Source organism: Mycobacterium helveticum (assembly GCF_007714205.1).
In the GTDB taxonomy this organism is placed as follows: domain Bacteria; phylum Actinomycetota; class Actinomycetes; order Mycobacteriales; family Mycobacteriaceae; genus Mycobacterium; species Mycobacterium helveticum.
In genome coordinates this window covers 1-51,513 of sequence record NZ_VMQU01000021.1, presented here as the reverse complement: position 1 = coordinate 51,513, position 51,513 = coordinate 1, and the positions used below count along the sequence as shown (strand labels likewise).

The 51,513-nt window shown below is 68.5% G+C and carries 49 protein-coding genes and 2 pseudogenes; 30 read left to right on the top strand and 21 right to left on the bottom strand.

Annotated elements, in window-relative coordinates; all coding sequences use genetic code 11:
* The 3 genes from ipdF to fadA6 form a co-directional block, all read left to right on the top strand.
* Positions 1 to 739, top strand: a 739-nt coding sequence (ipdF, locus tag FPZ47_RS07355) for a (5R,7aS)-5-hydroxy-7a-methyl-1-oxo-2,3,5,6,7,7a-hexahydro-1H-indene-carboxyl-CoA reductase (RefSeq protein ID WP_210419853.1), incomplete at its 5' end; no start/stop codon positions are given.
* A gap of 40 nt (positions 740 to 779) precedes the next feature.
* Complete coding sequence (kstR2, locus tag FPZ47_RS07350; RefSeq protein WP_144946566.1) at positions 780 to 1,373, top strand: TetR family transcriptional regulator KstR2; 594 nt, start codon at positions 780 to 782, stop codon at positions 1,371 to 1,373.
* A 3-nt stretch (positions 1,374 to 1,376) separates the two neighbouring features.
* On the top strand, positions 1,377 to 2,546 hold the full coding sequence (fadA6, locus tag FPZ47_RS07345; RefSeq protein ID WP_144946563.1) for a steroid 3-ketoacyl-CoA thiolase FadA6: 1,170 nt from the start codon (positions 1,377 to 1,379) through the stop codon (positions 2,544 to 2,546).
* Between the two features lie 82 nt (positions 2,547 to 2,628).
* Here the strand turns inward: fadA6 and FPZ47_RS07340 are convergent, their stop codons facing one another.
* The 4 genes and pseudogenes from FPZ47_RS07340 to FPZ47_RS07325 all read right to left on the bottom strand — a co-directional run bounded on the left by FPZ47_RS07340 (position 2,629) and on the right by FPZ47_RS07325 (position 6,676).
* On the bottom strand, positions 2,629 to 4,575 hold the full coding sequence (locus FPZ47_RS07340) for a fatty acid desaturase (protein ID WP_144946560.1): 1,947 nt from the start codon (positions 4,573 to 4,575) through the stop codon (positions 2,629 to 2,631).
* Positions 4,576 to 4,618: 43 nt separating this feature from the next.
* Positions 4,619 to 5,358, bottom strand: a pseudogene (locus FPZ47_RS07335) (hypothetical protein).
* Complete coding sequence (locus tag FPZ47_RS07330) at positions 5,355 to 6,002, bottom strand: SatD family protein (protein WP_144946557.1); 648 nt, start codon at positions 6,000 to 6,002, stop codon at positions 5,355 to 5,357. The pseudogene FPZ47_RS07335 and the gene FPZ47_RS07330 overlap by 4 nt, the downstream one beginning before the upstream one ends.
* A 50-nt stretch (positions 6,003 to 6,052) precedes the next feature.
* Entirely contained in the window at positions 6,053 to 6,676 is a 624-nt protein-coding gene (locus tag FPZ47_RS07325; RefSeq protein WP_144946554.1) for a TetR/AcrR family transcriptional regulator, read from the bottom strand.
* Positions 6,677 to 6,753: 77 nt separating this feature from the next.
* Between FPZ47_RS07325 and FPZ47_RS07320 the strand changes: the two are divergent.
* Both FPZ47_RS07320 and FPZ47_RS07315 read left to right on the top strand, forming a co-directional pair.
* A pseudogene (locus FPZ47_RS07320) lies at positions 6,754 to 7,154 on the top strand (DUF899 family protein).
* Positions 7,151 to 7,540 (top strand): VOC family protein, encoded by a 390-nt coding sequence (locus FPZ47_RS07315; protein WP_144946551.1) that lies wholly within the window; start codon positions 7,151 to 7,153, stop codon positions 7,538 to 7,540. The pseudogene FPZ47_RS07320 and the gene FPZ47_RS07315 overlap by 4 nt, the downstream one beginning before the upstream one ends.
* Before the next feature lie 15 nt (positions 7,541 to 7,555).
* Here FPZ47_RS07315 and ipdC read toward each other — a convergent pair whose 3' ends face one another.
* From ipdC to echA20, 4 genes are read right to left on the bottom strand one after another with little or no spacing between them, the layout of a single operon-like run.
* Positions 7,556 to 8,623: a (3aS,4S,5R,7aS)-5-hydroxy-7a-methyl-1-oxo-octahydro-1H-indene-4-carboxyl-CoA dehydrogenase gene (gene ipdC / locus FPZ47_RS07310; protein WP_144946548.1), complete on the bottom strand. Its 1,068-nt coding sequence runs from the start codon at positions 8,621 to 8,623 to the stop codon at positions 7,556 to 7,558.
* A complete protein-coding gene (gene ipdB, locus FPZ47_RS07305) occupies positions 8,620 to 9,366 on the bottom strand; it encodes a cholesterol ring-cleaving hydrolase subunit IpdB (RefSeq protein ID WP_144946545.1) in 747 nt (248 codons plus the stop codon). The genes ipdC and ipdB overlap by 4 nt, the downstream gene beginning before the upstream one ends.
* Complete coding sequence (gene ipdA / locus FPZ47_RS07300; protein WP_144946542.1) at positions 9,363 to 10,247, bottom strand: cholesterol ring-cleaving hydrolase subunit IpdA; 885 nt, start codon at positions 10,245 to 10,247, stop codon at positions 9,363 to 9,365. Before ipdA ends, ipdB begins: the two co-directional genes overlap by 4 nt.
* Positions 10,244 to 10,999, bottom strand: coding sequence for a (7aS)-7a-methyl-1,5-dioxo-2,3,5,6,7,7a-hexahydro-1H-indene-carboxyl-CoA hydrolase (gene echA20, locus FPZ47_RS07295; protein ID WP_144946539.1), 756 nt, complete (start codon positions 10,997 to 10,999; stop codon positions 10,244 to 10,246). Before echA20 ends, ipdA begins: the two co-directional genes overlap by 4 nt.
* Before the next feature lie 94 nt (positions 11,000 to 11,093).
* Here echA20 and FPZ47_RS07290 point away from each other — a divergent pair, with 94 nt between their 5' ends.
* The 3 genes from FPZ47_RS07290 to FPZ47_RS07280 all read left to right on the top strand — a co-directional run bounded on the left by FPZ47_RS07290 (position 11,094) and on the right by FPZ47_RS07280 (position 14,742).
* Complete coding sequence (locus FPZ47_RS07290) at positions 11,094 to 11,852, top strand: SDR family oxidoreductase (RefSeq protein WP_144946734.1); 759 nt, start codon at positions 11,094 to 11,096, stop codon at positions 11,850 to 11,852.
* Between the two features lie 14 nt (positions 11,853 to 11,866).
* Entirely contained in the window at positions 11,867 to 12,772 is a 906-nt protein-coding gene (locus FPZ47_RS07285) for an SDR family oxidoreductase (protein WP_144946536.1), read from the top strand.
* 221 nt (positions 12,773 to 12,993) lie between these two features.
* Positions 12,994 to 14,742: a PE family protein gene (locus tag FPZ47_RS07280; RefSeq protein WP_144946533.1), complete on the top strand. Its 1,749-nt coding sequence runs from the start codon at positions 12,994 to 12,996 to the stop codon at positions 14,740 to 14,742.
* 95 nt (positions 14,743 to 14,837) lie between these two features.
* Here FPZ47_RS07280 and FPZ47_RS07275 read toward each other — a convergent pair whose 3' ends face one another.
* Together FPZ47_RS07275 and FPZ47_RS07270 are read right to left on the bottom strand one after the other, a co-directional pair.
* Entirely contained in the window at positions 14,838 to 15,290 is a 453-nt protein-coding gene (locus tag FPZ47_RS07275; protein ID WP_144946530.1) for a nitroreductase family deazaflavin-dependent oxidoreductase, read from the bottom strand.
* Positions 15,291 to 15,327: 37 nt separating this feature from the next.
* Positions 15,328 to 16,491: a steroid 3-ketoacyl-CoA thiolase gene (locus FPZ47_RS07270; RefSeq protein WP_144946527.1), complete on the bottom strand. Its 1,164-nt coding sequence runs from the start codon at positions 16,489 to 16,491 to the stop codon at positions 15,328 to 15,330.
* Between the two features lie 169 nt (positions 16,492 to 16,660).
* Here FPZ47_RS07270 and FPZ47_RS07265 point away from each other — a divergent pair, with 169 nt between their 5' ends.
* The 6 genes from FPZ47_RS07265 to FPZ47_RS07240 are packed head-to-tail and all read left to right on the top strand — an operon-like array spanning position 16,661 to position 22,655.
* Positions 16,661 to 17,935 (top strand): cytochrome P450, encoded by a 1,275-nt coding sequence (locus FPZ47_RS07265; RefSeq protein WP_144946524.1) that lies wholly within the window; start codon positions 16,661 to 16,663, stop codon positions 17,933 to 17,935.
* Between the two features lie 17 nt (positions 17,936 to 17,952).
* Positions 17,953 to 18,984: an acyl-CoA dehydrogenase family protein gene (locus FPZ47_RS07260; protein ID WP_144946520.1), complete on the top strand. Its 1,032-nt coding sequence runs from the start codon at positions 17,953 to 17,955 to the stop codon at positions 18,982 to 18,984.
* The gene (gene fadE29 / locus FPZ47_RS07255) at positions 18,969 to 20,132 is read left to right on the top strand and encodes an acyl-CoA dehydrogenase FadE29 (protein ID WP_144946517.1); all 1,164 of its coding nucleotides are present in this window, start codon (positions 18,969 to 18,971) and stop codon (positions 20,130 to 20,132) included. The genes FPZ47_RS07260 and fadE29 overlap by 16 nt, the downstream gene beginning before the upstream one ends.
* Positions 20,129 to 21,088, top strand: a complete 960-nt coding sequence (locus FPZ47_RS07250; protein WP_144946514.1) for a bifunctional MaoC family dehydratase N-terminal/OB-fold nucleic acid binding domain-containing protein — start codon at positions 20,129 to 20,131, stop codon at positions 21,086 to 21,088. The genes fadE29 and FPZ47_RS07250 overlap by 4 nt, the downstream gene beginning before the upstream one ends.
* Entirely contained in the window at positions 21,085 to 21,486 is a 402-nt protein-coding gene (locus FPZ47_RS07245) for a MaoC family dehydratase (protein WP_144946511.1), read from the top strand. Before FPZ47_RS07250 ends, FPZ47_RS07245 begins: the two co-directional genes overlap by 4 nt.
* Positions 21,486 to 22,655 (top strand): lipid-transfer protein, encoded by a 1,170-nt coding sequence (locus FPZ47_RS07240; protein ID WP_144946508.1) that lies wholly within the window; start codon positions 21,486 to 21,488, stop codon positions 22,653 to 22,655. The genes FPZ47_RS07245 and FPZ47_RS07240 overlap by 1 nt, the downstream gene beginning before the upstream one ends.
* Before the next feature lie 97 nt (positions 22,656 to 22,752).
* Here the strand turns inward: FPZ47_RS07240 and FPZ47_RS07235 are convergent, their stop codons facing one another.
* Both FPZ47_RS07235 and kstD read right to left on the bottom strand, forming a co-directional pair.
* On the bottom strand, positions 22,753 to 23,613 hold the full coding sequence (locus FPZ47_RS07235) for a MaoC/PaaZ C-terminal domain-containing protein (protein WP_144946505.1): 861 nt from the start codon (positions 23,611 to 23,613) through the stop codon (positions 22,753 to 22,755).
* A 1-nt stretch (position 23,614) separates the two neighbouring features.
* Entirely contained in the window at positions 23,615 to 25,315 is a 1,701-nt protein-coding gene (kstD, locus tag FPZ47_RS07230) for a 3-oxosteroid 1-dehydrogenase (protein WP_144946502.1), read from the bottom strand.
* A gap of 72 nt (positions 25,316 to 25,387) precedes the next feature.
* Here kstD and FPZ47_RS07225 point away from each other — a divergent pair, with 72 nt between their 5' ends.
* The 8 genes from FPZ47_RS07225 (at position 25,388) to FPZ47_RS07190 (ending at position 33,259) form a co-directional block, all read left to right on the top strand.
* The gene (locus tag FPZ47_RS07225) at positions 25,388 to 26,173 is read left to right on the top strand and encodes a 2-keto-4-pentenoate hydratase (RefSeq protein WP_144946498.1); all 786 of its coding nucleotides are present in this window, start codon (positions 25,388 to 25,390) and stop codon (positions 26,171 to 26,173) included.
* A 57-nt stretch (positions 26,174 to 26,230) separates the two neighbouring features.
* Entirely contained in the window at positions 26,231 to 27,163 is a 933-nt protein-coding gene (locus FPZ47_RS07220) for an acetaldehyde dehydrogenase (acetylating) (RefSeq protein ID WP_144946494.1), read from the top strand.
* The gene (gene dmpG, locus FPZ47_RS07215) at positions 27,160 to 28,242 is read left to right on the top strand and encodes a 4-hydroxy-2-oxovalerate aldolase (protein WP_144946491.1); all 1,083 of its coding nucleotides are present in this window, start codon (positions 27,160 to 27,162) and stop codon (positions 28,240 to 28,242) included. The genes FPZ47_RS07220 and dmpG overlap by 4 nt, the downstream gene beginning before the upstream one ends.
* Positions 28,243 to 28,344: 102 nt before the next feature.
* Complete coding sequence (locus FPZ47_RS29305) at positions 28,345 to 29,595, top strand: PPE family protein (protein WP_246133220.1); 1,251 nt, start codon at positions 28,345 to 28,347, stop codon at positions 29,593 to 29,595.
* A gap of 188 nt (positions 29,596 to 29,783) precedes the next feature.
* On the top strand, positions 29,784 to 30,092 hold the full coding sequence (locus tag FPZ47_RS07205; protein WP_144946488.1) for a hypothetical protein: 309 nt from the start codon (positions 29,784 to 29,786) through the stop codon (positions 30,090 to 30,092).
* A gap of 88 nt (positions 30,093 to 30,180) precedes the next feature.
* Positions 30,181 to 31,320 carry a hypothetical protein gene (locus FPZ47_RS07200; protein ID WP_144946485.1) on the top strand — a complete coding sequence of 380 codons (1,140 nt, stop codon included), beginning with the start codon at positions 30,181 to 30,183 and terminating at the stop codon, positions 31,318 to 31,320.
* 2 nt (positions 31,321 to 31,322) lie between these two features.
* A complete protein-coding gene (locus tag FPZ47_RS07195) occupies positions 31,323 to 32,105 on the top strand; it encodes an SDR family oxidoreductase (RefSeq protein WP_144946731.1) in 783 nt (260 codons plus the stop codon).
* Positions 32,105 to 33,259 carry a sulfotransferase family protein gene (locus FPZ47_RS07190; RefSeq protein WP_144946482.1) on the top strand — a complete coding sequence of 385 codons (1,155 nt, stop codon included), beginning with the start codon at positions 32,105 to 32,107 and terminating at the stop codon, positions 33,257 to 33,259. Before FPZ47_RS07195 ends, FPZ47_RS07190 begins: the two co-directional genes overlap by 1 nt.
* A gap of 20 nt (positions 33,260 to 33,279) precedes the next feature.
* On the opposite strand, the gene FPZ47_RS07185 is transcribed toward FPZ47_RS07190, so the two are convergent.
* Both FPZ47_RS07185 and FPZ47_RS07180 read right to left on the bottom strand, forming a co-directional pair.
* A complete protein-coding gene (locus FPZ47_RS07185; protein ID WP_144946479.1) occupies positions 33,280 to 33,732 on the bottom strand; it encodes a hypothetical protein in 453 nt (150 codons plus the stop codon).
* Positions 33,733 to 33,739: 7 nt separating this feature from the next.
* The gene (locus FPZ47_RS07180; protein WP_144946476.1) at positions 33,740 to 34,915 is read right to left on the bottom strand and encodes a 3-ketosteroid-9-alpha-monooxygenase, oxygenase component; all 1,176 of its coding nucleotides are present in this window, start codon (positions 34,913 to 34,915) and stop codon (positions 33,740 to 33,742) included.
* A 145-nt stretch (positions 34,916 to 35,060) separates the two neighbouring features.
* On the opposite strand from FPZ47_RS07180, the gene FPZ47_RS07175 reads away from it, so the two are divergent.
* A complete protein-coding gene (locus tag FPZ47_RS07175) occupies positions 35,061 to 35,585 on the top strand; it encodes a gamma carbonic anhydrase family protein (RefSeq protein ID WP_144946473.1) in 525 nt (174 codons plus the stop codon).
* Here FPZ47_RS07175 and FPZ47_RS07170 read toward each other — a convergent pair.
* Genes FPZ47_RS07170 through FPZ47_RS07155 form a run of 4 tightly spaced genes read right to left on the bottom strand, consistent with a single transcriptional unit; the run spans position 35,582 to position 39,262 of the window.
* Positions 35,582 to 35,989, bottom strand: a complete 408-nt coding sequence (locus FPZ47_RS07170) for a nuclear transport factor 2 family protein (protein ID WP_144946470.1) — start codon at positions 35,987 to 35,989, stop codon at positions 35,582 to 35,584. The two genes, FPZ47_RS07175 and FPZ47_RS07170, sit on opposite strands and share 4 nt — an antisense overlap.
* On the bottom strand, positions 35,986 to 37,176 hold the full coding sequence (locus FPZ47_RS07165) for a thiolase domain-containing protein (RefSeq protein ID WP_144946467.1): 1,191 nt from the start codon (positions 37,174 to 37,176) through the stop codon (positions 35,986 to 35,988). The genes FPZ47_RS07170 and FPZ47_RS07165 overlap by 4 nt, the downstream gene beginning before the upstream one ends.
* Positions 37,176 to 38,240 carry a thiolase domain-containing protein gene (locus FPZ47_RS07160; RefSeq protein ID WP_144946464.1) on the bottom strand — a complete coding sequence of 355 codons (1,065 nt, stop codon included), beginning with the start codon at positions 38,238 to 38,240 and terminating at the stop codon, positions 37,176 to 37,178. The genes FPZ47_RS07165 and FPZ47_RS07160 overlap by 1 nt, the downstream gene beginning before the upstream one ends.
* Before the next feature lie 14 nt (positions 38,241 to 38,254).
* Positions 38,255 to 39,262, bottom strand: a complete 1,008-nt coding sequence (locus FPZ47_RS07155) for a Zn-ribbon domain-containing OB-fold protein (RefSeq protein ID WP_144946461.1) — start codon at positions 39,260 to 39,262, stop codon at positions 38,255 to 38,257.
* Positions 39,263 to 39,338: 76 nt separating this feature from the next.
* Here FPZ47_RS07155 and FPZ47_RS07150 point away from each other — a divergent pair, with 76 nt between their 5' ends.
* Genes FPZ47_RS07150 through FPZ47_RS07140 form a run of 3 tightly spaced genes read left to right on the top strand, consistent with a single transcriptional unit; the run spans position 39,339 to position 42,341 of the window.
* Positions 39,339 to 40,379 carry an LLM class F420-dependent oxidoreductase gene (locus FPZ47_RS07150; RefSeq protein WP_144946458.1) on the top strand — a complete coding sequence of 347 codons (1,041 nt, stop codon included), beginning with the start codon at positions 39,339 to 39,341 and terminating at the stop codon, positions 40,377 to 40,379.
* A 43-nt stretch (positions 40,380 to 40,422) separates the two neighbouring features.
* A complete protein-coding gene (locus FPZ47_RS07145; RefSeq protein ID WP_144946454.1) occupies positions 40,423 to 41,139 on the top strand; it encodes an acetoacetate decarboxylase family protein in 717 nt (238 codons plus the stop codon).
* Positions 41,136 to 42,341 (top strand): cytochrome P450, encoded by a 1,206-nt coding sequence (locus tag FPZ47_RS07140; RefSeq protein ID WP_144946451.1) that lies wholly within the window; start codon positions 41,136 to 41,138, stop codon positions 42,339 to 42,341. The genes FPZ47_RS07145 and FPZ47_RS07140 overlap by 4 nt, the downstream gene beginning before the upstream one ends.
* A 22-nt stretch (positions 42,342 to 42,363) precedes the next feature.
* On the opposite strand, the gene FPZ47_RS07135 is transcribed toward FPZ47_RS07140, so the two are convergent.
* Both FPZ47_RS07135 and FPZ47_RS07130 read right to left on the bottom strand, forming a co-directional pair.
* Positions 42,364 to 43,239 (bottom strand): hypothetical protein, encoded by an 876-nt coding sequence (locus FPZ47_RS07135; RefSeq protein WP_144946448.1) that lies wholly within the window; start codon positions 43,237 to 43,239, stop codon positions 42,364 to 42,366.
* A 108-nt stretch (positions 43,240 to 43,347) separates the two neighbouring features.
* A complete protein-coding gene (locus FPZ47_RS07130) occupies positions 43,348 to 44,148 on the bottom strand; it encodes a crotonase/enoyl-CoA hydratase family protein (RefSeq protein WP_144946445.1) in 801 nt (266 codons plus the stop codon).
* 53 nt (positions 44,149 to 44,201) lie between these two features.
* Between FPZ47_RS07130 and FPZ47_RS07125 the strand changes: the two genes are divergently transcribed.
* Genes FPZ47_RS07125 through FPZ47_RS07110 form a run of 4 tightly spaced genes read left to right on the top strand, consistent with a single transcriptional unit; the run spans position 44,202 to position 49,012 of the window.
* Entirely contained in the window at positions 44,202 to 45,860 is a 1,659-nt protein-coding gene (locus FPZ47_RS07125; RefSeq protein WP_144946442.1) for an acyl-CoA synthetase, read from the top strand.
* Positions 45,857 to 46,630 (top strand): fructosamine kinase family protein, encoded by a 774-nt coding sequence (locus FPZ47_RS07120; RefSeq protein ID WP_144946439.1) that lies wholly within the window; start codon positions 45,857 to 45,859, stop codon positions 46,628 to 46,630. The genes FPZ47_RS07125 and FPZ47_RS07120 overlap by 4 nt, the downstream gene beginning before the upstream one ends.
* Positions 46,631 to 46,640: 10 nt before the next feature.
* Positions 46,641 to 47,465, top strand: coding sequence for an amidohydrolase family protein (locus tag FPZ47_RS07115; protein ID WP_144946436.1), 825 nt, complete (start codon positions 46,641 to 46,643; stop codon positions 47,463 to 47,465).
* Positions 47,462 to 49,012, top strand: coding sequence for an acetolactate synthase large subunit (locus tag FPZ47_RS07110; protein WP_144946433.1), 1,551 nt, complete (start codon positions 47,462 to 47,464; stop codon positions 49,010 to 49,012). The genes FPZ47_RS07115 and FPZ47_RS07110 overlap by 4 nt, the downstream gene beginning before the upstream one ends.
* A 6-nt stretch (positions 49,013 to 49,018) precedes the next feature.
* Here FPZ47_RS07110 and FPZ47_RS30190 read toward each other — a convergent pair.
* Positions 49,019 to 51,513: PecA family PE domain-processing aspartic protease (locus FPZ47_RS30190; protein ID WP_168209381.1), on the bottom strand; the 2,495-nt coding region annotated here is incomplete at its 5' end.

Genomic DNA, 51,513 nt, shown 5'->3' with positions numbered 1-51,513 from the left:
CGGCATGGTGGTCAGCGCCCCCGCCGCCGCCGCCCCCGCCACGGGTTCGGCGACCGCGGGGCGGGCGTGGGCCGAGGGTCCCCCCGTGGTCAGCTCCGACCACAACGAACGCCGGCTGGGGGAGACCGCCGACGAACTGTCGGCGCTGGGGCTGGGCCGGGTCGAGAAGGTGCTGTGCGACGTGACGTCGACCGCGCAGGTCGACGCGCTGTTCGCCTCGGTGACCGCCCGGATGGGGCGCATGGACGTGCTGATCAACAACGCCGGGCTGGGTGGGCAGACCCCGGTCGTCGACATGACCGACGAGGAATGGGACCGCGTCCTGGACGTGACGTGCACGTCGGTGTTCCGTGCCACCCGCGCGGCGCTGCGGTACTTCCGCGAGGCCGGCCACGGTGGGGTGATCGTCAACAACGCCAGCGTCCTGGGCTGGCGGGCCCAGCATTCGCAGGCGCACTATGCGGCCGCCAAGGCGGGCGTGATGGCGTTGACCCGTTGCAGCGCAATCGAAGCCGTCGAGTACGGCGTGCGGATCAACGCGGTGTCGCCCAGCATCGCCCGGCACAAGTTCCTGGACAGGACCACCTCGGCCGACCTGCTCGACCGGCTGTCCGCCGGTGAGGCGTTCGGGCGCGCCGCCGAGCCGTGGGAGATCGCGGCCACGATCGCGTTCCTGGCCAGCGACTACTCGAGCTACCTCACCGGCGAGGTCATCTCGGTCTCCAGCCAGCATCCGTGAGGCGCTAGCCGAGCAAGCGCTTGGTTGATAGGCTGTCCCGGTGGACGGTCAGCCGAACAGCCGCCGCGGGGAGCTGCTCGAGCTCGCCGCGGCCATGTTCGCCGAGCGCGGGATGCGTGCGACCACCGTGCGCGACATCGCCGACGGTGCCGGCATCCTCTCCGGCAGCCTGTACCACCATTTCTCCTCCAAGGAAGAGATGGTCGACGAGTTGCTGCGCGGCTTCCTGGACTGGCTGTTTGCCCGCTACCGCGAGATCATGGACACCGAGGCCAATGCCCTGGCCCGCCTCAAGGGGTTGTTCCTGGCGTCGTTCGAGGCGATCGAGCACCGGCACTCGCAGGTCGTCATCTACCAGGACGAGGCCAAACGGCTGTCGTCGCAGCCACGGTTCTCCTACATCGAGGACATGAACCGCCGGCAGCGCAAGATGTGGGTCGAGGTGCTCAACCAGGGCATCGACGAGGGCTACTTCCAGCCCGACCTCGACGTGGACCTGGTCTACCGCTTCATCCGTGACACCACCTGGGTGGCGGTGCGCTGGTACCAACCCGGTGGACCGCTCACCGCGCAACAGGTGGGCCGGCAATACCTCGCCATCGTTCTGGGCGGAATCACGAAAGAAGGAGTCTGAAAGATGGCTGCGTTTTCCCAGGCCTATGTCATCGACGCCGTGCGTACCGCGGTCGGCAAGCGCAACGGATCACTGGCCGGGGTTCACCCCGTCGACCTGGGTGCCTACGCGTGGCGCGGTCTGCTCGACCGGGTCGACGTCGACCCTGCCGCCGTCGACGACGTGATCGCCGGGTGTGTCGACGCCATCGGCGGGCAGGCCGGCAACATCGCCCGGCTCTCGTGGTTGGCGGCCGGCTATCCCGAAGAGGTTCCCGGCGTCACGGTGGACCGGCAGTGCGGCTCCAGCCAGCAAGCGATTTCCTTTGGCGCGCAGGCCATCATGTCCGGCACGGCTGATGTCATCGTGGCCGGCGGCGTGCAGAACATGAGCCAGATCCCCATCTCGTCGGCGATGACCGTCGGGGAACAGTTCGGCTTCACCTCGCCGACCAACGAGTCCAAGCAGTGGCTGCACCGGTACGGCGACCAGGAGATCTCGCAGTTCCGCGGCTCGGAGATGATCGCCGAGAGGTGGAACCTGTCGCGCGAAGAGATGGAGCGCTACGCGCTGACCAGCCACGAGCGCGCGTTCGCGGCGATCCGCAGCGGGCACTTCGACAACGAGATCATGACCATTGAAACGGATTCCGGGCCGTTCCGGGTCGACGAGTGCCCGCGCGAGTCGTCGCTGGAGAAGATGGCCGGGTTGAAGACGCTGGTCGAGGGCGGCCGGCTGACGGCGGCGATGGCCAGCCAGATCTCCGACGGCGCCAGCGCGGTGCTGCTGGCGTCCGAGCGGGCGGTCAAGGACCACAAGCTGACGCCGCGGGCGCGCATCCACCACATCAGTGCGCGCGCCGCGGACCCGGTGTTCATGCTGACCGGACCCATCCCGGCGACCCGTCATGCGCTGGGCAAGACCGGCCTGTCCATCGGCGACATCGACACCGTCGAGATCAACGAGGCCTTCGCCCCGGTGGTCATGGCGTGGCTCAAGGAGATCAAGGCGGACCCGGAGAAGGTCAACCCCAACGGCGGCGCGATCGCCCTCGGTCACCCGCTGGGGGCCACCGGCGCCAAGCTGTTCACCACCATGCTGGGCGAGCTCGAGCGCATCGGCGGCCGCTACGGGCTGCAGACGATGTGCGAGGGCGGCGGCACGGCCAACGTCACGATCATCGAGCGGCTGTAGCTTTTTCCTCACGCCGCCGAACGTGAACTGGCTGCGAGTTTTTCGCGGTTTTCTCGCAGTGGTTGCACGTTCGGCGCGGGGCTCAGGCGTCGTAGTCGACGGCGACGAACGGCGTCGTCGGATGTGACTGGCAGGTCAGGATGTAGCCGGCGTCCAATTCGGCGCGCCCGAGGGCGAAGTTGTGGTCCATCTCGACCTCGCCCTCGACCAGCTTCGCGCGGCAGGTGCCACACGCGCCGCCCATGCAGGCATATGGCGCGTCGCTGCGAAGTTGCAGCGCGCCTTCCAGTATCGAGTCGCCGGGGGCCAGGTCGACCGTCGCCTGCGTACCGGACAGTGTGAAGGTGAGGGTCGCGGTCTCGTAGGCGCGCTCGGTCGCCGGAGAAGTGTCGTAGCCGAAGAACAGCTCGAGGTGGATGCGCTCCGCGTCGACGCAATGCTCGGTCAGAACCTCGTGTGCGGTGGTCGCGCAGACGAACCACTCGTCGATGCTGTCGGGCTGCAGGCTGCTCGTCAGCCACCGGTTGAGTTTGTCCCGGTCGATGCGGCCGCGCAGTTCCGGTGTGTGCAACGGATCGCCCGACAGCACGTGCAGGATCTCCAGGCGGTCGGCATAGCGGGACTCGAGCCGGTCCAAGCTCTCGGTTTCGATCTCGAGCGTCGTCGCCAGGATGGACAGCACCGGCGTGATCCCGCTGCCGGCCACCAGAGCGACGTAGTGTTTTCGGGCCAGCGGGTGCAGCGGGGTACCGAAGCGCCCGGTCGGCGTCATCAGCTCGAGCACGTCGCCAGCCTTGAGGTCATTGGCCACAAACGTCGAAAACTCGCCGCCGGGAAGGTGTTTGACGGCGATCCGCAGTTGGGCCCGGGTCGCCGGCGCGCAGATCGAGTAGTTGCGGCGAACGTTTTCGCCACCCGGGTCGGTGCGCACCGTGACGTGCTGGCCCGGTTCGAACCGGAAGGCGTCCCGCAGGCTTTCCGGTACGGCGAAGGTCACCAGGGTGCTGTCGGTGGTGAGGGGGTCCACCGACGCGACCGGGATGCGGTGCAACACCGCGTGCGGCGAACTCGACCTGGCCGGCATCCGCACCGGCAACAGCTTGGCGAGCCTGCCGTTGAGGGCCTTCCACTCCCGAAACTCATCGGGATTGTGTTGCTGGCCAAAGACTGTCGAGATGGCGGCGTTGCGCTCCAGGTAGGCTTCCTCGTTGCGCTTCCAGGTCCGCAGGTAGCGGTGGAACGGCACCGACGGGTGCAGGTGATGCACCAGGTGGTAGTTCTGCGACAGCAGCACCGGGGTGAACAGCCATTCCGCGCCGACCCGGTTGCGGGTTGCCCGGTAGCGATCGGTGCGCTGGGTGTCTGCCAGGCCGTGCTGGGGCAGCCAGTCGAACCACCACGCCAGCACGGTGACCCCGATGCGCTGCGGAACCAGAAAGACGACCGCGAGCGTCCAGAAGTTCCCGGTGATGACGGCGACCGTCAGACCGGCCAGGCTCAGGGCCAGCATCACCAGCGTCTCGGCGAGCTCGAACACTGGCCGGCTGCGGGCACGCGGGAGGTAGTACCTCAGGTAGAAATACTCGGCCAGCGACCAGCGCAACGGCAGCGACCAGGGCGAGCCGTGCGATGCGAACGTTTCGGGGTCCTCGTCGTCGTTGGCGTGGCGATGATGCTGGATGTGGATATAGCCGAATGTCGGGAAGGCGACGATCGGGACGACGAAAAGCCACGCCATCCGCCCGAACAACCCGTTGACCCATCGCGCGGAGCTGATCGAGTGGTGCGAGGTATCGTGCACGACGGTGAACATCACGAACGTCACCGCGGCGTTGACCGGATTCGTGAGCCAGGCCGAGGCCCAGCCGTTGACGTAGCCCACCGTGGCGAACACGAAGGCGGTCAAAGCGCCGAGGAAAACTGCGACGATCGGCAACGCCAACTTCGGCACCGATTCGCCCGGATCGGGCAGCGCATGACGCGCGACGGATTCGGGGGCGTCCTGGCCTACGTCGTCAATGGTCGACACAGCTGAAATAGCCTCACGGGCGGGCGTCCCGGGTACACCGCGTTCAGCGCGCGGCCAGGACCAGCCCGATGCTGCCCAGGGCCAGCAGCCAACTCGTGAAGCTGCCGACGAGGAAATACTCGGTCACCTCGTCGATGCCGACCGCGCCGTTGCGGTCCTTCTGGGCGCTCAGTTCGGGAAATCGGATGATTCCCTTGGCGGCGACGACGGCGCCGGCCGCGGCCACCTGTCCGCCGACGCCCAGGCTCAGGATCAGCAGGCGCTCCAGCGGGCCCAGCAGCCGGCCGCCCTTGAGGCGGTCGGACGGCTGTGGCTCGCCGGCCGGACGCACCGCCCCGACGGAGCCGAGCACCAGGCGCACCAGCTGATTCGCGGCGGCGAACTGCAGCACCACTACACCGACGATCATCAACAGCCGCGTGGGCGTGACGTGGGCGAGCGGCAGGTGCACCCAGGCCGACCACCGGGCGAAGACGCCGCCGACCGGCGAGGACCAACCGGACGCCACCGTCAGAAATGTCAGCGTCCCGGCGAAGACTGCCAGCGGGGCGGCCTGGCGCCTACCGCTGCGTTCACTGCGGATGCACAGCCACTCCCAGGCGGCTACGGTGCAGGCCGCCGGCACGAGCAACGCGACATCACCGCCGTGCCACAGCGCGCCCAACGCCGCGCACCCGACCACCAGGGCCGGTCCGATCGCCAGGGCGGCCACGCCGCACCTATCGTCCGCCGGCACAGGTCGGCGATGCCCACCGCGATCAGGAAGACGGCGACGGCGCTCACGGCAAGCTCCGAAGGTATTGCGATGCAACGACAATCAGATCCAGGCCGTCACGGCTCGCCCGCTGCGACACTGCCGAGGCGCTGATGCCCTCGGCGGCGGCGAGTTCCTTCTTGGTCTGGCCGGTCATCAAGCCCTTCACAATCCGCAGCGATCTTCCATCGAGCGATCCAAGCAGATGGTCCCGACAGATCAGGGCCGCGTTGACGGCCGCGACGTCTGCGCGGGTGTTCTTGTCCGCCCGGAAGGTGGTGCGCACCAGCGTGAAGCCGGGCTGCCGTTGCGTCCGTGCGGTCGCCTGGATGGCCTCGCGCGCGGCCCACCACGCCGGTCCGTCCTGGATGCCGGTCTCGGGGTCCAGGACGGTGACGAGGCCCCATCCGATGCCGAAGCGGACGTCGACCTCGGGGGCAAGGAGCAGTCGCAGCCGCAAGGCGGCGTCGATGGCGGTGCCCACCGAGGGGTAGCTGCCCTGGAACTCGTCGCCGACGCTGAAGGCGGGGGCGGCGATCGCGCCATCGGCGACCTCGCGCAGGGCGGTGCTCACGCGTCGATGCAGCGCGGACCGGTCCGCGGCGCGCCGGGATGCCACGACGTCACCGATCACGGCCGCCCTGGGTGACGATCCACGCTTCACTCCGGCCATATGAAGAATATAACTTAATTCAGGCCAGATACAGCTATTTGCTTAATCACCTAGCCGCCGTCACGAGTCGCGGACGCGGCCACGCCGGCGATGATGTCGTCGACCGTGCGTTCCGCCAGCGCCTCGACCCGGCGGCGACCGGCGTGACGCAGCGGTCCGCGCAGGGCAAGCTCGGCGAATCCGTGCACCGCTGACCAGCAGGGCCATTCGGCGCCTTCGCGTCGCTCGGGGGACAGCATTCCCGCCTCCGACATCGCATCGAGCGCATCGACCAACGCCACGTACGGTGGAGCCCCGGCGGTCTCGCCGGCCGGCGGGCCGGTTCCGAAAAACGCCACGGTGAACCACCCCGGCTCGTCGAGCGCAAATTCGATGTAGCCGAGCCCGACCGCGCGGAGCCGATCGTCCGCCCGCGGCCGGCGCGAGCCGCGCCGGCGTGCCGCGCGTTGCATCCGTTCCGCCATCCGGTGCTGGATCGCGAGCGCGACAGCGCCGAGCAGGGCTTCGCGATCGGCGAAGTGGCGATAGGCGGCGTTGGGGGAGACCCCGACCCGCCGGGTGGCTTCCCGAATGGTCAGCGCTTCGGGCCCACCGGTCCGGGTGAGGTACAGGCCGGCATCGATCAACGCGGCGCGCAGGTCTCCGTGGTGATAGCCGGTTTTCGCGGTGGACACGCTTGACCCTTCTCGGGGCGGAAGTGTACGGTGTCAACATTACCATGTTGACGCTGTGAACATTGGAGGTTTGCACCGTGAGCACCGCAGCATTGCCGCCGGTTGTGGACGAGCGAGTGTGGCAGCGCGAATTGGCCGCGTTGCGCGAGCGGGAGAAGGCGGTTACTCGTGAGCTCGATGCGATCGCCGCGCAGCGACGACGGCTACCGATGGTCGCGATGCCGGACTACCTTCTGAAAGGCGAGCACGGACCGGTGCGGCTGGCCGACGTGTTCGGCAGCAGGTCGCAGTTGATCGTGTACCGCTCAGCCACTCGTTCGCGTTGATCGATCTACTGCCGTACGGCCGCCAGGAAGAATGGCAGGACTCCCCGGACGGCTGGCCCCAGCGACCCACGTACAGCGGATGGGCCGGCTCGCAGGACATTGCGCGGGCATACGGTGCCAACGCTGACGCCCAACCGGAAGGAGCGAGATGACCACCATGACGACCGGCCTCACCACGATCAGCCTGGTGTGCGTACCGACACCCGAACAGGACAAAGCGGTCGAGTTCTACGAGTCGCTGGGGTTCGAGAAGCGAACCGATCAGCCATTCGGTGGCGGCTACCGGTGGATCGAGGTCTATCCCCCCGAGGGCACGACCGGCATCGCGCTGGCTCCGCCGCCGCCGGACGGAGGACCGGTGTTGCCGGCCAACACCGGTATCACGTTGTCCACCAGCGACATCGACGCCACCCACGCGGCGATGGCCGAACTCGGCGTCGACGTCGACGCCCAGGTGTCGCGCATGGGCGGGCCGGTCCCACCGATGTTCTGGTTCCGCGACCCGAGCGGGCACACGCTGCTGGTCGTCGAGTCCTGAATCACGGCTGAGCGGTCACTGCACGAAAGCGGCCGCCGACTGCAGGTGTGTGATCGCATCCCGGACGACGGACTCGATCAGCTCGGCACATGACGGCAGGTCCTCGAGGATCCCGGCCACCTGGCCGGAGGCCAGCACCCCGGCCTCGGTGTTGCCCTCGACCAGGCCGGCCTTCAGCAGCATCGGGGTGTTGGCCGCCATCACCACCTGCGACCAGCTCAACTCCTTGCCGTGGCGCATGGCCAGGCCGTCGGTGATCATCGATCGCCAGGTCATCCGCGACATCTGTTTGAACTTCGCGGCGTTGCGCACCGCGGCCACGAAACCCCTGACGGGTGAGCCGCTTTCCAGCTTCTCAACCAGGCCGGTGCGCAACACCCGATGCGGCATGCCGTCGACTCGGGTGGTCACCACGGTGCCGTCCAGCGCGGCCTCGAGGTAGCGGCGTTTGACGGCCTCGGGCACGGTCGAATCGGAGGTGAGCAGAAACCGGGTTCCCATCGCCACGCCGGCCGCGCCGTAGCTCAACGCCGCGGCCAGTCCGCGCCCGTCGAAGAAGCCGCCCGCCGCGATCACCGGAATCCCGCTGCCCTGCACGGCGTCCAGCACCGACGGTAACAGCAGCGTGGTGGCGACGGGTCCCGTGTGCCCCCCGCCTTCTCCTCCCTGCACGATCAACGCGTCGGCGCCCCACGCCGCGACCTTGCGCGCGTGTTTGGCCGCGCCGATCGACGGGATGACCACCGCCCCGGCCTCTTTGAGCCGGGCTATCAGCTCCTGCTTGGGCGCCAGCGCGAACGACGCCACCTTCACGCCCTCGCGGATCATCAGCTCGATGCGATCACCCGCATCGGCGGCATCCGCGCGGATGTTCACACCGAAGGGCTTGTCGGTGGCGGCCTTGACCTTGCCGATGGCCGTGGCCAACTCGTCGAGCGTCATGGTGGCCGAGGCCAGGATGCCCAGCCCGCCGGCGTTGGCCGTGGCCGACACCAGCCGGGCGCCGGCCACCCAGCCCATGCCGGTTTGGACCACTGGGTGCTCGACGCCGACCAGCTCGGTCAGCGGCGTGCGCAGTCTCATGACCGGATCTCTTTGTCGCGCAGCGATTGCGGGTCGATGACCTCGTGGATCAGGCGCAGCTCGTCGTCGGTCGGCAGCCGCGATTCGCCGGCCCCGTCGAGGTCGTGTACCTCGAACGAGGTGGCTTCCCGGACGTCGCCGGGGGTCACGCCCGGGTGCAGGGAGACGGCGCGCATGGTGTGGTCCGGTCCGCCGAAGTCGAACACGCCGAGGTTGGACACCACGCGGTAGGTGTTGGCGAAGCGAAACGCCGGGTTGGCCGGGTCGACCTTGTCCCAGCCGATGCCGCAGACGATGTCGACCGCGTCGCAGAACACCCGCTTCGAGTGGTTGCCGACCCAGTAGCTGGTCGCGTGGTTGACGGCGTTGCCGGGCGCACCGCGCACGCCGAACATCTGCCGCGTCGGATGCTGCAGCGGGCCGAACGCCGAAAGGTTCTGGTTGCCGAAGCGGTCCACCTGATTGGCGCCCATCACCACATGCCGGCGCCCCCAGGCCAGGGTCTCGAAAACCCGGCCGAACGGCATCCAGCCCTCGACGGGACCGGTCTTGCCGAGCGGCGGGGTGTCGGCGAGCAGCTGCGCCTCGCCGTCGGTCAGCAGGATGTCGGGGGAGAAGGTCAGCCGCGCCAGCCGTGCGCCCACCGAGGCCATGGTGGTCATCGGGCTGACCATGATCTCACCGGCGTCCCGGAACAACTCGGCGCAGGCGACCGCGCAGATCTCGGCTCTGGTGGGGCTCACTTGGCCGCCTCCTTCGCGAACTCGCGCACGGCTGCCTGGTAGTCGTCCTCGCTGCCCGACAGGTAGGTCCGGACGAAACTGTGCCAGCCCTCCTCCGTCGAGGCGGCCTCGGCGTAGTGCCGCTGGAATTTCTCGTCGCGGCCGTAAGCCGGTGCGGCCGTGGTGAAGTGGGCGCCCCCGGGCGCCTCGACGACGGCGTCGACCATCATCCGGTTCACCAGCAGCGCTTGCGGGGGGACGGATTCGACCAGGTCCTGGGTCGAGACGACGCGTTCCACCGACAGGTAGCGCCGGTCGGCGGCCATCAAGAAGAGGTCGTCGAAATAGGGGTCGATGCCGGTGTAGGCCGCATTGCCCCGGCTGTCACCGAGGTTGAGGTGCACGAACGCGGCGTCCAGTCGCAACGCCGGCATGGCGAGCAATGTCTCCTGGCCGCCGCCGGGCGCCGGATACGGGCTCGTCACGGTCTTCAGTTCGCCCTCCCAGAAGTCGGGCACCGAACTGCCCAGACCCGCCCGAATCGGCAGGAACGGCAACCGCTGTGCGGCCGCCTGCAACCCGCAGCGCAGCATGCCCTCGTCCATTTCCCGGGCCTCGATCGCCCCGCCGGTGCGTGCCTTGGCGAACCACGGGTCGTAGAACGGCGGCGAGTCCAGCGAGACGAAGCCGTAGTAGACGCGCTTCACTTTGCCGGCCGAGCACAGCAGTCCCAGGTCGGGTCCGCCGTAGGTGATGACGGTCAGGTCCTTGACGTCGGTGCGCAGCAGGGCCCGCACGAAGGCCATGGGCTTGCGTCGCGAGCCCCAGCCGCCGAGGCCGATCGTCATGCCGCTGCGCAGCCCGGCAACCGCCTCGTCCAGCGTTGTCCTCTTGTCGCTCATGACTTCTGCACAAACGCGTCGCGGTGCTCGTCGGCGACCCCGGCGAGGTTGAGCTCGAATGTAAAGCCCTGCTCCATGCGGTAGCTGGAGTTGACGCGCTGCACGTCGATGAGGTTGAGCGCCTCCTTGGCCGCGCGGATGACGCGGGTGTCCTTGGCGGCGATGTCGCGGGCCACCCGCAACGCGGCGTCGTCGAGTTCCTCGCGGGACACCACCTCGTGCACCGAGCCGAAGTGGTGCAGGGTTGCGGCGTCCACGGTGGCCGCGGTGAAGAACAGCCGCCGCATCATGTGCTGGGGCACCAGCCGCGACAGGTGCGTCGCCGCGCCCAGGGCGCCCCGTTCCACCTCGGGCAGCCCGAAGGTGGCGTCCTCGGAGGCCACGATCACGTCGGAGTTGCCGACCAGTCCGATCCCGCCGCCGACGCAGAATCCGTTCACCGCCGCGATCACCGGCACCGCGCATTCGTACACCGCGCGGAACGCGGCGAAACAGCCGCGGTTGGCGTCGATGAGTGCGGTGTATCCTTGCCCGGCAGCTTGAGTGCGCTGCATCTCCTTGATGTCCACGCCGGCGTTGAAGCCGCGGCCCTCCGCCCGCAGGATCACCACGTGGGTGTCGGGGCTGGCGCCGGCCGCCGTGATCGCGTCGGCGAGGTCGAACCAGCCGCGCGACGGGATGGCGTTGACGGGCGGGAAGTCGACGGTGACCGCGACGATCCCCGGTTCGGGGGTGGTGGAGGTGATTGGCATTGCGCTCCTGGGGGCGTGGCTACCTAAGCAAGCACTTGCTTGGTACGCTAGCACAGTGACCCGCGCCGAAGGAGGCCTCCCTTTCGGGGAGGCCATCAGTTTGGGATTGGCCGGGCGGGTCGTCCTCGTCACCGGCGGCGTCCGTGGGGTGGGCGCCGGCATCAGCGCCGTTTTCGCCCGGCAGGGCGCAACCGTCGTCACCTGTGCGCGCCGCGCCGTCGAGGGGTTGCCGTATGAGTTTCACTCCTGCGACGTGCGCGACGACGAGGCCGTCCGGGCATTGATCGACTCCATCGTCGATCGGCACGGCGGGCTCGATATCGTGGTGAACAACGCCGGGGGTTCGCCGTACGTGTTGACCGCCGATTCCAGCGCGAAGTTCAACCGCAAGATCATCGAGCTCAATCTTATTGGTGCGCTGTATGTTTCGCAGTACGCGAACGACAAGATGCAGGACCAGCGGTGCGGTGGGTCGATCGTCAACATCTGCAGCCTCAGTGGTCGACGGCCGTCGCCCGGGACCGCCGCCTACGGGGCGGCCAAGGCGGGCCTGGAAAGCCTCACTCAGACGCTGGCCGTGGAGTGGGGGCCGAAGGTCCGGGTGAATGCGTGCGTGGTCGGCATGGTGGAGACCGAACAGTCGGAGCTGTTCTATGGTGACGCCGAGTCGATCGCCGCGATTGCGAAGAACGTGCCACTGGGCCGGCTTGCCCAGCCCGAGGACATCGGTTGGGCCGCGGCGTTTTTGGCGTCGGATGCGGCGTCCTACATCAGCGGCGCCTCGGTGGAGGTGCACGGCGGCGGTGAACCGCCGCACTATCTGGCCACCACCAACGCGAGCGCGATCAAGTAGAGGAGACAAGGGATATGGGAGTGGTCGACGGGCGCGTCGTCATCGTCACCGGAGCCGGCGGCGGGATCGGACGCGCCCACGCGCTGGCCTTCGCGGCCGAGGGGGCCCGCGTGGTGGTCAACGACATCGGGGTGGGCCTGGACGGTTCGCCGGCGGGCGGCGGCAGCGCCGCGCAGGGCGTCGTCGACGAGATCACCGCGGCCGGCGGGGAAGCCGTCGCCAACGGGTCCGACATCGCCGACTGGAACCAGGCCGCCGGCCTCGTGCGGGCCGCCGTCGAGACCTTCGGCGGGCTCGACGTCGTGGTCAACAACGCCGGCATCGTGCGCGACCGGATGATGGCCAACACCAGCGAAGAGGAGTTCGACGCGGTCGTCGCGGTGCACCTCAAGGGGCACTTCGCCATGATGCGGCACGCCGCGTCGTACTGGCGCGGGTTGTCCAAGGAAGGTAAGACGGTCGACGCGCGGATCGTCAACACCAGTTCGGGCGCCGGCCTGCAGGGCAGCGTCGGGCAGGGCAACTACAGCGCCGCCAAGGCCGGCATCGCCGCGATGACGCTCGTCGGCGCCGCCGAGATGGGGCGCTACGGTGTCACCGTCAACGCCATCGCGCCGTCGGCCCGGACCCGCATGACCGAGACGGTCTTCGCCGAGATGATGGCGACGCAGGACCAGGATTTCGACGCGATGGCGCCGGAAAACGTGTCGCCGCTGGTCGTCTGGCTGGGCAGCGCCGAGTCGCGCGACGTCACCGGCAAGGTCTTCGAGGTCGAGGGCGGCAAGATCCGGATTGCCGAGGGGTGGGCACACGGGCCACAGATCGACAAGGGCGCAAAGTGGGAGCCCGCCGAGCTGGGGCCCGTCGTCAGCGACCTGCTGGCCAAGGCGCGCCCGCCGGTCCCGGTCTACGGGGCCTAGGAGCGCCTACCGTCGAATGTGCGCTCAGGGGCGCGTTTTTGGCCGACTTTTCGCCCTGGCTACACGCTCGGCACGCAACGTGTGACATGCCAGGGGCCTGATCGCCGCAGATTTCCCGCGAATTTCGCGGCCTCCCGCACTGAAACGCGATACGTTCTCTTCCGGGCCGCTGCGGCCGGTCGGGCGCGAGCAGGACAGCCATGAAACACGGGAGGTTTCAGATGTCGTATGTCATCGCGGGGCCGGAGTTGTTGGATTCGGCGGCAGCGGATCTGGGCAGTATCGCCGGAGCGCTCAACGAAGCGCACGCGTCGGCGGCGGCACAGACCACGGGGATCGTGGTCGCGGCCGAGGATGAGGTGTCGGCGGCGGTCGCGGCGGTGTTCTCCGGTCACGGCCAGGCCTTCCAGGCGTTGACGGCCCGGGCGGCGGCATTTCACCAGCAGTTTGTGCAGGCGTTGACCGCGGGCGCGGGGTCCTACGCCGGCGCCGAGGCCGTCAACGCTTCCACTGTGGCGACCACGTTGGCGACGGCCAACCCCACCACGGGCATCGCGTTGATCATGGGCGGCAGCGGGGAGCCGATACCTTCCCAGAGCTTCCTCACGGCCAATTTCAACCTCTTCATCAAGCCGCTGTTCCCCAATGTCACGCCCCAGGCCCTGTTCACGCCCGAAGGCAATTACGGGCTCTACACCGGCGTCAAGAGTTTGCCGCTGAACACGTCGGAGCTGCAAGGCGTCTCGATTCTCAACAGCGCGATCCTGCAGCAATTCCACCTGAATCCGAATGACCTCATCGTCGTCAAGGGCGAGTCTCAGAGTTCGACGATATCGTCCATGGTGATGCCCCTGCTGGCGTCCGAGCACATACCGAGTTCGGCTGTCTCCTTCGTGCTGACCGGGGATCCCAATGCCCCCAACGGCGGCCTCTTCGAGCGGATGGCCGGCCTGAGCATCCCGTCCCTCGGCATCACGTTCAACGGCGCCACCCCCTCCAACCTGTACCAGACGACCATCTACACCCAGGAATACGACGGCTTCGCCGACGTCCCGCAGTACCCGATGAATTTCCTGTCGGATCTCAATTCCCTTGCCGGGATTTATTACGTGCATCCCACCTACTCGGCGCTGACAACCCAGCAGGTCTCCTCGGGTTTCCTTTTGCCGGGGTCCGAAGCCCTCGGCACCCCCAACAGCATGACCAACTACTTCATGATTCCCACTCAGAATCTGCCGTTGCTGGACCCGCTGCGCGCGATCCCGGTCGTCGGCAACCCCTTGGCCGACCTGGTCCAACCGGACCTGAAAGTTCTGGTCAACCTCGGCTACGGCGACCCCAATTACGGCTGGTCGCAGGGGCCGGCCAACGTGCCCACGCAGTTCGGCCTGTTCCCCCCGCTGCACGACGTGGCGAAGGTGCCCGGCCTGCTGGTCGCGGGAACCCAGCAGGGGATCACCGACTTCGCCCATGACGTCTCCGCCGAATTCTCCTCGGCCGGGCCGCTCCTGCCGTCGCTCTCCTCGCCCGGGTCACTCATGCCGTCGCTCAGTTCGCTCGCCGCCCCCTCGTCGGGGCCGTCGCTCATCCCCACCGCGATGCCCAGCCCGGTCAGCCTGCTTTCCGCGCTCTCACCCGTCAGCGTCGCCGGGGACATCTCCAACGCGGTCAACGCGCTCTCGGCGGCGGCCTCGGACTCCTACGCGATCTTGCTGCCCACGGCCGATGTCGCCAATGCGCTGCTGACCAGCCTGCCCGCCTACAACCTGACCCTCTTCGCGGCCGGGCTGCAGGCGGGCAATCTCGTCGAGGCCATCGGCCTACCCATCGCAGTCGACACCTACCTGATCCCGTTGGCCGGCGCGTTCGAAGCGTTCGCCGTCGTCGGTCAGGCCTCGTCGGTCGTCAGCGACCTGGGAGCCATCTTCACCGGCGCCGTCCCGGTCGACCTGCCCGTGATCATCCCGTGATCGTCTCGTAGCGGCGACGTTGCGCCGAACGTGCACTCAGCGCGAGATTTTGGCGAATTTTTCGCGCTGATTACACGCTCGGCGCGGCCGCGGCGTCAGGGTTCGCAGACGACGACGGGAATCACCCGCTCGGTCCACGACTGGTAGTCGTCGAACGACGGATACATCGCGACCAGTTCGGGCCAGTAGTGCTCGCGCTCTTCGGGCGTGGCGTCGCGCGCCCGTAACTGCAACACTTCGTCTTCGATCTGCACGGACACTTTCGGGTCCGCCTTGAGGTTGAGGTACCACATCGGGTGCTTATCGCGGCCGCCTTGGGATGCGACCAGGATGACGCGATCCCCGTCGCGCAGGTAGAGCAGCGGGCTGACCCGCGGCTGTCCGGTCTTGCGTCCCGTAGTGGTCAGTAGCGCGACGGCACTCTTCTGGAACACGCCGCCGAGCTTCCCGTTGGTGCGCCGGTAGATCCACGCGTTGCCGCGGGACATCCACTTGATGACGAAAGCGACCCATGGCGAATTCAGATGGCGCGGTGGTGGTTTCGGCATGTCGGTGATCCTGGGATCCCAGCGGATCCGCTACCGGCTAGATGCGCTCGATGATGGTGCCGGTGGACAGCGCACCGCCCGCGCACATGGTGATCAGCGCGGTGCTCTGGCCCGAGCGCTCCAGTTCGTGCAGTGCGGTGGTGATCAGCCGGCTTCCCGTGCAGCCGACCGGGTGGCCCAGCGCGATCGCGCCGCCGTTGACGTTGACCCGGGCCATGTCGGGCTCGTGCACCCGCGCCCACGACAGCACCACCGACGCGAACGCCTCGTTGATCTCGACGATGTCGATGTCACCCATCTTCATCCCGGCCTTCTCCAGCACCTTCGCCGTCGCCTGCACCGGGCCGTCCAGGTGGTAGTAGGTCTCCGCGCCGACCAGCGCCTGGCTGACGATCCGGGCCCGGGGGCGCAGGCCGAGCGCCTTGGCCTTGTCCTCGTCCATCCAGAGCACCGCCGCCGCGCCGTCGGAGATCTGCGACGACGTTCCCGCCGTGTGAATCCCGTCCTCCAACACCGGTTTCAGCGCGCCCAGCCCCGACAGCGTCGTGTCGCGCAGGCCCTGGTCACGGCTGATGGTCGTCCGCTCGGACGTCGGCTGCTTGTTCTCGTCGAGCACCGGCGCCACGATCGGGGTGATCTCGCGGTCGAAGCGGCCCTCCGCCCAGGCCTGCTTCGCCTTGGCCTGGGATTCGAAACCGAACTGGTCGATGTCCTCGCGGGTGATGCCGCGCCGCTTGGCGATTCGTTCGGCCGCGGTGAACTGGTCGGGCAGGTCGATGTCCCACGACTCGGGCCGCAGGATGGCGCGGTCGGGTCCGGCGTTGGCGCCCAGTCCGACCCGGCTCATCGCCTCGATCCCGCAGGCGATGCCGATGTCGATGGCGCCGACCGCGATCAGCCCGGCGATCAGGTGGTTGGCCTGCTGGCTGCTGCCGCACTGGCAGTCCACGGTCGCGGCGCCGACATGCTCCGGCAGCCCGGCGGCCAGCCAGCTGACCCGGGTGATGTTGTTCGACTGCTCGCCGAACTGCGTCACGCAGCCGCCGATGGCCTGTTCGACGTCGCCGGCGTCGATGCCGGCCTTCTCCACCACTGCCTTCTGCACCGCGCCCAGCAGCTCGGTGGCGTGCAGTCCTGACAGCCATCCGGCGCGTTTCCCGATGGGGCTGCGGGTGGCTTCGACAATTACCGGGTTACCCATGCGGTCAGGCTAGAACACGTTTCATTACTATGACAAGCGAGGATGCGGCCGCGCCTTTTTTCTGCGGTGGAGGCGTGTTTTACTGGCAACAGAGTTCCACTAGTAGAGCTAGTGCCCTGGATCGCCAGTCTCAGGAACAGCAGATGCGCGAGCAGTGAGGAGAAACAGCGTGCCCAGCCCCAACCTTCCGCCCGGATTCGACTTTCTCGATCCGGACAGAAATCTCAAAGGTCTGCCGGTCGCGGAGCTGGCCGAGCTGCGCAAATCCCAGCCGATCTACTGGCTGGACGTTCCGGGCGGCACCGGGGGTTTCGGCGACAAGGGGTACTGGGTGATCACCAAGCACCGCGACGTCAAGGAGATCTCGCTGCGCAGCGACATCTTCTCCAGCCAGCAGGACTGCGCCATCCCGGTCTGGCCGCAGGAGATGACGCGCGAGCAGATCGACCTGCAGCGACTCGTCATGCTCAACATGGATGCTCCGCACCACACCCGGTTGCGCAAGATCATCTCCCGTGGCTTCACCCCGCGCGCCATCGGACGGCTCCGCGACGAGTTGGACAGCCGCGCACAGAACATCGCCAAGACGGCCGCGGCGGCGGGCTCGGGAGACTTCGTCGAGCAGGTTTCGTGCGAGCTGCCGCTGCAGGCGATCGCCGGTTTGCTGGGCGTCCCGCAGGAGGACCGCGACAAGATCTTCCGCTGGTCCAACGAGATGACCGGCAACCAGGATCCCGAGTTCGCCCACGTCGACCCGGCGACGTCGTCGGCCGAGATCATCGCGTACGCCATGAAGATGGCCGAGGAGCGCGGTAAGAACCCCGGCGACGACATCGTCACCAAGCTGATCCAGGCGGACATCGAGGGTGAGAAGCTCTCCGACGACGAGTTCGGCTTCTTCGTGATGATGCTCGCGGTCGCCGGCAACGAGACCACGCGGAACTCCATCACGCACGGCATGATCGCGTTCTCGCAGAACCCGGAGCAGTGGGAGCTGTTCAAGAGGGAACGGCCCGAGACCGCACCCGACGAGATCGTCCGCTGGGCGACCCCGGTCACCGCGTTCCAGCGCACCGCCCTGGCGGACTACGAGCTCTCCGGCGTGCAGATCAGGCAGGGCCAGCGGGTGGTGATGTTCTACCGTTCGGCCAACTTCGACGACGACGTTTTCCAGGATCCTTTCAGCTTCAACATCCTTCGGAACCCCAACCCGCACGTCGGCTTCGGTGGCACCGGCGCGCACTACTGCGTCGGCGCCAACCTGGCCAAGATGACGATCAGCCTGATCTTCAACGCGGTCGCCGACCACATGCCGGACCTGAAGCCGATTTCGGAGCCCGAGCGGCTGCGGTCCGGCTGGCTCAACGGCATCAAGCACTGGCAGGTCGACTACACCGGCAATCCCCCGCAAGCGGGCGGTACCCCCAGCCCGGTGGCGCACTGAGGGATGTAGAGCTGACAATGGACTTCAATCTCACCGCGACCCAGCAGGCGGTCGCCGACGTGGTCACCTCCGCGCTGGGCCGGGACCTTTCGTGGACGGCGCTCGTCGACGGGGGGGTGACGGCGCTGCCGGTGCCCGAACGCCTCGGGGGCGACGGCGTGGGTCTGCCCGAGGTCGCGACGGTGCTGACCGAAGTGGGCCGCCACGGCGCCATCACGCCGGCGCCGGCCACACTGGGTCTCGGCGTAGTGCCGCTACTCGACCTCGCCTCCGAAGAGCAGCAGGACCGGTTTCTTTCCGGTGTCGCCGAGGGCGGCGTGCTGACCGCGGCGCTCAACGAGCCCGGCGCCGCGCTGCCCGACCGGCCCGGCGTCAGCCTGGCCAACGGACGGCTTTCGGGCACCAAAGTCGGTGTGGCGTATGCCGAACAGGCCGATTGGATGATCGTGACGGCGGACGCCGGGGTCGCGGTCGTTTCGCCGAAGGCCGACGGTGTCCGGTTGGTGCGCACCCCGACGTCGACCGGTTCGGACGAGTACACGGTCACGTTCGCCGACGTCGTGGTCGAGGACTCCGGCGTGCTGGCGAACGCGAACGCGCAGCGGGTCAACCAGCTTGCGCTGGCGATGTTCGGCGCCTACGCCGACGGGTTGGTGGCCGGGGCGCTGCGCCTCACCGCGGACTACGTGGCCAACCGCAAGCAGTTCGGCAAACCGCTGTCCACCTTCCAGACCGTGGCGGCGCAGCTCTCCGAGGTCTACATCGCTTCGCGCACCATCGATTTGGTGGCGAAGTCGGTCGTGTGGCGGCTGTCGGAGGGGGCGGGAACCGCCCCTCAATTAGCGGCAGACCTCGACGTCCTGGGCTACTGGATCGCGTCGCAGGCGCCGCCGATGATGCAGACCTGCCACCACCTGCACGGCGGCATGGGCATGGACATCACCTATCCGATGCACCGGTACTACTCCACGATCAAGGATCTGACCCGCCTGCTGGGCGGGCCATCTCATCGCCTCGAACTGGTGGGAGCGCAATGTTCATCGATCTGACCCCGGAGCAGCGCCAGCTGCAAGCCGAACTGCGGCAGTACTTCTCGAACCTCATCTCGTCCGACGAGATGAAGGCGATGGAGCAGGACCGGCACAACGAGGCTTACCGTGCGGTGATCCGCCGGATGGGCCGGGACGGCAAGCTCGGGGTCGGGTGGCCGAAGGAGTACGGCGGCCTGGGCTTCGGCCCGATCGAACAGTCGATCTTCGTCAACGAGGCGCACCGCGCCGACGTGCCGTTGCCCGCGGTGACGTTGCAGACGGTCGGCCCTACGCTGCAACAGTTCGGCAGCGAGCTGCAGAAGAAGAAGTTCCTCCCGCCGATCCTGGCCGGTGAGCTGCACTTCGCGATCGGCTACAGCGAACCCGAGGCGGGGACCGACCTGGCATCGCTGCGGACCGCCGCCGTACGCCACGGCGACGAATACATCGTCAACGGCCAGAAGATGTGGACCACCGGTGGGCATGACGCGGACTACATCTGGCTGGCCTGCCGCACGGATCCGGAAGCGGTCAAACACAAGGGCATCTCGATCCTGATCGTCGACACGAAGGATCCCGGTTTTTCGTGGACCCCGGTCATCCTGTCCGACGGCGCCCACCACACCAACGCCACGTACTACAACGACGTGCGGGTGCCCGCCGACATGCTGGTCGGCGAGGAGAACGGCGGATGGCAGCTGATCACCACCCAGCTCAACAACGAGCGGGTGATGCTGGGCCCGGCGGGACGCACCGCCGGCATCTACGATCGGGTGCACGCGTGGGCGTCCAAGCCCGGCAGTGACGGGGTCACGCCGATCGACCACGCCGACGTCAAACGCGCGCTCGGGGAGATTTATTCGATATGGCGGGTCAACGAACTGCTCAACTGGCAGGTGGCGGCCGCGGGCGAGGACATCAACGTCGCCGATGCCGCGTCGACGAAAGTCTTCGGCACCGAACGTATTCAGTACGTCGGCCGGCTCGCCGAGGAGATCGTCGGTAAATACGGCAACCCCGCCGATCCGGACACCGCCGAACTGCTCGGCTGGCTCGACTCCCAGACCAAGCGCAATCTGGTGATCACCTTCGGTGGAGGAGTGAACGAAGTCATGCGTGAGATGATCGCGGCCGCCGGCCTCAAGGTGCCCAGGGTGCCCAGATGACCGACATCGCAGAAGCCGTCGCCGAGATCAAGGCGGCCGGCGCCCCCAAGCCGCGCGTCGGGCGCGACCCGGTGAACCGGCCGATGATCAACAACTGGGTGGAGGCGATCGGCGACCGCAACCCCATCTACGTCGACGAGGCCGCGGCCCGGGCGGCCGGCCACCCGGGAATCGTCGCGCCGCCGGCCATGATTCAGGTGTGGACGATGTTCGGGCTGGCGGGTGAGCGCCCCAAGGACGACCCGCTGGGGCCCATCATGCAACTCTTCGACGACGCCGGGTACATCGGCGTTGTCGCCACGAACTGCGAGCAGACCTATCACCGTTACCTGCGGCCGGGCGAGCAGGTCGCCATCACCTCCGAGATGGGTGACGTGGTCGGGCCGAAGCAGACCGCGCTGGGCGAGGGGTTCTTCGTCAACCAGCACATCATCTGGCGGGTGGGCGACGAGGATGTCGCCGAGATGAACTGGCGCATCCTCAAATTCAGGCCCCGCGATGCCGCGCCCGGGACTTCGGTCCCCGAAGGCCTGGATCCCGAGGCCATGATGCGTCCCGCGGCGTCGCGCGACACCGCCTTCTTCTGGGAGGGCGTCAAGGCGCACGAGCTGCGGATCCAGCGGCGGCCCGACGGGAGCCTGCAGCACCCGCCGGTGCCGGCGGTGTGGCAGGACAAGTCCGAGCCCATCGACTACGCGGTGGCCGGCGGTCGCGGCACGGTGTTCAGCTTCGTCGTGCACCACGCGCCGAAGGTGCCGGGTCGCACGTTGCCGTTCGTCATCGCGCTCGTCGAACTCGAGGAGGGCGTGCGGATGCTGGGTGAGCTGCGTGGGGTGGACCCCGCGCAGGTGAAGATCGGAATGCCGGTGCGCACAACCTATATCGACTTTCCGGCGGGTGACAGCGGCCCGGAGTGGACCCTGTACGCGTGGGAGCCCGCGGGAGCCGGAGCATGAGCGCACCTGCCATCGACGTGGGCGCGACGCTGCCCGAGCTCAAGCTCTACGGCGACCCCACGTTCATCATCTCGACGGCCCTGGCCACCAGGGATTTTCAGGACGTCCATCACGACCGCGACAAGGCGCAGGCCAAGGGGTCGAAGGACATCTTCGTCAACATCCTCACCGACACCGGCCTGGTGCAGCGCTACGTCACGGACTGGGCCGGTCCGTCGGCGCTGATCAAGTCGATCGGTCTGCGGCTCGGGGTGCCGTGGTATGCCTACGACACGGTGACGTTCTCCGGTGAGGTCACCGCCGTGGAGGACGGGCTGATCACCGTCAAGGTGTTCGGCCGCAACAGCCTTGGCGATCACGTCATCGCCACCGTGACATTGACGATGGGGGACTCCTGATGTTGTCGGGCAAGGCGGCCATCGTCGGCATCGGTGCGACCGACTTTTCGAAGGACTCCGGCCGCAGCGAGCTGAGGCTGGCGGCCGAGGCCGTTCTCGACGCGCTGGACGACGCCGGTCTGCGCCCGGCGGATGTCGACGGCCTGACCACCTTCACGATGGACACCAACAATGAGACCGCGGTAGCGCGGGCGACCGGGATCGGCGACCTGAAGTTCTTCTCGCAGATCGGTTACGGTGGCGGTGCCGCGTGCGCGACCGTCCAGCAGGCGGCGATCGCCGTCGCCACCGGGGTCGCCGACGTCGTGGTGGCCTACCGGGCCTTCAACGAGCGCTCCGGCATGCGGTTCGGTCAGGTGCAGACCCGGCTGGCCGGTGATGCCCGCGCACAGGCCGACTCGACCGCGGCGGACAACTCCTTCTCGTATCCGCACGGGCTTTCCACGCCGGCCGCGCAGGTCGCCATGATCGCCCGGCGCTACATGCACTCCTCGGGTGCCACCAGCCGCGACTTCGGTGCGATCTCGGTGGCCGACCGCAAGCACGCCGCCAAGAACCCGAAGGCGTACTTTTACGAGAAGCCGATAACCATTGAGGACCATCAGAATTCGCGGTGGATCGCCGAGCCGTTGCGCTTGCTGGACTGCTGCCAGGAAACCGATGGTGCGGTGGCGATCGTGGTGACGTCGGCGGAACGCGCGCGTGACCTCAAGCAGCGGCCGGCGGTGATCGAGGCGGCGTCGCAGGGGTCGAGCCCCGACCAGTACACGATGGTCAGCTACTACCGGCCCGAACTCGGTCTGCCCGAGATGGGCGTGGTGGGCCGGCAGTTGTGGCAGCAGTCCGGGCTCGGGCCGTCCGACATCCAGACCGCCGTCATCTACGACCACTTCACGCCCTTCACCCTGATCCAGTTGGAGGAGTTGGGTTTCTGCGGCAAGGGCGAAGCCAAGGACTTCATCGCCGACGGCGCCATCGAGGTGGGCGGCCGGCTGCCCATCAACACGCACGGGGGCCAGCTCGGTGAGGCCTACATCCACGGCATGAACGGCATCGCCGAGGGGGTGCGGCAACTGCGCGGGACGTCGGTCAACCCGGTGCCCGACGTCGAGCACGTGCTCGTCACCGCGGGCACGGGCGTGCCCACGTCGGGTTTGATCTTGGGATAGCCTGCCGGGTCCGTCCCCGACCGTGACGGTGCAGTCACGCTCGGCCCCGAATGCGCCTGCAGCGTCACGCTCGGCAAAAAGGGAGGAGGTAGGGCGGCTACGCGGGGACCAGTTCGACGCCGGACAGCACCACGGCGTTGTCGCGCGCCGGCGCGACAACGCCGGCCAGGACACGACCGTTTTCCTTCCAGATGGCGACATTGAGCGTCTCGCCGGGAAAGGCCACACCGGCGAACCGCGCGCCGTAGGCGGCGACCGCCCCGGCGTCACCGTCGAACAGGGCGTCGGCGATCGTCTTGCAGGTCATGCCGTACGTGCACAAGCCGTGCAGGATGGGGCGCGGAAACCCGGCCGCCGCAGCGAATGCCGGATCGGAGTGCAGCGGGTTGCGGTCGCCGCAGAGCCGGTACAGCAGCGCCTGCTGCGGCAGGATCGGCATCGCGACCTCGAGATCGGGTGCCCGGTCGGGCGCCCCGTCCGCGCCCGACGGTCCGCGCGAACCGCCGAATCCGCCCTCGCCGCGGGCGAAGATGGACCGCTTCTGCGTCCACAACAGCGTGCCGTCCGGCGCGCTGACCGTCGTTTCGCTCCAGATCACCGCGGCCTTGCCCTTGTCCCAGATGTCCGTGAACCGGGTGACGGCCCGCGCCGAGCCCGACGGCGGAAGCGGAGCGGGCACCTCTACCCGCTCGCTGGCGTGCAGCACCTTGCTCAACTCGATGTCGATGCCGGGAAACCGCACGGTCGGCGGGGCGGTCATGTGGAAGGTGGCGGCGACGTTGCCGAACGTCGGCAGCACCTGCGGCGTGTCGTCCACCAGGTAACGCAGCTCGCGGGGGTCCATCGGATCCTTGCCGGCGCCCAGCCCGAGGTGATAGAGCTGCACATCGCTACTGGTCCAGGAGAATTCGACAGGGTCCAGCTCGGCGGCCAGCGCGACGTCCACGTCGATGGGCATGTCAGGCTTCCTCCTGCGCGAGGTGTAGAGCGGCCAGGTATCCGAAGGTCATGGCCGGACCGATGGTGCCGCCCGGGCCGGGATAGGTGTGCCCCATCACCGGGGCGCTGACATTGCCTGCGGCATAAAGCCCCTCGATGACGCTGCCGTCGTCGCGCAGCGCACGGCCGTGGATGTCGGTGCGGATGCCGCCCTTGGTGCCCAGGTCGCCGGGAACCATCTTGGCGGCGTAGAACGGCGCGTGGCTGATCTCGCCGAGATTGGGGTTGGGCTTGTTGGTCGGGTCACCGTAGTAGCGGTCGTAGGCGCTCTCCCCACGGTGGAAGTCGGCGTCCACACCCGAGCGCGCGAAGCCGTTGAAGCGTTCCACGGTGGAGCGGAACGCGGCCGCCGGCAGGCCGGCCTTCTCGGCCAGCTCCTCGAGAGTGTCGGCCGCGACGATCACCCCGGACTCCAGCCACTTGCGCGGAATGCGTTGTCCGGGCTGCAGTCCCGCGAAGATATAGCGGTCGCGGTACTGCTGGTCGAACACCAGCCACGCGGGAATGTTCTCCCCTGGCCCGGGCCCCTGCCCGAACTCCCCGCCGTACATGTGATGGCAGGCCTCGACGTAGGGCATCGATTCGTTCATGAACCGCTTGCCCGACATGTTGACGATGATCGACCCCGGCGAGTTGCGCTCCGAGAGTGCGAACCACGGTGCGCCCACCAGCGGCACCGTCGGGCCCCACCACGCGTCCTCCATCAAATCCAATGCCGCGCCCAGCTTTTCGCCGGCCAGAATGCCGTCGCCGGTGTTGGCCTTGGCGCCGACGGTCCACTCGGTGGTGATGGGCGCCCGCTGGTATTTCACCCGCATCTGTTCGTTGTGCTCGAAGCCGCCGCAGGCCAGGATCACCCCGCGCCGGGCCCGGATCAGCCGGGGTTCGGTCGACTCGGGTGCGTCGGCGTCGCGGACGTAGATTCCGCGCACCACCCCGTCTTCGACGCAGAGGTCGGTGAGCGCGGTGTTCAACTCGACCGGCACGCCGGCCTGCCGAAGCCCGATCCGCAGGGGGCCGATCAGCGCCCGCCCCATGCCGACGAGGTTCTTCCCGGTCGCCTTGGCCCACAGCGTGCGCGCGCCTACCTTCAGGCTGCGCAGCACACCGCGCGGGTGCCGCTTCAGCTGGTTCAGCCGCACGTAGTCCTGCTGCATCACCACGACGTTGAGCGGCACCTTGCCGTAAGCCGGCTCCAGCCCGGCCATGTCGGTGCCGAGCTTGCGGGCGTCGAACGGCTTGGGTTCGATCGATCGGCCGCCCGCGCGTCCGCCCGGCGCCTCGGGGTAGTAGTCGGAGTATCCCGGCACCCAGCACATCTTCAGCGGCGTGTGCTGCAGCACGAACGAGAGCATCTCGGGCCCGCGGTCGAGGTAGGCGTCGATACGCTCGGGCTCGACCCCCCCGCTGGTTGATTTGTCGCCGACGATCCCGTGCAGATAGGTGCGGGCCGCCTCCGGGGTGTCGCGCACGCCGTAGCGTTGCAGGACCTCGTTGTTGGGAATCCACACACCCCCACCCGAGCGTGCGGTGGAGCCGCCGAAATGAGAGGCCTTTTCGACGACTATTGTCGAGAGGCCCCGGTGCGCGGCGGTGAGGGCAGCTACCATTCCGGCTCCGCCGCTGCCGACCACGACGACGTCGAACTCCTGCGCTGTCATGTAGAACACGTTATAGAATTGCCCGGGCCGGGCGCTACCGGCCCGGTCAAACGGACGAGGGGAATTCGGTAAGTGCTCAGTGCTGCGACGCGCGACGAGTTGGCCGCGAGGTTGTGGCGTGCCGAGTTGGGCCGTGAGCCGATCGCTCCGTTGACGGGGGTCCATCCCGAGATGGATGTGGTCGACGCCTACGAGATTCAGTTGATCAATATCCGGCAGCGCGTGGGCGCGGGGGCCCGGGTCCTGGGCCACAAGGTGGGGCTGTCGTCGCCGGCGATGCAGCAGATGATGGGCGTCGACGAGCCGGACTACGGGCATCTGCTCGACGAGATGCAGGTCTTCGAGGAGACCCCGGTCAAGGCCGGGAACTACCTGTACCCACGGGTCGAGGTCGAGGTGGGTTTCATCTTGGCGGCCGACCTGCCGGGGGCCGGCTGCACCGAGGACGACGTGCTGGCCGCCACCGAGGCCCTGGTTCCGTCGATCGAGCTGATCGACACCCGGATCACGGACTGGAAGATCGCCCTGTGTGACACCATCGCCGACAACGCCTCCTCGGCGGGGTTCGTCCTGGGTGCGGGGCGGGTGGCCCCGGGCGAACTCGACGTCACGGCGATCGAGGCGGTGCTGACCCGCAACGGCGAGGTGGTCGCCGAGGGCCGCAGCGACGCGGTACTGGGAAATCCGGTCACCGCGGTGGCATGGCTGGCCCGCAAGGTGGAAAGCTTTGGGGTACGGCTGCGCAAAGGTGACGTCGTGTTGCCCGGGTCGTGCACGCGAGCGATCGACGCACGCGCCGGCGACGAGTTCGTCGCCGACTTCACCGGCCTGGGTTCTGTTCGACTCGCGTTCGAATAGCCGAATAGCCGAATAGCCGAATAACAGAAGCAGTACGAAGCAGTAATAAGGAGCAACATGCCGTCTAAGGCGAGTGTGGCCATCGTCGGGTCGGGGAACATCAGCACCGATCTGCTCTACAAGCTGCTGCGGTCGGACTGGCTGGAACCGCGCTGGATGGTGGGCATCGACCCGGCAAGCGAGGGTCTGGCCCGGGCCCGCAAGCTGGGGTTGGAGACCACGCACGAGGGGGTGGACTGGCTGCTGGCGCAGTCGGAGAAACCCGACCTGGTGTTCGAGGCGACCAGCGCCTACGTGCACCGCGCGGCGGCACCCAAGTATGCGGCGGCCGGAATCCGGGCCATCGACCTGACCCCGGCCGCGGTGGGCCCGGCCGTGATCCCGCCGGCGAACCTGCGCCAGCATCTGGGCGCGCCGAACGTCAACATGATCACCTGCGGGGGGCAGGCGACGATCCCGATCGTGTACGCGGTGTCACGCGCGGTCGCCGAGCAGGGCGGGGTGCCCTATGCCGAGATCGTGGCGTCGGTGGCGTCGGTGTCGGCGGGGCCGGGCACCCGGGCCAACATCGACGAGTTCACCAAGACCACCAGCAGGGGCGTGGAGACCATCGGCGGCGCCAAGCGGGGCAAGGCGATCATCATTCTGAACCCGGCGGACCCGCCGATGATCATGCGCGACACCATCTTCTGCGCCATCCCCGAAGACGCCGACCGCGACGCGATCGCCAAGTCGATCCATGACGTGGTGGCCGAGGTGCAGACCTACGTGCCCGGCTACCGGCTGCTCAACGAGCCGCAGTTCGACGAGCCGTCGCTCAACTCCGGCGGCCAGGCCCTGGTCACCACCTTCGTCGAGGTCGAGGGTGCCGGGGACTACCTGCCGCCCTATGCCGGCAATCTCGACATCATGACCGCGGCGGCCACCAAGGTCGGCGAACAGATCGCCAAGGAATCCCTGTCGGCGACGGCGCCAGGAGTGCAGGCATGACCGAAGTCTTTTTCAACCCCATCTGGGACGTGCGGATGACCGACACGTCGCTGCGGGACGGCTCGCACCACAAACGCCACCAGTTCACCAAAGACGAAGTCGCGGCGATCGTGGCGGCGCTGGACGCCGCGGGGGTGCCGGTCATCGAGGTGACCCACGGCGACGGGCTGGGCGGTTCGAGCTTCAACTACGGCTTCTCCAAAACCCCCGAGCAGGAACTGATCAAGCTCGCCGCGCAGACGGCCACAGAGGCCAAGATCGCGTTCTTGATGCTGCCCGGGGTGGGCACCAAGGAGGACATCAAACAAGCCCAGCACAACGGCGGGTCGATCTGCCGGATCGCCACGCACTGCACCGAGGCCGACGTCTCCATCCAGCACTTCGGGTTCGCCCGCGACCTGGGCCTGGAAACGGTCGGGTTCTTGATGATGGCCCACACCATCACCCCCGAGAAGCTGGCCGCCCAGGCCCGCATCATGGCCGACGCCGGCTGCCAGTGCGTCTACGTCGTCGACTCCGCGGGCGCCCTGGTCCTCGAGGGGGTGCGCGACCGGGTCGCCGCGCTGGTCGCCGAGCTCGGCGACGACGCCCAAGTGGGCTTCCACGGGCACGAGAACCTCGGGCTGGGCGTGGCCAACTCGGTGGAGGCCGTCCGCGCGGGCGCCAAACAGATCGACGGGTCGTGTCGCCGGTTCGGGGCCGGCGCGGGCAACGCGCCCGTGGAGGCCCTGATCGGGGTGTTCGACAAGATCGGGGTCAAGACCGGCATCGACTTCTTCGACATCGCCGACGCCGCCGAGGACGTGGTGCGTCCGGCCATGCCCGCCGAATGCGTGCTGGACCGCAACGCGCTGATCATGGGCTACTCCGGGGTCTACTCCAGCTTCCTCAAACACGCCGTCCGCCAATCCGAACGCTACGGAGTGCCCGCCCACCAACTCCTGCACCGCGCCGGCCAACGCAAACTCATCGGCGGCCAGGAAGACCAACTCATCGACATCGCGCTCGAGATCAAACGCGAGCAGGCAAGTGGGACGGCCGCCGCGCATCAGGCGAAGGCCACCCGGCCCGGATTATGACCTGGGTCACCCGAATTATTTGAGTTCGCTGAAAGCCGGGCATCCTCCGTGGGACGTGGCTTAAGTTTGTAGTATCGACTGCTGTCGCATCGAGGGGAAACGATGAGTTTTTTGACGCTGCCGCCGGAGATCAACTCGCTGCTGATGTACTCCGGGGCCGGCTCGGCTCCGATGCTGCAGGCCGCTGCCGCCTGGAACTCGTTGGCCAGCGAGTTGTCTTCCGCGGCGGAGTCCTTTGCGTCGGTGACGTCGACATTGGCGGGGCAGGCGTGGCAGGGTGCGGCGGCGTCGGCGATGGCCGCGGCGGCGGCCCCGTACGCCGGGTGGTTGAGCGCGGCGGCGTCCCAGGCGGCCGGCGCGGCCGCCCAGGCCCAGGCGGTGGCCAGCGAGTTCGAGTCGGCGCTGACGGCCATCGTCCACCCGTTGGCGATCCAGGCCAACCGCAACGGCCTGGTCAATTTGGTGATGTCCAACCTGTTCGGGCAGAACTGGCCGGCCATCGCGCAGACCGAGTTCAACTACGCGGAAATGTGGGCCCAGGATGTGGCCGCGATGGTGGGCTACCACGGTGGGGCATCGGTGGCGGCCGCACAACTGACCGCGGGCCAGGCTGCGATGCCGCCGATGCCGTTCCTGGCGGGCATGGGCGCTGTGGCGGGCATGGGTGCCATGGCGGGCATGGGCGCTATGGGCTCTATGGGCTCCATGGGCGCTACGGGCGGTGCCGTTTCCGGTGGCGGCGCCGCCGGCGGTGCAAGTGCCGGCAACCCCGGCGCCGTCGGCCAGCCGACCGGCAACGCGGGTGTCGGCGGGGTCGTCGGCGGAGGCGCGAACGTCGCGGCGACGACGGGCGGCGGCAGTGCCGGCACCGCGGCTCCCGACGGCGGCGCCGTCGCCGCTGGCGGAACCGGGGAGTCCGCCAGTGCCAATGCCGGCGGTGCGGCGGTCTCCGGTGCCGGTACTGCCGGCGGCGGGACCGCGAACGTCACCGGCGCCAACCCGGGCCTTGCGGGAGCGGCCGGGATGGGGGCGATGATGGCGGCGCGGGCAGCCGGCTCGGCGTCGGCCGGCTCGGCGCCGTCCACCGCGGCGGCGCCGCCACCGGAGACCGCCGCCCCGCCGGCCACGGAGGCGATGGAAGCCGCGGAAGGCGTGGAGGCGGTCGAAGCGGAAGCCGTCGCGAGCGCCCCGGCCGCGGGGACACCGCTCGTCACGACGCCGGCGGCGGCGGGGCCGGCGGCGGCGGATGCCCCGAAGGCCCCCAAGAAAGCCTCCGCGGCCGAGGCCGAGGGGCCGCGCGAGCGGCTGGCGTTGGAAACGGAACCACCGGAACGCAAAACCGCGACCCGGTAGTGGTTCACCGAACGTCCGGATCTGCCCAACACCACTACATCTGCCCAACACCACTACGCGCCGGACACGTGCTCAGCCGGCGGGGCGCTCGAGCCACGCGGGGGCGGGCGCAGGCGTACTGACGGGGCCCGGTCGTTCACCGGTTGCGTGGTGGTTGGCGCGGGGCCGGCGCGGGTAATCTGGGCTGCATGAACGTGATTCCGACTGCCGGTGAGCGCAGGGGCGGGGCGACCCGCGTCGTCGCGGCCGGCGTACTTTGCGCCATCGGGGCGGTGGTCATCGCGCTGCCGGCGGCAAACGCGGCTCCGCAGTGCGATGCGAACCAGACCGTGGGCAATTCCATCAACTCCTACCTGGAGCGGCATCCCGACCTGCACCAACAGCTGATCGCCAAGTCGGAAGCGGAGGGCGACGGCGGCAACGTCATCACCTACCTGGAGCGGCATCCGGACGTGCGGCAGCATCTGATCGACCTGTCGCAGCAGTGCGTTCCCTAGCGAGCCGGCCTCGTAGCGCAATGCCGCTCCCGACGCGCGGGAACGTTCGCCATTGACGAAAAAGTAGAACACGTTCTAGCGTCTAGGCGTGTTCTCTGACTCCTTTTCAGGCCCGCTCACCTCTGCCATCGCCGAGGCCGAGCAACTGGTCGCCGCCGCGCCGCACATCCAGACCGAAGCCGATTTGCTCGAAGGGCTGCAGTACCTGGCCGGCTGCATAGCCGGCTGCATGCATCTGGCCTTCGACTACGACCGCGACCATCCGTTCCTGCAGTCGGGTACCGGGCCGTTCACCAAGATGGGCCTGGACAACCCCGACACCCTCTACTTCGGTACCCGGGTGCACGCCGGCCACGACTACGTGGTCACCGGCAGACGCGGCACCACGACCGACCTGAGCTTCCAATTGCTCGGCGGCGAGTACACCGACGACAACGTGCCGGCCAGCCAGGCCGCGTTCGACGACCGGGAACTCGAGATCGCCGCCGACGGCAGCTTCGAGTGGCGGGTGCGGCCGACCAGCCCCGGGCAGCTGGTGATCCGCGAGGTGTACGCCGATTGGTCGGCGCAGCGGGGCATCCTGGCGATCTCCCGACTGGACACCGCGGGCACCGCACCGCCGCCGCTGACCCGAGAGACCATCGAAAAGCGTTATGCCACAGCCGCCAAGCAGCTCGTCAACCGCGTCAAGACCTGGCTGCAGTTCCCGCAGTGGTTCTACCTCGACATCCCGGTGAACACCATGGTCGCCCCCCGGCTGACGCCGGGGGGCCTGGCGACCCAGTACTCTTCCGTCGGCCACTTCGAGCTGCGGCCCGACCAGGCGCTGGTGATCACGATCCCCGTCTCCGATGCCCCCTACCTCGGCTTCCAGCTGGGCAGCATGTGGTACATCTCGCTGGATTACATCAACCACCAGACCTCGCTGAACAACACTCAGGCCCAAGCGGATCCGGACGGCAAGGTGCGCATCGTGGTCGCCGAGAAGAACCCGGGGGTGACCAACTGGGTCGAAACGCTCGGCCACCGGCGGGGCATTCTGCAGTTCCGCTGGCAACGGGTGTCACGCCCGGTCGGCGCGGCCGACGGGCCGGGCGTCGAGCTGGTCGACTTCGACGCGATACCGGACGCGTTGCCGCACTTCGACCACAACAAGATCTCCGGGGACGAGTGGCGTGCCCGGATCACGCTGCGGCAGCACCAAATTGCGGCCAGGATGCTGGGGTGAAAATGGCAGAGATGCTCAAGGACAAGGTAGTCGTCATCAGTGGCGTGGGTCCGGGGCTCGGTACCACGCTGGCGCACCGGTGTGCGAACGAGGGTGCCGACCTGGTGCTCGCGGCCCGCACCCTCGACCGGTTGGAGGCCGTCGCCAAACAGGTCGGCGACACCGGGCACAAGGCGCTGTCGGTCCGCGCGGACATCACCGACGACGACGAGGTGAACAACCTCGTCGAGACCACCATGGCGACCTACGGCCGCCTCGACGTGCTGATCAACAACGCGTTCCGGGTGCCCTCGATGAAACCCTTGGCCGGCACCGGTTTCCAGCACATCAGGGACGCGATCGAGCTCAGTGCACTCGGGGCGCTGCGGCTCATCCAGGCGTTCACGCCCGCGCTGGAGAAGGCGAACGGGTCGATCGTCAACGTCAACTCCATGGTGCTGCGCCACTCACAGGCCAAGTACGGAGCCTACAAGATGGCCAAGTCCACTCTGCTGGCCATGTCCCACTCGCTGGCCACCGAGCTCGGCGAGAAGGGGATCAGGGTCAACTCCGTTGCGCCCGGCTATATCTGGGGCGACACGCTGCAGGCCTACTTCGAGCATCAGGCGGGAAAGTACGGCACCACGGTGGACCAGATCTACCAGGGGACCGCGGCCAACTCCGACCTGAAGCGGCTACCCACCGAGGACGAGGTGGCCTCGGCGATCCTCTTCCTGGCCAGCGACCTGTCCAGCGGCATCACCGGGCAGACCCTGGACGTCAACTGCGGGGAGTACCACACCTGATGACCGGCGGCACCGACCGGACCGATATCGGCACCGTCGAGGAGCTGCACGCCTCGGCCACCAAACTGGTGGGGCTCGACGACTTCGGCGCCGACGACGACAACTATCGCGAAGCGCTGGGCGTGTTGCTGGACTCCTACAAACGCGAGGCCGACCTGACCGTGCTGGGCAGCAAGATGAATCGGTTCTTCCTGCGGGGCGCGCTGGTGGCCCGGCTGCTGTCGGAATCCGCGTGGAAGCAGTACCCCCAGCACGCCGACGTCGTCATCGAACGCCCGATCTTCGTCACCGGGCTGGTGCGCACCGGGACGACGGCCCTGCACCGGCTGCTCGGCTCCGACCCGGCCCACCAGGGCCTGCACATGTGGCTCGCCGAATTCCCGCAGCCACGCCCGCCGCGCGACACCTGGGAGTCCAACCCGTTCTACCGCCAGCTCGACGACCAGTTCACCCGGCACCACCGGGAGAACCCCGGCTACACCGGCCTGCATTTCATGGCCGCCTACGAGCTGGAGGAGTGCTGGCAGCTGCTGCGACAGTCGCTGCACTCGGTGTCCTACGAGACGCTGGCGCACCTGCCGAGCTACGCGAAATGGCTTGCGCAGCAGGATTGGACGCCGTCATATCGGCGGCACCGCAAGAACCTTCAGCTGATCGGGCTCAACGACGCCGACAAGCGCTGGGTGCTGAAGAATCCCAGCCATCTGTTCGCGCTGGACGCGTTGATGGCCACCTACCCCGACGCGCTGGTGATCCAGACGCGACGCCCGGTCGAGACGATCATGGCGTCGATGTGCTCGCTGGCCCAGCGCACCGCCGAGGGCTGGTCGACGACGTTCGCCGGCGCCCGGATCGGCGCCGACGCGATGGACACCTGGTCGCGCGGGCTGCAGCGGTTCAACACCGCGCGCGCCAAATACGACCCGGCCCAGTTCTACGACGTCGACTACCGCGACCTGATCGCCGACCCCCTGGGCACCGTGGCCGACGTCTACCGGCACTTCGGTATCACGCTGACCGACGACGCGCGCGCGGCCATGGAGGCCAGCCACGCCGAGAGCCAGTCGGGCGAGCGGGCGCCCAAGCACACGTACTCGCTCGCCGACTACGGGCTCACGGAGGAGTCGGTCAGGGAGCGGTTCGCGGGGCTGTAGCGGCCGGTGTGGACGCGAACTCAGTCCTCGTCGGGGGATGCGTCGAGGTAGCCTTCGGCGACGGCGTGCTCGATGCTGTCGCCGAGCTTGGGGCACGACCGGGTGCGTGCGGGATCCCCGCCGGAGCACCGGATCTCGGCGAAATACGCGCAACGCTGCGACGCCTCGGTGGTCCACTGGACCGCGGTGTGGCCCGGCCCGGGCCGCCTGACGTTCACCGTCACATGGCAGAACCGGCAGTTCACCGGGCGCAGCCCCGAGCTCAGGTAGCGCTCCCGGTCGGCGCGGCTGGCCTCGGCAACCGCGGCGGCACGCCGCGGATCGTCGCTGAAATCCCTTGACTTCGACCACGAGTCGTTACCGTTTCCCGGACCGGCGGGCTTGTGGGGGTGGTCGTGGCCGTCACCGCGCAGCGACAGCATCGATCGGGCGAGCCGATCGACGTCGGGTACCGCGGGGTGGTCGTCCGGCACGTTCGCTTCAGTGTTGCCCGGCGGGCACGTCGCCTGAAACGGGTTCGGCGCCGGCCTCTTTGGTCTTGAGATTCTCCTGCACCTCGGCGTTCCAGTATTCGTTGGCGCGGGTGGTGTCCACCTCGATCTCGAACCGTTCGACCATCTCCGGCTTGATGTCGGCGACGTCGACGTAGAACTGCTGGTACCAGCGGCGCAACTGGTAGACGGCGCCGTCCTCCTCGACCAGCAGCGGGTTGTCGATCCTGGTCTTGTGCTTCCAGATCTCGACATCCTGCAGGAAGCCCTTGCTGACGCCCTCGGTGAACGTCTTGGACAGCTTGTCGGTCATGGCCTCGTCCATGCCCTTGGGCTTTTCGACGACGACACCCCACTGCAGCACGAAGGAGTTCTGCGTCACCGGGTAGTGGCAGTTGATCAGGATCGACTCGGCCTTGTAGCCGCCGTAGCTGTTGTGCAGCCAGTTGATCATGAACGACGGCCCGAAGTAGGACGCCTCGGAGTCCAGGTGCGCCTCGCCGTAGGACGTTCCCAGGTCGCTGACGTCCGGACGGCCGACGTTGTGCAGGTACTGCGAGGCGATGTGGCCCTCGAACACGTTCTTGAAGTACGTCGGCAGGCCGAAATGGATATAGAAGAAGTGCGCCATGTCGGTGACGTTGTCGATGATGTCGCGGCAGTTCGATCCCTCGATGAGGATGCTGTTCCACCGCCAGTCCGTCCATTCGTCGCTGGCGGCTTCGGGGATGTCGGGAATCCGGACCGCGGGGTCGGGCGGATTGCCCTCGTGGTCGTGCCAGACGAACAGCAGGCCGCCGCGCACGTCGGTCGTCCAGGCCCGGGTGCGCGCCGTCTTCGGCGTGCGCTTGGCGTACGGCACCAGCTTGCAGCGCCCGTCGCCGCCCCAGCGCCAGTCGTGGAAGGGGCAGGCGACCGCGTCGCCCTTGATCGTGCCCTCCGACAGGTCGCCGCCCATGTGCCGGCAGTAGGCGTCGAGAACCGTGACCTCACCCCGGGCGTCGGCGAACACCACCAGCTTGGTGCCGAACGCCTGCACCGCATGCGGCTTCCCGTCCAGGTAGTCCTTCGCGACGCCCAGGCAGTGCCAGCCGCGGGCGTACCTGGTCGGCAATGCGCCGGAATCGATCTCCCGGATGCCGACCGCATTGGTGTCGGTAGTCACCTGTCACCTCCAACTCGCCGGCCTGAAACTCCTCACTGGCCTCTAACTAGAACACGTTACAGTTTTACGTCGGCCGTGCGCAACGACGGCGGGTCTGGCGCCGAATTCCCCGGAAATGTTCATCTCGGGGCGTATAGCTGAGCGGATGCCGCTATTTTCTTTCGAGGGCCGCGCGCCCCGGGTCCACCCCACCGCGTTCGTGGCGCCGACGGCCACCCTGATCGGCGACGTCACGGTCGAGGCTGGGGCGTCGGTGTGGTTCAACGCCGTGCTGCGCGGCGACTACGGCCCGATCGTCGTGCGGGAGGCCGCCAACGTGCAGGACGGGTCGGTGTTGCACGCGCCGCCCGGCATCCCCGTGGACATCGGGCCGGGCGCGACGGTCGCGCACCTGTGCGTCATCCACGGCGTCCACGTCGGGCCCGAGGCGCTGATCGCCAACCACGCCACGCTCCTCGACGGCGCGGTCATCGGGGCGCGCAGCCTGGTCGCGGCCCACTCGCTGGTGACGGCCGGCACCCAGATTCCGGCCGGCATGCTGGCCGTCGGCGCGCCGGCCCAGGTCAAGGGGCCGGTCGCCGGTACGGGTGCCGAGATGTGGGTCAACCTGAACCCGCAGGCCTATCGGGATCTGGCGCAGCGGCACCTGGCCGGGCTGGAACCGATCTAGACCTTGCGGACGCTCGCCGCGGCCCGGTCCGTCTCCCAGTAGGCCCGCAAGGCCACCATTTTGCCCTCGTCGTTCGCCTTGTAGGTGAAGACGCCTTCCGCGGTCACCTGGTAATCACCCGTGGTGATGAGGATGTGCCCGACGTTGGCCTCCTCGTTGCCGCATTGGTAGGTGTCGCGAAAGGCGAACTCGATCCTGGTGGTGGGGGCGATGGCCTTGTCCCAGAACGCCGAGATCGCGTCGCGCCCCCGGTGCCCCTTGCCCTCCGGGTCGAAGGCCGACGGGCCGATCGGGTCCTCGACGACGGCGTCCTCGGCGAACACCGCGAGCCACGCGTGCTTGTCCCTGGCGATGACCGCCTCGCGCGAGCGCCGGCCGGCTTCGTGAGCGGGGTGCTCGCTCACGCGCCGACTTTTTCAGGCGTGGGCTTGTCCGCGCCGACCACCCACATCGAGTAGTACTGCGAGCCGCCACCGTAGGCGTGCCCCAACGCCTTCCGGGCGCCGGGCACCTGGTGGTCGCCGCCTTTGCCCATCACCTGGATCGCCGCCTCGGCGAAACGGATCAGCCCCGAGGCGCCGATCGGGTTCGACGACAGCACCCCACCCGAGGGGTTCACCGGCAGCCGGCCGCCGATCGCGGTCTCGCCCGCCTCGGTGAGCTTCCAACCCTCGCCCTCGGCGGCGAACCCGAGGTTCTCCAGCCACATCGGCTCGAACCACGAGAACGGCACGTAGATCTCGGCGGCGTCGATTTCGTCGATGGGACTCTTGATGCCCGCCGCCTTCCACAGCGCGGCGGCCGCGTCACGGCCGGCCTGCGGGCTCACCTGGTCGCGTCCGGAGAACTGCAGCGGCTCGGTGCGCAACGCGGTGGCGTGGATCCACGCCACCGGATGTCCCTGCGCCACACGCGCATCCGCGATCTCCTCGTTGCCGATGACGACCGCGGCGGCACCGTCCGAGGATGGGCAGGTCTCGTCGTAGCGGATCGGGTCCCACAGCATGGGGGAGTCCATCACCTTCTCCAGCGTGATGTCGGGTTGGTGCAGATGGGCCAGCGGGTTGCGGGCCCCGTTGAGCCGATCCTTGACCGCGACCATGGCGCCGATGTTCAACGGTGCGCCGGACCGCCGGATGTACGACCGCACGTGCGGGGCGAAGTAGCCACCGGCCCCGGCCCCCACCGGCTTGATGAACGGAATCGGAATCGACAACGCCCACATGGCATTCGACTCCGACTGCTTCTCCCAGGCCATCGCCAGCACGCGCCTGTACTTGCCGGACTGGACCAGGCTGGCCGCGACCACCCCGGTGGATCCGCCGACCGAGCCCGCCGTGTGCACGCGGATCATCGGCTTGCCGGTGGCGCCCATGGCGTCGGCCATGAACAGTTCCGGCATCATGACGCCCTCGAAGAAGTCGGGGGCCTTACCGACCACGACGGCGTCGATGTCGTCGAACGTCGCGCCGGCATCGGCCAGCGCCCGGTCGATCGCCTCGCGCACCAGGCCGTTCATCGAAACGTCATGGCGCTTGGCGACATACTTGGTCTGCCCCGTACCCAGGACCGCCGCGAGCTTTCCGGCCATCAGTTCTTCCCTTCCATGACCGCGACCAGGTTCTGTTGCAGTGCGGGCCCGCTGGTGGCATGCGCCAGCACCCGCCCGGCCGAGCCGTTCCAGATGTGTTGTGCCGCAAAGCCGATGCGCTCCAGGCCGGCGACGAACATCGGGTTGGCGGCCAGCGCGCCACCGGACGGATTGACTTTCGTCTTCCCCGGCAGCCGGATCGCCTCCGCGAGGATCAGGTGCTGGTGGGTGAAGGGCGCACAGATCTCGGCCACCTCGATGTTGTGGACGCGGCCGGCGCTGGCCGCCCTGGCCGCCGCCGTGGTCGACCGCGATGCGGTGAGGTCGCGTGCGCCCAGGATCGGGGATTCGATGCGGTGCTCGATCCCGGTGATCCAGGCCGGGTTTTCCCGCAGCTCGCGCGCCCGGTCGTCGGCCGCCAGCACGATCGCCGCCGCCCCGTCGGTGATCGGTGCGATGTCGTGGCGCCGCAGCGGGTCGGCGAAGAACGGCCGCTCGAGCAGGTCGTCCAGGCTGGCCGGCGGCTCGACCGAGTCCACCCGGGGGGCGTTCGCGAAGGAATCCAGCGCCACGCGCGCCATCTGGGTTTCGTCCCACTTGCCGGCGTCGAGGCCCATGCGGGCCTGCAGTCCGGCCATCGACACCGAATCGGGCCACAGCGGGGCGACGGTGTAGGGGTCGGTCTGGCGCGACAGGATACGGCGCAGGACACCGGCCGAGGACTTCCCGAAGCCGTACACCAGCGCGGTGTCGACCTCACCGGTCAGGATCTTGATGTAGGCCTCGTAGAGCGCCCACGCCGCGTCCATCTCCACGTGCGACTCGTTGATCGGCGGCACGGCGCCGATCGAGTCGATCGCGGAGATGAACGAAAACGCCCGCCCGGCAAGGTAATCCGAAGAACCCGAACACCAGAAGCCGATGTCGGCCTGGGTGATCCCGAGGTCTTCGTAGAGCTGGGCGAAACACGGCATCAGCATCTCGACCCCGTTGGTGGTGCCGTCGGTGCGACGGACATGCGGAGCGTGGGCAAAGCCGACCACCGCTACGTTGCGTTCACTCATGAAAAGTAGGCCCTTTACAGGTGGTGCTTGTAGGTGTCGTAGTCGGCGTCGGGCTCCCCGGTCGGCCGGAAGTACTCGATGTTGTCGATCCCGAAGCCCCACTCCTCGCGGGGCCTCCACACCGCTTCCACCCGCATGCCCATCCGCACCTCGTGCGCGTCGATGTCGGCAACCAGATGCAGGAACGGGATGTCGGCACCGTCGAGCAGCACGTAGGCCGCCACGTAGGGCGGCTTGATCCGCTGGCCCTGGAACGGGATGTTGATGATCGCGAACGTCGTGACCGTGCCCTTGTCGGGCAGCTCGACGAACTCCGAGGTCGCCAGGCCGGTGGCCGGGTCGGCGCCGTGCGGCGGGAAGTAGACCTTCCCTTGCGCGCCGTCGGCGCTCCTGGTCCGCGCGCCGAGCAGCTTGCCCCCGGCGATGGCCCGCAGGTAGGCGCTCTCCTCGTGGGAGGCGGTGTGCTGGATCGTCAGCGAGATCGGCGTGACGATCATGGTGACCGGATCCTGTTCGCCCCGCGGCTGTTCGGTCACGGGTTCGGCTTCCCCGCCCAGCGCGAAGTACGCGATGTCGGTGATGGCGCCCACCGTCTCGTCGGCCCAGTGCACGTGCACCCGCGCGCCGGTGCGGATCGCGTCGGAACTGCCCGCATCGACCGCATGCATCAGGGGCGTGTCGGCACCGTCGAGCTTGATCAGCGCCCAGGCGAACGGTCGGTCCAGCGGCTGGCCTTCCAGCGGTTCGGGCTGCCACGTCCAGGACACGACGGTGCCCACGGCCGACACCGGTACCATCTCGCCCAGCGGCTCATAGGTGACCGGGTCATATTCCGCCGGCGGTACGTGCACCCGACCATCGGATCCGCGCACCCCCAGGATGTGGCGTTCACGCAGCGCGGTGAAGAACTTGCTCAGCGTGGGACCCACCGAACGGGTGTAGTCGAAAGACAACGTCAGTGGCGCGGAAAGCGGTGGTTCGGGGTGATCGATCAAGGTCGGGCTACTCGGACTGGCTGTCACGCCATCGAGTAGAACAGGTTCTAACAACGGATTCAAATTTTTCTTTTGTCGGGTCGGCCGCGGGAAGGGCAGAGACATGAAACTGGGGTTGCAGCTGGGGTATTGGGGCGCTCAGCCGCCGGAGAACCACGCCGAGCTCGTGGCCGCGGCAGAGGAAGCCGGGTTCGACGCGGTGTTCACCGCCGAAGCGTGGGGATCCGACGCCTACACGCCCCTGGCGTGGTTGGGCTCGTCGACGCAGCGGGTGCGGCTGGGCACCTCGGTGGTGCAGCTGTCCGCGCGCACCCCGACGGCCTGCGCGATGGCCGCGCTGACCCTCGACCACCTGTCCGGTGGCCGGCACATCCTGGGACTCGGCGTCTCCGGCCCGCAGGTTGTGGAGGGCTGGTACGGCCAGAAGTTCCCCAAGCCGCTGGCCCGAACCCGCGAGTACATCGACATCCTGCGGCAGGTGTGGGCGCGCGAGAAACCGGTGACCAGCGCCGGACCCCACTACCCGTTGCCGTTGACCGGAGAGGGGACGACCGGCCTGGGCAAGGCCCTCAAACCCATCACCCATCCGCGCCGCGCGGACATCCCCGTCATGCTGGGCGCCGAGGGGCCGAAGAACATCGCGCTGGCCGCCGAGGTCTGCGACGGCTGGCTGCCGATCTTCTACACGCCGCGGATGGCCGACACCTACAACGAATGGCTCGACGAGGGATTCGCCCGGCCCGGCGCGCGCCGCAGCCGCGAGGACTTCGAGATCTGCGCGACCGCGACCATCGTCATCACCGACGACCGCGGCGCCGCCTTCGCGGCGATGAAGCCCTATCTGGCCCTCTACATGGGCGGCATGGGTGCCGAGGACACCAACTTCCACGCCGACGTGTACCGCCGGATGGGGTACGCCGACGTGGTCGACGACGTGACCAAGCTCTTCCGCAGTGGACAAAAGGACGGCAAAGAACGAGCCGCCGAGATCATCCCCGACGAGCTGGTCGACGACGCCGCGATCGTCGGCGACCTGGACTACGCGCGTAAGCAGGTCAAGGTCTGGGAGGCCGCGGGCGTCACCATGATGGTCGTGAACGGCCGCGATGCAGAGCAGGTCCGCGAGCTCGCCACGCTGATCTAGCCGGAGCTTGCCCAAGGAATAGAACACGTTCTAGATTGGCCCGATGACAGCCTCGCAGCACACGATCGCGGGCACCGTGCTCACCATGCCGGTGCGGATCCGTCAGGCGACGCAGCGCATGGCGATGTTCTCGGTGGACGCCGACGCGGCCCAGCGCCTGATCGACTACAGCGGCCTGCGGGTCTGCCGCTACCTGCCCGGGCGCGCGATCGTGGTGCTGATGTTGATGCACTACATCGACGGCGACCTCGGCCGGTACCACGAGTTCGGCACCAGCGTGATGGTCAACCCGCCGGGGTCGAGCGCGACCGGGCCGCGCGCCCTGCGGGAGGCCGGCGCCTTCATCCACCACCTGCCCGTCGACCAGGCGTTCACGCTGGAAGCCGGAACCAAGATCTGGGGTTACCCGAAGGTCATGGCGGACTTCACCGTGCGCGAGGGCCGCAAGTTCGGATTCGACTGCAGTGTGGACGGGCAACTGGTGATCGGCATGGAGTTCCGCCGTGGCCTGCCGTTGCGGCTGACCCCGCGGCACCAAGCGCAGCGCAGCTTCTCCCACCGCGACGGCGTCACCCGCGAGACCGCCTTCGAGCACACCCTCGATGGTGTGCACACCCGATTCGGTGGGGTCCGTGTCCGGCTGGGTGATCACCCCTACGCGAAAGAGCTGGCGTCGCTGGGCCTTCCGAAGCGCGCGATACTGTCCAGTTCGGCTGACCACGTGCAAATGACATTCGGTGACGCGCAGGAGATCTCATGACCACGGTTGAATTAGGGACCAGGCCGGATGTCGACCTGACCGACGGAGCGTTCTACGCGGGCGACTCCCGGGCCGTCTACCGCTGGATGCGGGAGAATGAACCGGTCTTCCGCGACCGCAACGGGCTGGCCGCCGCGTCGACCTACCAGGCCGTCATCGACGCCGAGCGCAACCCCGAGCTGTTCTCGAACGCCGGCGGCATCCGGCCCGATCAAGACGGCGTCGAGATGATGATCGAGATGGACGACCCGCAGCATCTGTTGCGCCGCAAGCTCGTCAACTCCGGCTTCACCCGCAAGCGCGTGAAGGACCAGGAGTCCAAGATCGTCGAGCTGTGCGACACGCTGATCGACGCGGTGTGCGAACGCGGCGAGTGCGACTTCGTCTGGGACCTCGCCGCGCCGCTGCCGATGGCGGTCATCGGCGACATGCTCGGTGTGCGTCCCGAGGAACGCAAGATGTTCCTCAAGTGGTCCGACGACCTGGTCAGCTTCCTGAGCAGCACCGCGGCGCAGGAGGATTTCCAGGTCACCATGGACGCTTTCGCGGCCTACAGCGAATACATGATGGGCATGATCGGGGCCCGCAAGTCCGAACCGACCGACGACCTGGTCAGCGTCCTGGTGCATGCGGAAGTCGAAGGGGCACGCCTGGAGGACCACCAGATCGTCACCGAGGTGCTGCTGCTGCTGATCGGCGGCGACGAGACGACGCGGCACACGCTGTCCGGGGGGACACGGCAGCTGCTGCTGCACCCCGACCAGCACCGGCGCCTGGCCGGCGACCTGACGATGCTGCCCAACGCGATCGAGGAGATGCTGCGCTGGACCGCGCCGGTGAAGAATATGGCCCGCACCATCACCGCCGACACCGAGTTTCACGGCACGCCGCTGCGCCAGGGCGAGAAGATGATCCTGCTGTTCGAGTCGGCGAACTTCGACGAAAAGGTCTTCGAGCATGCGGAGAGCTTCGACATCGAGCGCTACCCGAACAACCACCTGGCGTTCGGCTTCGGGACGCACTTCTGCCTGGGCAACCAGCTCGCCCGGCTGGAGTTGTCGATCATGCAGACACGGCTGCTGCAGCGTCTTCCCGACATGCGGCTGGCCTCGGATGCCGAGCTGCCGCTGCGGCCGGCCAACTTCGTGTCCGGGCTGGAGAAGATGCCGGTCGTCTTCAGCCCGAGCGCGCCGCTGGGCTGATGCCCTTTCGCCGAGCGTGTTCTCACTGCGAAAAATTCGCCGAAATGTCGCGCTGGTTGCACGCTCGGCGATCCCATGCTTGTGATACCCGCCAGAAGATGCCGCCTTCGGTGTCCTCGGCGGTGACGCGGACGTTTATCCAACCCAATCCAGCGACGGTTTCGGCGCGCTTGATGTCCTTGTTGAACGTCCGGCGGTCGGTGCGGTGGTGGTCGCCGTCGTACTCGACGGCAACCTTGATTTCTTCCCACCCCATGTCGAGAACCGCGGCGAGTTGGCCGTATCGGTCGTAAACCGGAATCTGCGTCTGTGGTCGGGGGAAACCCGCGCGGATGAGTAAGAGACGCAGCCACGTCTCACGGGGTGACTCCGCCCCCGGATCCACGAGGGCCAGCGCGGTACGGGCGCGCCTGATGCCGCGCCGCCCCTTGTAGCGTTCGGCGAGCAATTCGGTGTCGGCGATCTTGAGTCGCGTTGCGCGGCAAAGCGCATCAATGGCAGCGACGGCTTCGCCGACCGGATACCGGCAGGCAAGGTCGAGGGCGGTCCGTGCGGGCGTGGTTACGGACATGCCCGCGATGAGTTGCACCTCGTCATCGCAGAGTCCATCCGACCAGGTGCGAACGCCTTTCGGTGGACGGCGGCAGGCGTACAGCAGCTGAGCCGGTGCCCGTTCATCCACCCACTTGGCGCCGTGCAGCGCCGATGCCGACTGCCCGGCCACGGTGCCGCGGCGCCGTGACCACAGCCACGCCGCGCGTGCGCGCGCCATCGCCGTGAGTTCGGTGCCGGCGGGGACGTAGACGTCCGGAAGGATTGCGCGGAATCGGCTGCGCAGACGGTATGGCGTCAGGGCCCCCGATTCGAGGGCCTCGCTACCTCTGAAAGGTCCTTGCACGACCGCAGTGTGCCGCGGCCGACCGACACCCACGCCCAGCGTGCACTCACTGCGAGAAATCGGCCGAAAAGTCGCAGTAGATACACGCTCGGCGCAATAGCGGGCGCGTCAGCGACCGCGGAACTGCGGCCTGCGCTTCTCGGCGAACGCCCGTGGGCCTTCCTTGGCGTCGTCGGACAGGAACACCTTGATCCCGATCTGGGTGTCGATCGTGAACGCCTCGTTCTCGTGCATGCCCTCCGTCTCGCGGATCGCCCGCAGGATCGCCTGCACGGCCAGGGGTCCGTTGCTCTCGATCATCTCCGCGATCTCCAGGGCCTTGGTCAGCGCCTGCCCGTCCGGCACGACGTGCCCGATCAGACCCATCTCCTTGGCCTCGGCGGCGGTGATGTGCCGACCGGTCAGCAGCAGGTCGCAGGCCACCGTGTAGGGGATCTGCCGCACCAGTCGCACCGCCGAGCCGCCCATCGGGTACAGGCTCCACTTGGCCTCCGAGATGCCGAACTTGGCGCTCTGTGCGGCGACCCGGATGTCGGTGCCCTGCAGGATCTCGGTGCCGCCGGCGATCGCGGGGCCCTCGACGGCCGCGATGAGCGGTTTGGTCAGCCGGCGACCCTTGAGCAGCGCGTCGATGCGCGACGGGTCGTAGCTGCCGTCCCTGAACGACTCGCCCGGCGGTTTGTTGGTTGCCGCCTTGAGGTCCATGCCCGCGCAGAAGTAGCCACCGGCCCCGGTCAGGATGCAGCACCGGATGTCCGGGTCGTTGTCGACGCGGTCCCACGCCTGCACCATGATCTGCATCATCTCGGTGCTCAGCGCGTTGCGGGCCTGCGGCCGGTTCATCGTGACGATCAGGGTGTGACCGCGCTGCTCCACCAGGGCGTCGGGTTGGTTCTCGGACTCGGTCAAAGTGCCCGCCTTTCTCGTGGAGCTTGTCAAGAAATGTAACACGTTCTAATTTGGTGGCCGTGGCCCTGAATATTGCCGATCTTGCCGAGCACGCCATCGACGCTGTGCCTGACCGTGTCGCCCTGATCTGCGGCGACGAGAAGCTGACCTATGCCGAACTGGAGGAGAAGGCCAACCGCCTGGCGCACTACCTGATCGATCAGGGCGTGCAGAAGGGCGACAAGGTGGGCCTGTACTGCCGCAACCGCATCGAGATCGTCATCGCGATGCTCGGCATCGTCAAGGCCGGCGCGATCCTGGTCAACGTCAACTACCGCTACGTCGAGGGCGAACTGCGCTACCTGTTCGACAACTCCGACATGGTCGCGCTGATCCACGAGCGTCAGTACTCCGACCGGGTGGCCAACGTGCTGCCGCACACCCCCGACGTCAAGACCGTCCTCGTCGTCGAGGACGGCAGCGACGGTGACTCCAGCGACTACCAGCGCTACGGCGGCGTCGAGTTCTACTCCGCGATCGCGCAGGGCTCACCCGAGCGCGACTTCGGCGAGCGCGGTGAGCGCAGCGCCGACGACATCTACCTGCTCTACACCGGCGGCACCACCGGGTTCCCCAAGGGCGTGATGTGGCGCCACGAGGACATCTACCGGGTGCTCTTCGGCGGGACCGACTTCGCCACCGGCGAATTCGTCGAGGACGAGTACGACCTGGCCAGGGCCGCCGCCGCCAATCCGCCGATGATCCGCTACCCGATCCCGCCGATGATCCACGGCGCCACCCAGTCGGCCACCTGGATGTCGATCTTCTCCGGGCAGACCACCGTGCTGGCACCGGAGTTCAACGCCGACGAGGTGTGGCGCACGATCCACGAACATAAGGTGAACCTGCTGTTCTTCACCGGCGACGCCATGGCGCGGCCGCTGCTGGACGCGCTGAACACCGACCACGACTACGACCTGTCGTCGCTGTTCCTGCTGGCCAGCACCGCCGCGCTGTTCTCGCCGAGCATCAAGGAACGGCTGCTGGAGCTGCTGCCCAACCGGGTCATCACCGACTCGATCGGTTCCTCGGAGACCGGCTTCGGCGGCACCAGCATCGTCGCCAAGGACGCGCCGCACGCCGGCGGGCCGCGCGTGACGATCGACCACCGCACCGTCGTCCTCGACGAGGAGGGCAACGAGGTCAAGCCCGGCTCGGGGGTGCGCGGCCTGATCGCCAAGAAGGGCAACATCCCGGTCGGCTACTACAAGGACGAGAAGAAGACCGCCGAGACGTTCAAGACCTTCAACGGGGTGCGCTACGCCATCCCCGGCGACTACGCCCTGGTGGAGGAGGACGGCAGCGTCACGATGCTGGGCCGCGGGTCGGTGTCGATCAACAGCGGCGGCGAGAAGATCTACCCCGAAGAGGTCGAGGGCGCGCTCAAAGGCCACCCCGACGTCTTCGACGCGCTCGTGGTCGGTGTGCCGGACCCGCGGTACGGCCAGCACGTGGCCGCCGTCGTGGCGCCGCGGCCGGGTGCGCGGCCGACGCTGGCGGAGCTGGACCGCTTCGTGCGCTCCGAGATCGCCGGATACAAGGTGCCGCGCAGCCTGTGGCTGGTCGACGAGGTGAAGCGTTCGCCGGCCGGCAAGCCCGACTACCGCTGGGCCAAGGAACAGACCGAGGCGCGGCCCGCCGACGACGTGCACGCCGCCCACGCGACCGCTTGAGCGACTTCGTCAAACGCAACCCGGACGCCCCCGCCGGCTTTTTCGCGTGGGAAGCCGCCGGGCTGCGCTGGCTTGCCGATGTCGACGGCGGCGTGCCGTGCGCGCGGGTCGTCGCCGTCGACGAGTCGAGCCTGACGCTGCGGTGGCTCGAGTCGGTGCCGCCCAGCCGCGAGGCGGCGCACGCGTTCGGCGGCCGACTGGCCCGCATCCACGACGCGGGCGCCCCGGCGTTCGGCGCCGGGCCCGACGGATGGGACGGGCCCGGATTCTTCGGGCCGTTATCGCAGCCGCTGCCGATGTCGCTGGGGCGCCACCAACGCTGGGGACAGTTCTACGCCGACGAGCGGCTGACCCCGATGGCCGAGCTCGCGGCGGCGCGGCTCGGGGCTGCCACCCGCGCCGCCGTCGACACGGTGGTGGCCCGCTGCCGGGTGGGCGACTTCGACGACGACGACCCCCCGGCCCGCCTGCACGGCGACCTGTGGAGCGGCAACGTGATGTGGACACCCGACGGGGTGGTGCTGATCGACCCGGCGGCGCACGCCGGTCACCGCGAGACCGACCTGGCGATGCTCACGCTGTTCGGCTGCCCGCATCACGACGCCGTCCTCACCGGCTACCAGCGGGTGCGGCGCCTGCGGCGCGGCTGGCGTGAGCGCACCGGATTGCACCAGCTCTACCCGCTGCTGGCGCATGTCGTGCTGTTCGGCGGCGGGTACGCGCGGCAGACGGACGCCGCCGCCCGCGCCGCGCTGACCGCCCGGGCTTAGAGTCGACCGAATGACGATCGACGTGTGGATGCAGCATCCGACCCTGCGCTTCCTGCGTAGCGAGATGTTGGCGTCCCTGCGCCGCTGGACCGGCGGGTCGATGCCGGACACCGACGTCCCGATCGGGGCGACGGTGGCGGCGCTGGACGACGCCGGCGTCGAGCTGGGCCTGCTCAGCGCGTGGCGCGGCCCGGGCGGCCAGGACCTGGTCTCCAACGACGAGGTCGCCGAATGGGTTGGCCTGCACCCGAACCGCTTTGCCGGCGTGGCCACCGCCGACCTGGACCGTCCGATGGACGCGGTGCGGGAGTTGCGGCGGCGTGTCGACGAAGGCTTCGTCGGCCTGCGTGTGGTGCCCTGGCTGTGGGACGCGCCGCCGACCGACCGCCGCTACTACCCGCTGTTCGCGGCCTGCGTGGACCTCGGTGTCCCGTTCTGCACCCAGGTCGGGCACACCGGCCCGCTGCGGCCGTCGGAGACCGGCCGCCCGATCCCCTACATCGACCAGGTGGCGCTCGACTTTCCGGAGCTGTTGATCGTCTGCGGGCACGTCGGCTATCCCTGGACCGAGGAGATGGTGGCCGTCGCCCGCAAGCACGAGAACGTCTACATCGACACCTCGGCCTACACCATCGCACGGTTGCCCGACGAGCTCGTCAGGTTCATGAGAACCGGTACCGGACAACGTAAGGTCTTGTTCGGCAGCAACTATCCGATGATCACGCCCGCGCACGCGCTGGCGGGGCTCGACGAGCTCGGGCTCAGCGACGACGGACGCCGCGACTTTCTGCGCGGCAACGCCGAGCGCGTCTTCAGACTGGAGGCAAACCCGTGAACGGTGCCCAGGCCCTGATCAACACCTTGGTCGACGGCGGTGTCGACGTGTGCTTCGCCAACCCCGGCACCTCGGAGATGCACTTCGTGGCCGCGCTGGACACCGTTCCGCGGATGCGCGGGGTGCTCGCGCTGTTCGAGGGTGTCGCCACCGGCGCGGCCGACGGGTACGCCCGCATCGCCGACCGGCCCGCCGCGGTGCTGCTGCATCTCGGACCCGGACTGGGCAACGGCCTGGCCAACCTGCACAACGCGCGTCGGGCCCGGGTGCCGATGGTGGTGGTCGTCGGCGACCACGCCACCTATCACAAGAAGTACGACGCGCCACTGGAATCCGACATCGACGCGGTCGCGGGCACCGTCTCGGGCTGGGTGCGCCGCACGATGGACACCGCCGACGTCGCCGCCGACGCCGCCGAAGCCATCGCCGCCGGCCGATCGGGCGCGCAGATCGCCACACTGATCCTGCCCGCCGACGTGTCGTGGTCCGATGGCGCCCAGCCGGTTGCGGCCATCCAGGGACGGCCGACGGGTGCCGACCCGCGACTGGCGCCCGCGGTGGCAGAGGTGCTGCGGTCGGGTGAACCGACGGTGATCCTGGTGGGCGGCGACGCCACCCGCGGACCGGGGCTGACGGCGGCGGCGCGGATCGCCCAGGCAACCGGGGCGAGGTTGTTGTGCGAGACATTCCCGACGCGGCTGGAACGCGGCGCGGGCATTCCCGCGATCGAGCGGCTCGCCTACTTCGGCGAGGCCGCGACGGCCCAGCTGGACGGCGCCAAGCATCTGGTGCTGGCCGGGGCGAAGTCGCCGGTGTCGTTCTTCGCCTACCCGGACATGCCCAGCGACCTGGTGCCGGCCGGCTGTGAGGTGCACACGCTGGCCGGGCACAGCGGCGCGGCCGACGCGCTGGAGGCGCTGGCCGAGGAAGTGGCGCCCGGGACGGAGGCGCCGGTGGCGCCCGCCGCACGCCCGCAGTTGCCGACGGGCGCGCTGACGTCCGCCTCGGCGGCCGACGTGATCGGGGCGCTGATGCCCGAACGGGCGATCGTCGTCGACGAGTCGAACACGTCGGGCCTGTTGCTGCCGCAGGCAACCGCGGGGGCACCGGCCCACGACTGGCTGACGCTGACCGGCGGGGCGATCGGCTACGGCATCCCGGCCGCGGTGGGTGCCGCGGTCGCCGCGCCGGACCGTCCGGTGCTGTGCCTGGAGTCCGACGGCTCGGCGATGTATACGATCTCGGGGTTGTGGACCCAGGCACGGGAGCACCTCAACGTGACCACCGTGATATACGACAACAACGCCTACGACATCCTGCGGGTCGAGTTGCAGCGCGTCGGTGTCGGTTCGGCGCCCGGACCCAAGGCGCTGGATTTGCTCGATTTGTCGAGACCGACAATGGATTTCGTGAAGCTCGCCGAAGGGATGGGAGTCCCGGCGCGTCGCGTCACCACCGCCGAGGAGTTCGCCGACGCCCTGCGGTGGGGCCTCGCCGAGCCGGGACCGCACCTCATAGACGCCGTGGTGCCGTCGCTGTTCGGCTAGCTGCTCCTACCTACCGAAGAGTGTGGTCCCGACAGCCGTCGGGTCGTAGCTGATGTACACCGGCTGCTGCGCGAAGGGCTCGTAGCCTGTTTCCATCCGGGTGCCCGTGACATACGGGCTGTTGGTCGCGGTGGTCGTATACGAGTACAGCGTCTGACCGTCGGGGGCGTAGACCGAAATGACCGTTCCCGCCGGCAAGTTCCCGGAGCTCTGGCCGGTCGCGAGCAGGGATGACGGGATAGTTCCATATAAACCACCGGAATCGAACATCACGGGAGCGGTGTGCAGAGGTCCGTTATTGATCTGGACGTCCACGGTGCTGATCGGCGCTCCGGTAATCGAGACCCCGGCAGTCAGCGGGTTGGGACCGAACTCCAGCACCCCCCGGGGTTCGTTGATCAGCACACCGTTGTTGAGCAGGCCCGGCAACGCCGGGATGACGGTGCTGGTGCCCGGGAACCCGTTGTTGGGCCCGATGCCCAACACGCCATCCACCCCGTAGGAAGAGAAATAGTTCTGTACCGTCGATCCGCTGACGACGTCGACACCGGTCGGCTGGGTGGCGATTCCACTGCCGAAACTCACCGTCGTCGAATACGTTGTGTAGTTGTAGTTCAGTCCACCTGCGTAACCGGCCGACCCCGATCCTATTGCGGTGCCGAGGTTTTGGGTTGGGACGTATTGGCTTTCGATAACAAGACCGGTGGATCCGGTGTCAACCTCCACGGGCACCGACGGTCCGCCGTTTACCGAGATGTACACCACCGGGTTGGTCACATTCTGCATGTACAGCGGGACGGTTGCGTCCGCCAGCGAGGTGGCGCCCGTACCGCCTGTGGCGCCGTTGGCGCCGGCGCTGCCGGTGTTGCCGCCCGAGGCAGTGCCCGCTCCACCGGTGCCGCCGGCGCCGTTGGTGCCGAACGTGCCGTCCGGGCCGCCGCTTCCGCTGTTTCCGCCGTTTCCGCCGTTTCCGCCGTCGGCGCCGGAGCCGGGGGCGCCGACGCTGCCGCCCGCACCGGCGGTGCCACCGTCGCCGGCGGCCCCCGCGGGCGCGCCGGCGCCGCCGGTGCCACCGGTGCCACCGTAACCGCCTTGGCCGGTGTATTGGACCGTGCCGCCGTTGCCGGCGTTTGCGCCGGCGCCGCCCGCGCCACCGTAACCGCCGGCGCCGCCGCTGGCGCCCACGCCGCCGGTTCCGCCGTTGCCGCCGGTTCCGCCGGTGCCTCCCGCGCCGCCGTTGCCGCCGTTGTCGCCTTGGATGAAGTAGTTACCGCTGCCGTCGCCACCGTAACCGCCGGTTCCGCCTTGGCCGCCGTTGCCGCCGGTGCCGCCGGCCAAACCGTTGTCGCCTTGCCCGCCGTTGCCGCCGGATCCCGCGGCGCCGCCGGTGCCGCCGGTTCCGCCGGTGCCGACGGGCAGTGCCTCGCTCGCGGGCGCGGAGTAGTAGCCGTTGCCGGGTGCGCCACCCGCGCCGGCGGCCCCGCCGTCGCCGCCGTCGCCGCCGGCACCGGCGATGGTGCTGACCCCGGTGCCGCCGGTGCCGCCGTTTCCGCCCGCACCGCCGTTGCCGCCCGGACCGCCGTTGCCGTTGGATCCGAACAAGCCGTGGTTCGATGCGGGTTGGTCGGCCGCGCCACCGTGGCCGCCCTGGCCGCCGTTGCCGCCGTTGCCGCCGGCAAAGCCAGGATTATCGCCGGCCGCCCCGTTGTCGCCGGTGCCGGCTTCGCCACCGTTGCCGCCGGCGCCACCGTTGCCGCCGCTACCGTAGAACACGTTGTTGGCTGCGGCGTCTTGTTTGCTGGCGCTTTGGCCGGGGCTGCCGCCGGCTCCTCCTGCGCCGCCGTTTCCGCCGTTTCCGCCGCCGCCGCCGACGCTGCTGATGCCCGGGCCCCCACCGCTGCCCTGGCCGCCGTTTCCGCCGTTGCCGCCGTTGCCGCCGCTGCCGCCGGCGACGGCGCCAGCGCCGGGGTCGCCCCCGGTGCCACCAACGCCGGCATCGCCGCCGTCGCCGCCGTCACCGCCCCGGCCGCTTCCGGTTGGCGCTCCGCCGTTGCCGCCGTTTCCGCCGTTGCCGCCGTTGCCGCCGGCGGCGCCGTTGCCGGAGGTGTCGCCGTTGCCACCGTTGCCACCCGCGCCGCCTTGGCCGCCGGCGCCGCCTTGGCCGCCGTCGCTGCTGACGCCGGTGTTGGTGCCGGTACCTCCCTGGCCGCCGATGCCACCAGCGCCGCCCGTGCCGCCGACCGCGCCCACACCCCCGGCACCGCCGGTGCCGCCCTGGCCGCCGGCGCCGCCGTCACCGGCGAGCCCCGCCGCCCCGGTCACCGACCCGGCGCCGCCCTGGCCGCCCGCGCCGCCGGCACCACCGTCGCCGCCAACAAAGGCGCTGCCGCCCCCGGTCGGGCCGGCGCTTCCCGCGCCGCCGGTGCCGCCCATCCCGCCAGCTCCGCCGGCTCCGCCCAACCCGCCGAACATTCCGCCACTGCCGCCGGCCCCGCCGTCGC

Excerpts from the sequence above, each read along its gene's own strand:
- FPZ47_RS07140 (WP_144946451.1), top strand. The coding sequence starts at position 41,136 with ATGACCACGGTTGAATTAGGGACCAGGCCGGATGTCGACCTGACCGAC.
- ipdC (WP_144946548.1), bottom strand. The coding sequence starts at position 8,623 with ATGAGACTGCGCACGCCGCTGACCGAGCTGGTCGGCGTCGAGCACCCA.
- fadA6 (WP_144946563.1), top strand. The coding sequence starts at position 1,377 with ATGGCTGCGTTTTCCCAGGCCTATGTCATCGACGCCGTGCGTACCGCG.
- ipdA (WP_144946542.1), bottom strand. The coding sequence starts at position 10,247 with ATGAGCGACAAGAGGACAACGCTGGACGAGGCGGTTGCCGGGCTGCGC.
- FPZ47_RS07145 (WP_144946454.1), top strand. The coding sequence starts at position 40,423 with ATGACAGCCTCGCAGCACACGATCGCGGGCACCGTGCTCACCATGCCG.
- FPZ47_RS07190 (WP_144946482.1), top strand. The coding sequence starts at position 32,105 with ATGACCGGCGGCACCGACCGGACCGATATCGGCACCGTCGAGGAGCTG.
- FPZ47_RS07260 (WP_144946520.1), top strand. The coding sequence starts at position 17,953 with ATGGACTTCAATCTCACCGCGACCCAGCAGGCGGTCGCCGACGTGGTC.
- dmpG (WP_144946491.1), top strand. The coding sequence starts at position 27,160 with ATGACCGAAGTCTTTTTCAACCCCATCTGGGACGTGCGGATGACCGAC.
- FPZ47_RS07315 (WP_144946551.1), top strand. The coding sequence starts at position 7,151 with ATGACCACCATGACGACCGGCCTCACCACGATCAGCCTGGTGTGCGTA.
- FPZ47_RS07240 (WP_144946508.1), top strand. The coding sequence starts at position 21,486 with ATGTTGTCGGGCAAGGCGGCCATCGTCGGCATCGGTGCGACCGACTTT.
- FPZ47_RS29305 (WP_246133220.1), top strand. The coding sequence starts at position 28,345 with ATGAGTTTTTTGACGCTGCCGCCGGAGATCAACTCGCTGCTGATGTAC.
- echA20 (WP_144946539.1), bottom strand. The coding sequence starts at position 10,999 with ATGCCAATCACCTCCACCACCCCCGAACCGGGGATCGTCGCGGTCACC.
- FPZ47_RS07165 (WP_144946467.1), bottom strand. The coding sequence starts at position 37,176 with ATGGCCGGAAAGCTCGCGGCGGTCCTGGGTACGGGGCAGACCAAGTAT.
- FPZ47_RS07175 (WP_144946473.1), top strand. The coding sequence starts at position 35,061 with ATGCCGCTATTTTCTTTCGAGGGCCGCGCGCCCCGGGTCCACCCCACC.
- FPZ47_RS07115 (WP_144946436.1), top strand. The coding sequence starts at position 46,641 with ATGACGATCGACGTGTGGATGCAGCATCCGACCCTGCGCTTCCTGCGT.
- FPZ47_RS07150 (WP_144946458.1), top strand. The coding sequence starts at position 39,339 with ATGAAACTGGGGTTGCAGCTGGGGTATTGGGGCGCTCAGCCGCCGGAG.
- FPZ47_RS07250 (WP_144946514.1), top strand. The coding sequence starts at position 20,129 with ATGACCGACATCGCAGAAGCCGTCGCCGAGATCAAGGCGGCCGGCGCC.
- FPZ47_RS07330 (WP_144946557.1), bottom strand. The coding sequence starts at position 6,002 with ATGGCCGGAGTGAAGCGTGGATCGTCACCCAGGGCGGCCGTGATCGGT.
- kstD (WP_144946502.1), bottom strand. The coding sequence starts at position 25,315 with ATGACAGCGCAGGAGTTCGACGTCGTCGTGGTCGGCAGCGGCGGAGCC.
- fadE29 (WP_144946517.1), top strand. The coding sequence starts at position 18,969 with ATGTTCATCGATCTGACCCCGGAGCAGCGCCAGCTGCAAGCCGAACTG.
- FPZ47_RS07220 (WP_144946494.1), top strand. The coding sequence starts at position 26,231 with ATGCCGTCTAAGGCGAGTGTGGCCATCGTCGGGTCGGGGAACATCAGC.
- FPZ47_RS07160 (WP_144946464.1), bottom strand. The coding sequence starts at position 38,240 with ATGAGTGAACGCAACGTAGCGGTGGTCGGCTTTGCCCACGCTCCGCAT.
- FPZ47_RS07280 (WP_144946533.1), top strand. The coding sequence starts at position 12,994 with ATGTCGTATGTCATCGCGGGGCCGGAGTTGTTGGATTCGGCGGCAGCG.
- FPZ47_RS07235 (WP_144946505.1), bottom strand. The coding sequence starts at position 23,613 with ATGCCCATCGACGTGGACGTCGCGCTGGCCGCCGAGCTGGACCCTGTC.
- FPZ47_RS07245 (WP_144946511.1), top strand. The coding sequence starts at position 21,085 with ATGAGCGCACCTGCCATCGACGTGGGCGCGACGCTGCCCGAGCTCAAG.
- FPZ47_RS07270 (WP_144946527.1), bottom strand. The coding sequence starts at position 16,491 with ATGGGTAACCCGGTAATTGTCGAAGCCACCCGCAGCCCCATCGGGAAA.
- FPZ47_RS07195 (WP_144946731.1), top strand. The coding sequence starts at position 31,323 with ATGGCAGAGATGCTCAAGGACAAGGTAGTCGTCATCAGTGGCGTGGGT.
- FPZ47_RS07205 (WP_144946488.1), top strand. The coding sequence starts at position 29,784 with ATGAACGTGATTCCGACTGCCGGTGAGCGCAGGGGCGGGGCGACCCGC.
- FPZ47_RS07275 (WP_144946530.1), bottom strand. The coding sequence starts at position 15,290 with ATGCCGAAACCACCACCGCGCCATCTGAATTCGCCATGGGTCGCTTTC.
- FPZ47_RS07285 (WP_144946536.1), top strand. The coding sequence starts at position 11,867 with ATGGGAGTGGTCGACGGGCGCGTCGTCATCGTCACCGGAGCCGGCGGC.